The following is a 54872-nucleotide window of genomic DNA, read 5'->3' as shown; positions in this document are numbered from 1 at the left end:
CTTTCTAATCGGGGGCGGAGGTGATCCGCATGGTGCGGGAAGACGGGAATGAGCTGGGTTCGCGGTTGTCGGCCGCGTTGGGGGCCGCGGCCCCTTCGGCACGGCTCCAGGCGGCCCTGACGGCGGGGACGCGGCCGGATCCGGCGTATGTCGAGCCGCTGGTGCAGCGGTGCGCGGTGGAGCCCGACTTCTTCGTACGCGACATGCTGACCTGGGCGCTGACCCGCCACGACGCCGAGCCGACGGTCGACCGGCTGCTGATCGAACTGAAGTCGGAGCTGCCGCAGGCCCGCAGCCAGGCCCTGCACACGCTCTCCAAGATCGGCGTACGGCGTGCCTGGCCGGCGATCACCCCGGAGCTGCTGCTCGATCCCGACGACGAGGTCGCCCGCGCCGCCTGGCGCACCGCGGCCGGCCTGGTGCCCGAAGGGTCCGCGGCCGGCCTGGCCGAGCAGCTGTCGACGCAGTTCCACCGGGGTGGCCGCGACGTGCAGCTGAGCCTCAGCCGGGCCTTCGCCGTCCTCGGCGAAGCGGCCCTGCCCGTCGTTGAACGGGCGAAGGCCGCCGCCGACCCGGGCGTGCGCGCGCACGCGATGGCCACCGAGCGGATCATGCAGGACCCCGAGGAGGGATTCGATGCCGCGATCGCACACGCGCAGCGGACCGTCGCGCTGCTCGGGGCGCCGCTTGTCGAAGGGTGAACGCAGATGCTGATCGGGGAAGTCGCCGAGCAGTCCGGGATCAGCGCCCGGATGCTGCGCCACTACGACCGGATCGGGCTCGCCTCGCCCACCGGGCGCACCCACGGCGGCTACCGGCAGTACTCGCCGGACGACGTGCGCCGCCTCTTCCACGTGGAGGGGCTGCGCACGCTCGGGCTGAGCCTGCAGGAGATAGCCGACGTGCTCGCGGACCTGTCGTTCAGCCCGGCGTCGATGGTGGAGCAGCTCGTCGCGCGTACGCACGAGCGCCTCGCCCGGGAGCAGGAGCTGCTGCACCGGCTCGGGCAGGTGCGGGCCAGCGACCCGGCCGCGTGGTCTGACGTGCTGCGCACGATCGGGCTGATGCGCGGGCTCGACACCGGCAGCCCGTCGGCCCGGCAGCGTCTCGTGCTGGCGCTCGGCGAGCAGGACGAGCGGGACACGACCCTGCTCGCCGAGACGGCCCTGAACGAGGCCGACGCGAACGTCGCCGGGGCGCTGCAGTGGGCGCTGGCGCGCAAGGGCGAGGGTGCGATCCCGGTGCTGGCCGAGGCCCTCGACTCGCCCGACCCCGAGCGGCGGCACCGGGCCCTGGCGGCCCTGGCGAAGATCGACTCGCCGCGGGCCGTGGCGGTCCTCGCCGACGCGTACCGGCATCCCGATCCGCTGGTGAGCGCACGCGGCACCCTTGCGCGCGGCCGGCGCGGCACCGCCGACACCATCCCGGCGCTGGTCGCCCTCGTCGTGAACGGCCCTGACGACGTCGAGGCCGCCGAGGTCCTCGCCGTGCTCGCCGCCGGTCACGGCCAGGAGGAGGCCGTCGCCCGCGCCATCGCCGCCGAACTCGCGACCGCCGCCGACCCGGCCCGCCTGCGCCTGACCGCGGCACTCGCGGAGGTCCCCGGGCCGCTCGCGCGGGCGACGCTGACCGGTCTGCTCGACGACCGGGACAAGCGGGTGGCGCTTACGGCGACCTTCGTGCTGCGCACCCGCCCGCCAGAGCTCTGAGCAGCCCCGGCCTACCGGGGCAGCACCGGCAGGCCGGGGTCGTAGGCGTGGTAGTGGTCCGGGCATACCCACAGGTAGTCGCCGGACGGGTCGATGACCCGGCGCAGGTCACCGAAGGCCCGGTCGCTGTCGATGGTGAACATGAACTGGCGGAACCGCCGCAGCGCCCCGCCTTCGAGCGCGCCGAGGCCGCTGCCCCAGTGGTAGCCGGAGTCGCGCGGATACGGCGGCAAGGAGTCGAGGATGCCCTTCATCTGCTCGACCGGCGCCTTGACGTCGGCGGCGCCGGCCAGGTCGGCGATGGTCCCGACGGCCGGTGCGATGATGCGCAGCGCGTTGACCACGACGCGGGCGTACGGGCCGACTTCGGTCAGCCAGGCCTTGGGCTCGGCCAGTTCGTAGGTCGCCGCGGTGTGCGGGTGCCAGGAGCCGGGGTGCTCGCACCACAGCGTCAGGTAGTGGTGTTCGTGGAACGGGTTCAGCCGCTGGAGCCAGGAGCGTTCCTGGCGTTCGACGGTGAACAGCCGTGGGCAGTCGGTGACCTCCGGCCCGATGGCGCGCAGGAGGCGGCGTACGGAGTTGCCGACGGCGCTCACCTCGGTGTGCAGCTGCTGCAGCTCTTCCTTGATGCGGGGGAAGTCGGTCGAGGTGAAGCCGGTGAGCAGCTGCGCGATGTCGTGCTGGCCGAAGCAGGCCATGCAGTCGACCGTGGTCCGGCCGCGTTCGCGCAGCCCGATGAGGCCGGGCAGCGGGAAGCTGCCGGGGCACAGCGCGGTCCCGTCGGCGACGGCGGCCGGGCAGGGGACGAGCAGCGTGTAGGTCATGCCTGGCCACCGACTGCGGACCAGGTATTCGACACTGTCGCGCAGGACGTTGAAGAACAGGTCGGGGGAGGGCGCCCGCACCTGGAGTCTCAGCTGGCGGCCGTCGAGCTGGAGCAGCGCCTCGGAGCGGTACGCCGCGATCGGGTGGCGCAGGAACACGCCGTTGCTCCAGTGCAGCCCGGCAGAGGCGGCGTGGTGGCGCACCGTCAGCCAGGAGATCAGCCCGGGGGCGGGCTCGTTCAGCTCGCACACCAGCCGCAGGCACCGGGAACCGGGCCGGATCGGGGTGGCGGCGTCCCACGGCAGCGGGGGCCGGTTCTGCGAGACGAGCTGTGCGATGAGGCTGCGGTCGGGGTCGTCGGTGAGGCGGTAGGAGACGTCGAACTTCTCCATGAGCCGCAGGAAGTACGGGTGGTGCTCGGCGGCGTACCCGTCCTCGCCGTCGCGCGGGCCCCAGATCTGCCTGAGCCGGTGGTGGTCGAGCACGCCGCCGCCCTCGCGGGTGGCCCGGTCCTCGAGCACGTAGCTGATCGCCTTGGTGAGCCATTCGGGGTTGAGCACGACGATGTCGCGCAGGCCTTCGTCGTCGCCGTAGTGGATGATCTGCCCGAGGTCGTGGAGCAGGTCGGCCAGGGTGCCGGTCTCGCTGGCCGACAGCCCGTGGCGGGCGCAGACCGCCGCGAAGTCCGCGTGGTCGAGCTGGGGCCTGGTCCCGGCCAGGGCCAGGATCTCGTCGCGGACGGCGATCCAGCGCCTGCTGAGAAGCTGGCCCATCTGGGGCAGCCGGGCGATCTCGTCGGCGATGGCCTGGCGCAGCGCGTCGACGCCCGTACCGTCGACGCTGTCGATCTCGTGGTGGCCCGCGACGAGGCCCGGGAGCGCGTCCTGCAGCTGGGCGTATGCCAGCTCGGCGGCCCTCTCGTTGGCGTGGGTGGCCACCACCAGCGCCTTCGCTCCGGCGCCGACGCGAAGCCGGATGCGGCGCAGCCACCCCTCGACCTCGTTCTGCTCCTGGCCTTCGCGCGGCTTCCAGGCGACCGCGTACAGCGCCCGGGAGCTGAAGAAGAACTGGTGCGTGACGCGGTACACCTCCTGGCCGCCGAAGTCCCAGACGCGCAGCGTCATCTGGGCGTCGGTGTCGGGGTGGGGGAGGGCGACCGGCTGGACCTCGATGCCGTGGGTGGTGGGCCGGTCGCGCACGAACGGTTCGCCGCGCAGCGCCGCGACGAGGCTCGTCTTGCCGACGTTGCCCTCACCGACCAGGATCAGTTTCGCCTCGTAGAGCGGCTCGCCGTCGACGAGGCTGGCCAGGTAGTCCGCCACGGCTGTCGTGCCGCGTTCGAACAGTTCGGGCAGCGGGTCGTCCCACGGGTTGTTCGACACCTCCAGGCTGATGCTGCGGCGCACCATCTCGGCGAGCTGGGCCGGCAGGCTGGTCAGCTGGTTTTGCTCAAGGAAGAGGTGGCTGAGTGCGGGCAGCTCGCCGACTTCCGCCGGCAGGTGGCGAAGCCTGTTCTCGCGCAGGTCGAGCATGATGAGGCGCTGCAGTTCGCCGATCTCCGCAGGGAGTTCCTCCAGCTCGTTGCGGGACAGGGTGAGGACCTCGAGGACGCGTGCCCGGTTCAGCCCGGCAGACAAGGACGAGAGGTCGTTGAGGTCGAGTCTGAGCGTTCTGAGGTTTGGTAGCGCGAAGAGCTCTGCAGGGACAGCCGTCAGCCGGTTGCCGCGCAGGTCGATGTGCTCGAGCTGCCGGATGTCGAACAGCGCCGGTGGAACGGTGCGCAGGCCGCGCTCGCTGAGGATCGCCTTCCCGGTGATGGCCATGTCCCGGAGTTCCTGGGGACCGGGTTCGTGCGGCGGGAGGTCCGGGCGCTGGGCGGGTGAACCACCCGGGTGCTCACTCATCGGCGATCCTCGGCATCGGAGAGATGCGCGAGTCTAACCGGCACCTCGACGGCGTCGTCCGATTGTGGCGGCAGGAGTCCTGAGGCCGACAGAAGCCGCCCACACGGCCGGGCTCCAGCGGACGCGGACGTCTGTACGAGCTCAGAAGCCGGGGTGACCGCAGCCTTCTGGACGCGGACGTCACTGCGGAGGAGGTCGAATGTGCCGCAGTGCTGACCTGCGGCAGCAGCCGACGGAATGCGGACTCGAAGGTGCTGGTCAGACGGAGTAGCGGACGCTGAAGTCGGTGGCCAGTTCGATCTGGCGGGCGTTGAGCGCGGCGTCGCAGGGTGACTGCTGCCCGCAGGCCGCGCAGGACTCGTCGTCGTAGGACAGCGGCCGGTGCGTGTCGAGCAGTTCCAGGGCGGTCGTGACGACCAGGCTGTCGGGGGAGAACAGGGCGGGCATTCTTTCCTCATATCTGCGGTCTCGGTTCGGCCGGCGACCGGCTCGCCCGGTCGATATCCACGGCAGCCGGGTCCCAAACCTCCCGGCCCGAACGCGTCGGCGGAGGTGCGGGATCGGGCGCCGTATCTGGCGGGAGGATGCCCGGCTGACTTTACACAACCAATTCGTTGTGCAACGATCGGGTTGTGAAAGCTGCTACCGCCGACTCGCTGGCCCGGATCTTCACGGCGCTGGCCGACCCGACCCGGGTCGCGATCGTCGCGCGCCTGGCTCAGGGCGACGCGACGGTCAAGGAGCTGACCGAGCCGTTCGCGCTGACGCAGCAGGCCGTGTCGCGCCACCTCAAGGTGCTGGCGGAGGCCGGGCTCGTCACGCGCCGCCAGGTCGCCCAGGCCCGTCCGGCCAGCCTTGAGGTCGAGCGCCTGGTCGAGGTGCTGACCTGGATCGACGCCAGGCGGGCCGAGTGGAACCAGCGGCACGACCGCCTCGCCGAGCACCTGCGCCGCCTGACCGGGGACGACCGGTGACCGCGCCGTCCGCCGAGGGCGACTTCACCGTCCGCCACGTCCACCGCGCCCCACGGGACCTGGTGTTCGCGTGCCTGACCAGGCCCGAGCACCTCGCCGAGTTCTGGGGTCCGGACGGCACCAGCACCCCGCGGCAGAACATCGTGGTCGACCTGCGGCCCGGGGGCGCCTTCGAGACCACGATGGTCAACGACGGCAGCGGCGAGACCTACACCATGCGCGCCGTGTACGTGGAGGTCGACGCACCGCGCCGCCTGTCATGGCGGGAGCGGGACTCGGGCGTGCTCACCGAGGTGACGTTCGCCGACCTCGGCGACGGCACCACCGAGGTCGTCACCACCCAGCGCGGCCTGCCCGCCTGGATGCGGACACCGCAGGCCCGCGCGGGCTGGGGCACCGCGCTCGACCGCGCCGCCGTATACATCGCGGCGCTCGCCGCTCGCGGCACCGGACAGGAAGAGAGATGATCATCGTGTACGACCAGATGCAGGTGCTCGTCGGCCCGCAGCTGCGGGCGCTGGCGGACGTGCTGGCGGGCGGGCCCGCGTCGGTGGCCGACGCGCCGTCGCTGTGCGAGGGCTGGGCCTTGCGCCACGTCGTCGCGCACATGACCATGGCCGCCCGCTACGACGTGTCGGCGTTCATGGCGGAGCTGGCCGCGGTCGGCGGCGACTTCGGCACGCTGTCGGAGAAGGTGGCGCGCCGCGACGGCGACCTGCCGTTCGACCTGCTGCTGGCCGACCTGCGCAGCGACACGATGGCGGCGTGGGCGCCACCGGGCGGCGGCGCGGCCGGGGCGCTCAGCCACGCGGTCATCCACAGTCTCGACATCACCGCGGCGGCCGGGCTGCCGCGCGCGGCCGAGGACCGGGCCGTCCGCCTCGTCCTGGACGGCCTCGCCGAGGACGGTGCGAGCCGCCACTTCGGCGTCAGCGCGGCCGGGCTGCTGCTGCGTGCCACCGACCTCGACTGGCAGTGGGGGCGCGGGCCGCTCGTGGAAGCCCCTGCCGGGGACCTGGTGCTGGCGCTGGCCGCACGGGCCCGGCCGGGAATCGACCTGCACGTCGGGTAGGCGCGGCCGGACGTCGCGGGCGGTCCCGGCCTCAGCCGAGGCTGCCGTCGGGCAGGCCGAGGTCGTGTTCCAGCAGGGCGGCCACCGCGCGGCCGACATCGGTGGGCACGACGTTGACCCGCAGCGTGCTGTGGACGATCACCCCGTCGAGCAGGGTGAGCAGCCGCCAGGCGACCGCGTCGAGGTCGGCCGGGGCGAAGACCTGCTCGGCGACCCCGCCGCGCAGCAGGTCGACCACCCGTTCGTGGCCGTCGAGCATCTGCCGGTTCACCTCGGCGCGCAGCGGGGCGTTGGTGCGCGCGAAACTCCACGCGTCCAGCCACAGCGGCCCGACGTGCTCGGTGTCGGGAGCCACCCAGCAGGTGAGCAGTGTCCGCAGCCGGGCGACGGCACCGGCCTGCCGGGCGACGGCGGCGAACGTCGTGTCGAGGTCGGCGGACACGACCTGGCCGAACGCCTCGGCGACCAGCTTGTCAGCGGCGGGAAAGTAATGGTTGACCAGGCCTGATGCGACGCCGAGCCGGAGTGCGACCCGGCGCAGGGTGACGGCTTCCAGTCCTTCGGCGCGGGCCAGCTCCGCTGCGGCCCCGATGATCTCGGCGCGCCGGGCGGCCGGGTCCATGCGGGCGGGCCGGCTCGCGCGAGGGGTGGTCACGGTGCGACTTTACGCGGCCGTCGTACGGCCGGTCGCCGGGCTCTTGACACGTCGCGCGAAAGCATGTTCCCTACACCACATCCGTTATTGGTCACCTGACCAATAAGCGTCTAACCTGATGCTGTGGGGGCACCCATGCTCACGTCCGACCACGCCGCACCGATCGACCTGCCCGGTCGCGTCGAGACCCGCGGCATCGACCTCGTCCCCGACGGCGAGCGGCACGGCCGCCCCCGCGAACTGTTCTGGGTGTGGCTCTCGGCCAACATCACCTACCTGTACTTCGTCCTCGGCGGCACGATGCTGCTGCTCGGGCTGTCGCTGTGGCAGGCGCTGGCCGTCGTGGTGGCCGGGAACCTGTGCTGGCTGGGCGTCGGGGCGCTGGCCGTCAGCGGGCCGCCCGCCGGGTCGCCCAGCGTCGTGGTCACCCGCGCGATGTTCGGCGTACGCGGCAACCGGCTGCTCAGCGCCGGGGTCGGCTGGCTCGTCGCGGTGGCGTACGAGGGAGTCAACCTCGCCCTCGGCTCGCTGGCCGGGTTCGCGCTGGCCGAGCAGCTCGGCCTGACCGCCACCCTGCCCGTGAAGATCGCGATCGTGGTGGCGGTCGCCGTCGCGACGTTCTCGCTCAGCATCTACGGCCACGCCACCATCGCCCGGGTCAGCCCGGTCGTGTCCGGTGTCCTGGCGCTGTTCATCGTGCTGCTCGGGGTGTTCGTCGTCGGCCGTGCCGACACCGGGTACCAGCCGCAGACGCCGCTGCACGGCACGGCGCTGATCGCCGCCGTCGGCGTCGGGCTCACCATCATCGCCTCGGTGCCGCTGTCCTGGGGCACCGGCGCCGACTACTCCCGCTACCTGCCCCGCGACACCTCCCGCAGCCGGGTCCTGTGGTACACCGCGCTCGGCGGCCTCACCCCGGCCGTGCTCATCGGGGCCCTCGGCGTGCTGGCGGGCACCCGCATCGACATGTCCGACCCGCAGACCGCGGTCGCGGCCCTGGTCCCCGGCTGGTTCTACCCGCTGTTCCTGCTCGTCGTCGTGCTCGGGTCGATCACCAACAACGTGCTCACCGCCTACTCCTCGGCGTTCTGCCTCCAGGCGCTCGGGGTGCGCGCCAGCCGCGCCCGCACCGTGCTCATCGACGCGGCCGTCGGCGGCGCCATCGCCGCGTACGCGCTGTTCGCCGCCCGGTTCCTCGACACGCTCAGCACCGTGCTGGAGTTCACCGTCACCTTCCTCGGCCCGTCCATGGCGATCTACGTGGCCGACATCCTGCTGCGGCGCAACCGCTACGACGGCCCCGCCCTGCACGACGAGACCCGCGGCGGCCCGTTCTGGTACGACGGCGGCGTCAACCTCGCCGGGCTGGCCGCGATGGTGCTGGGCACCGCCGCCGCGCTGCTCTGCGTCACCACCACCGTCTGGACCGGACCGGTCGCGGCCGCGCTCGGCGGCACCGACCTCGCCTGGCTGGCCGGCCCCGTCGTCGCCGCGCTGACCTACGTCCTGGTCGCCCGGCGGTACCGCGCATGAGCACCCGCCGCATCACCGAGCACGACGTGCCCGCGCTCGCGCTGGGCTGCGCGCTGCTGGGCACCGGCGGGGGCGGCGGCGTCGAGCCGGAGGTCCTCGCCACCACCCGGGCGCTGCGCGAGCACGGGCCGGTGCCGGTGGTGACGCTGGCCGACCTCGCCGACGACGACCTGATCCTGCCGCTGTCGGCCATCGGCGCCCCCACCGTCGCCGCCGAGCTGCTGCCCAGCGGAGCGGAGGCCGGGGCCATCCGCCGCGTCGTCGAGGCCCGGTACGGCCGGGCGGTGGCGGCCGTGATGGCCACCGAGATCGGCGGCGCCAACGGGGTCGCGCCGGTCGGCTGGGCCGCGGGGCTCGGCCTGCCGCTGCTGGACGCCGACGGCATGGGCCGGGCCTTCCCCGAACTGCAGATGGTCTCGATGAACGTCGCCCAGATCCCGCCCAGCGCGGTCGTGCTGGCCGACACCGTCGGCAACGTCGCGACCCTGGACACGGTCGACGCGGACTGGGCCGAGCAGTGGGCGCGGGCGCTGTGCGTGGCGTCGGGCTCCTCGGCGGTGCTCGCCGACTTCGTCATGACCGCGGCGCAGGCCCGGACCGGTGTCATCGCCGGGTCGGTCAGCCGCGCGCTGCGGCTGGGGACGCTGCTGCGCGAGGCCGCCGACCCGCTGCCCGCCCTGATCGCGGAGCTCGGGGCCGCGCACCTGGTGACCGGGAAGGTCGCGGCGGTGGCCCGGCGGACCGAGGGCGGGTTCGTGCACGGCACCGCGACCGTGCGCGGCACCGGGCCGTACACCGGCACCGAGGTCGTGCTCGACCTGCAGAACGAGAACCTGCGCGCCCGGCAAGACGGCCGGGTCCTGGCCGTGGTGCCCGACCTGATCGCGGTGGTCGACGCCTACACCGGGGTCGCCGTCGCGACCGAGTCGCTGCGCTACGGCCAGCGGGTCGCGGTGCTGAGCTGGGCGTGCGACCCGATCTGGCGTACCCCGCGCGGCCTGGCCCTGGCCGGACCGGCGGCCTTCGGCACCGACCTGGGAGCAGCGGATGCGTCCTGACAGCCATGTCGTCGGCATCGACGTCGGCGGCACCAACACCGACGCCGTCGCGCTCGACGGCGACCAGCGCGTGGTCGCCGCGGTCAAGCGCCCCACCACCGAGGACGTCACCGGCGGGGTCCGGGCCGCGCTCGGCGCGCTGGTCGCCGACCTCGGCCCGGCCGCGGCCCGGGTGCGGCGCGTCGTGCTCGGCACCACCCACGCCACCAACGCCGTCGTCGAGCGGCGGGGCCTGGGCCGGGTCGCCGCTATTCGGCTGGGCGCGCCCGCGGGCGCGTCGGTGCCGCCGCTGGAGGGATGGCCGGCCGACCTGCGGGCCGCGCTCGACGGCGGCACCGCCCAGCTGCGCGGCGGGTCGCTGGTCGACGGCCGGGCGCTGACCGGCCTGGACCGCGACGGGGTCTGCCGTTTCCTCGACCAGGTGGCGGGCCGGGTCGACGCGGTCGCGGTGACCGCGGTGTTCGCGCCGTCGTTTCCCAAGCAGGAGCACCTGGTGCGCGAGCTGGTCGCGGCCCGGCTCGGGGAGCACGTGCCGGTGTCGCTCAGCCACGAGATCGGCGGACTGGGCCTGCTGGAGCGCGAGAACGCCACGGTGCTCAACGCGGCGCTGCACCAGGTGGTGCATGCCGTCGCCGCGGCGCTGGGCACGGCCCTGGCCGAGCACGGCCTGACCGCCGCGGCCTACCTCGCCCAGAACGACGGCACGGTGATGACGGCCGCCCACGCGACGCGGTTCCCGGTGCTCACCATGGGTGCCGGACCCGCCAACTCGGTGCGCGGCGCGGCGATCCTGTCCGGACGGCAGCAGGCGGTCGTCGCCGACGTCGGCGGCACCACCACCGACCTCGCGGTCCTGGTCGACGGCCAGCCGAGGCAGAGCGCCGTCGGGGTGAGCATCGGCGGCATCCGGCTCAACAGCGTCATGCCCGACGTGCTGTCGGTGCCGATCGGCGGCGGCACCGTGGTGCGCGCCGGGTCCGTGCCCCGGCTCGGGCCCGACTCGGTCGCGCACCGGCTCACCGGGCAGGCGCTGGTGTTCGGCGGCTCGACCCCGACCCTGACCGACGTGGCCCGCCACGCCGGGCGGACGGCCACCGGCCACCACCGGCCCGATCCGTCCTGGCACCGCCTGCTGGAAGCGGCGCTGCCGGAACTGGACCGGCGGCTCGGCGAGGCGGTGGACGCCATGACCGGCGGCGGCCTGCCGCCGCTGATCGTGGTCGGTGGGGGTGCCGAGCTGGTGCCCGACCGGATCGATCACGCCGTGGAGGTGGTCCGGCCCCGCCATGCCGAGGTCGCCGGGGCGGTGGGTGCGGCGGCCGCGATGGCGGGCGGCAGCGGTGACAGCGTCATCCGGCTCGGGCCCGGCTACGCCGAGGCGCTGGCCGCCGTGGAGCAGCAGGCGCTGCGGCGGGCGGTCGCCGCGGGGGCCGACCCCGACCGGGTACGGCTCACCGAGGTGGGGGAGTCGCCGCTGGCGTACCTGTCCGAGCCCGCGGTGCGGGTGCGGATCAGAGCCGCTGGGCCGCTGCGCTGACCGGCTGCCTGAGCGGGGCGGTCCGGTCGTCCGGCGCGCTGCTCGGGCAGCCGAGCCGTACGACGTCGCCGACCGCGAGCTGTGCGGTGATGTGGTGGGCGAACTCGTCCACGGGGTCGGTCTGCACGGTCACGCGGCCGCCCTGGCCGGTGGCCAGCACCCGCGTCGGGCGCCAGACCCGGGGCAGGCGGGCCGTCTCGATCGTGGCGACCTGCCCGGCGGTGACGTCGTAGGGCTGGTGCGGGCGCAGCACGGTGATCGCGGCGACCCCGGACACCACGTGCTGCTCGACGGTGGCGTACCAGTAGGGCGGCAGGTCGGCCGCGGCCCGCGCCGCATCGATCATGATGTTGGCAGCCGCCTCGTAGCGGCGCAGCCAGGCCCGCTCCACCTCCGTGGTCCACGCCGCCCCGGCGTAGTCGGCGAAGGTCGCCAGCAGCACCTGGCCGACGGCGCTGAAGTGGACCGGCTGGATGCCGAACTTGCGGTGGTCGCGGCCGAGGTTCTCCAGGGTCGCGACCAGTTCGGGCGACGCCCCGTCCGCCCCGGCCAGCGCGACCAGGGCGGCCACCAGCCGCTCCGGCTGGGCTTCCATGCGCTGCGGGAACAGCTGGCGCAGGTGCGGGTGCCCGCTGAACAGCCGCGAGTAGAAGGTGCGGACCAGGTCCAGGGCGACCGGTGCGACCAGCCGCAGGCTCGCGTCGATCAGCCGCTGGTCGCCCCAGTCGACCCCGTCCTGACCGGCGGGTTCGGCCGGCGCCTCCCAGCGGAACAGCCGGGAGGCGTGGTGCCAGGCGAGCCAGCGGTCGTACTGCTGGAGGTCTGCGGGGGCGGTCATGATCGGCAGCGTAGCCAACCGACCTGCGGGTTCACGGATTTCCACCCGTAATGATCAACACAATGACGGGTTCCCGTCACCGTCGAGGAGTCCATTCCGGACGGATGTTAGCGCGAACGCGAATACTTTCGGAACCCGTTGACTTTGACGTTGCGGTCACGTTACAAAGTGACGTCGGCGAATGTTATCGCTAACAACTGGTCGTCCCCAGGCCGGCGCTCCGGCCACGCCGCCGGAGCCTCACCGCAGCGGCATGCGATGCACCTCACCGTCCCTGGAGGAGCCACATGCAGCACCGAGCACGGCCCATCCTGCTCGCCCTAGCCCTCGCCGCCGGGCTGACCGCCGCCCCGGCGGCCCCCGCCGCGGCCGCACCCACCGCGTTCCTGACCGTCGACGCCGGACACACCACGGCCGCCGTCAACAGCACCCAGTTCGGACACATCGTCGAGGACATCAACCACTCCGTCGAAGGCGGACTCAACGCCAACACCGTCCGCAACGCCACCATGAAGGAGAACGGCATCTCGTCCTGGTCGCTGCTCACCTCCGGCGGCGGCACCGGCACGGTGGCCCTGGACACCGGCGGCGGCCTCAACGCCGCCAACCCCAACTCGCTGCGCCTGACCATCGGCGCCGACGGCGCCGGGCAGCGCGTCGGCGCCGCCAATGCCGGCTTCTACGGCGTGGGCGTACGGCCGTCGGCGACATACCAGGTGTCCTTCTTCGCCCGCGCCGACCAGGCGTTCGGGCCGGTCACGGTCAGCCTGGAGAGCACCGGCGGCACCGTCTACGCCAGCGCCACGGTCGGCACGGTGGGCACCGGCTGGGCCCGCTACACCGCCACGCTGACGACCCCCGCCTCCGCCCCGACCTCGACCGCCAACCGGTTCGTGATCTCCGCCAACGGCACCGGCGCGGGCCGCACCCTGTGGCTGACCGTGGTCCAGTGCAACGCGCCGACCTACGCCGCCACCGGCAACATCCGCGCCGACCTGGAGGCCAGACTCGCCGACACCCACCCCGGCTTCATCCGCGTGCCCGGCGGCAACTACCTCGAAGGCGCCGTGCTGGCCAACCGGTTCGCGTGGAAGAACACCATCGGCGCGGCCGAGCAGCGGGCCGGACACCAGAACGACGCCTGGGGCTACTGGTCCACCGACCACTTCGGCCTGCTCAACTACCTGCTCATGGCCGAGCAGGCCGGCGCCGAGCCGCTGCTGGGCGTGTTCGCCGGATACACCCTCAACGGCAGCGTCACCCCGCAGAACCAGCTCGCACCCTACGTCCAGGAGGCCCTGGACGAGATCGAGTACATCACCGGCAGCACCAGCACCACCTGGGGCGCCCGCCGCGCCGCCGACGGCCACCCCGCCCCGTTCCCGCTGCACTACATCGAGATCGGCAACGAGGACTGGTTCGACGGCAGCGGCAGCTACGACGCCTACCGGTACCCGATGTTCTACGACGCGATCAAGGCCGCCCACCCGCAGCTGCAGATCGTCGCGTCCATGCCGGTCAGCTCCCGCCCCATGGACGTCATCGACGACCACTACTACAACGGCGACCCGGCCGGGATCGCCGCCCTGGCCACCCGCTACGACAGCGTCGACCGCAACGGCCCCAGAGTCCTCGTCGGCGAGTACGGCGTGACCAACGGCAGCTCCGCCAACCCGACCGGCACCCTGTCCGGCGCCATCGGCGAAGCCGCGTTCATGACCGGCATGCTGCGCAACGCCGACCTCGTCATGGGCGCCGCCTACGCCCCCGCGCTCACCTCGGTCGACAACTGGCAGTGGTCGTCGAACCTGATCGGGTTCAACGCGGTGTCCTCCTACGGATCGCCGTCATACCACGTCCAGAAGATGTTCGGCACCCTGCTCGGCGACCACGTCGTGCCGGTGCAGCTCACCGGCGCCCCCGCCGACCTGCGCGCCGTCGCCACCCGCACCACCTCCGGCACCGTCTACCTCACCGTCGTCAACTCCACCGCGGGCGCCATCGAGACCCAGCTGACGATCAGCGGCGCGACCAGCGTCGGCGGCACCGCCACGGTCACCACGCTGACCGGCGACCCCAACGCCCGCAACAGCATCACGGCCCCGAACACCATCGCCCCCACCACCGCCAGCGCCGCGGCAGGAACCAGCTTCGTACGCACCTTCCCCGCGAACTCGGTCGTCGTGCTGACCCTGTCGACCACCGGCCCGGCGAGCCCGCTGCTCGCGGTCGGCAAGGGCGCGTCGCTGCGGGCCACCACGCCCGGCTACACCGACCGCTCCGTACGCCACTCCGGCGGCATCGCCGTCACCTCGGTCATCACCGCCACCAGCGGCGCCGCCGACAAGAAGAACGGATCCTTCCTGGTACGCAGCGGCCTGGCCGGCACCGGCTGCTACTCCCTGGAGTCGCGCGACAACCCCGGCAGCTACCTGCGGCACTACAACTACCAGGTGCGGCTGGCAGCCGACGACGGCACCGCCCAGTTCGCCGCCGACGCCACGTTCTGCGCCGCCGACGGCAACAGCGGGCAGGGGATCTCGCTGCGGTCGTACAACTTCCCGACCCGCTACCTGCGCCACTACAACAGCCAGGTGTGGATCGCCAGCAACGGCGGCAGCCTGCCCAGCGACGCCACCGCCAACTGGGCGCAGGACACCACCTGGCGGCTCGGATCGGCGTGGTGGCGCAGCGACGCGAACGTCACCACCGGGTCCTACCAGTCCCTACAGGCCACCACCCCCGGCTACACCGACCGGTACGTGCGCCACCAGGCATACCTCGGCTACACCGCGCAGATCACCAGCGGATCCAGCACCACCGACAAGCAGGACGCGACGTTCCGGATCGTCGCCGGACTGGCCGACAACTCCTGCTACTCGTTCGAATCCCGCAACTTCCCCGGCTACTACCTGCGCCACTCCGACTACCGCATCCGCCTGGACGCCAACGCCGGCACCGCGCTGTACGCGGCAGACGCCACGTTCTGCGCCCAGCCCGGCAACAGCGGCACCGGGCTGTCGTGGCAGTCGTACAACTTCGCCAACCGCTACCTGCGCCACTACAACAGCGAAGTCTGGATCGCCGGCAACGGCGGCTCCCTGACCACCGACGCCACCGCCAACTTCGCCCCCGACACCAGCTGGCTCACCGCCGCCCCCTGGGCGCCGTGACCCGGTGACGGCATGACCCCGTGGGCCCGGCCTGATCCACCGGGCCCACGGCCCGTCACCAGGGCGTCGGCGTACCGTCGGCCAGCCCCAGCCGCACACCCCGGTGGCGCGGGTGCGGCAGTAGGTACTCCAGCCACACCGCGTCCGCGTCGACCCTGCCCAGGTGCAGCGACAGGTCGGCGTGCTCATGGCTCCAGCGGGGCCGCCCGTCCGGGTCGAAGGCGACCACCCCGTTCTCGTACGCGACCAGTAGCGCCCCGTCCGGCGCCTGCGCGAAGACCGTCCAGCTGAGGCCCGAGTCCTGCTCGCGGGCCAGCCCGACCGTGGCGGTGACCTCGTCGACGGACAGGTCCAGCACGGCGATCGCGGGGGAGCGGTCGGCGGTCAGCCACAGCAGGCCGCGGTCGGCGTCGACCCAGCCGTCCAGCCCGTACATGTCCGGGACGAAACCGCCGAGGTGGCGGACGCCGCCGTACGGGTTGCGCACCGCCACCGACGTCGCCGTGTCCCGGTCGAACAGCTCACCCCACGGGCCGCCCAGCGGGGCGGTGCCCCCGTCGAAGACCAGCCGCCTACCGGCCAACGCCCACCGTCACCGGCTCGCCCACGCCGCCAGCAGCTCCGACTCCCGCTCCGCGGCCAGCACCCGGTCGGTCAGCGCGGTGGCCAGCACGTCGCGGGCCGACTCGACCACCGGCCGGGTGACCAGCCCCGCCGCCACCACCGCCGCCGGATCGGCGGCACCGGCCCAGTAGTCGTCGGCGATGCCGCCCGCCCACAGCGGCAGCAGCGTGCCGTCGACGCCGCGCTCGCCCAGGAACGCGTCGTCCACCCAGGTCAGCGTCGTCCCGGCGGGCGCGAACTCGCCGGCCAGCTCATCGAGCAGGTCGGCCAGCGGCACCGACGGGGTCACCGTGTGGAAGACCCCGCCCCGGCCCAGCATCCGCACCATCCAGGCGGCCTGGTCGCGGGCGTCGATGACCTGCGTCGGCAGGGCCGGGTCGCCCGGCGCGAGCACCTGCCCGCCCCGGGCCAGGCGCTGCGCCCAGTAGTCGAGGCGGCCGTACGGATCCCACGGGCCGACCACGTACGTCGGGCGCACGATCAGCAGCTCCGGGCCGAACAGGTCGCGCGCACGGCGCTCGCACAGCACCTTCATCGAGCCGTAGGTCTCGCCGGTGACCGCGACGCCGGTGACCGGGCCGGTGTGCTCCAGCAGCGGCGCGTCCTCGGTGAAGCCGGGCCCGGCCGGCGGCGCGTACGCCGACACCGTCGACACGAACGTGTAGTGGCCGCCGCGCCCGTCCAGGGCCTGGGCCAGCGACGTGATCTGGTCGGGGTGGAAGCCGGTCACGTCGACGGTGGCGTCGAACCGGTGCCCGGCCAGCACCGACAGGTCCTCGTTGCGGTCGGCGAGCAGGTGCTGGGCCTGCGGGAACAGGTCGGGGTTGGTGCGGCCCCGGTGCAGCAGGGTGACCTCGTGCCCGGCGGCCAGCGCGGCCTCGGTGAGGTGGCGCCCGACGAACTTCGTACCCCCGACGATCAGTACGCGCATCCGGCGATCGTAGCCGCAGCGGCCCGGGGCGGGGAGAGTCACGCTGTCGCTGCGCAGGCGCTTCGGTGCTGTCTCGCGGATCAAGTCATCGCTCGGCAGCCCGGCGCCACCGGCTCAGTCTGCGTCCAGCGCGTCGGCGCGGCGTATCAGCTCTGCTGCGATGTCGTCCCAGTCCGGGCCATAGAACCAGAGGTTCTGCGCGGCCTCCCGCATCAACACCGGGTGGTCGGGTCGCTGTAGGAGTACCAGGCGATAAGCAAGGTTGCGGACCCACACGGGAAGGAGGCCGTCAACCAGGTGCGGGCAGAGTTCACGCAGCATGGCAAGGATCGATTCTGCATCAGCGAAGGTCAGCTCTTCGATGAAACGGCGCTCGTGGTGCTCGTAGCCGCACTCCGGCTTCGGCCGGTACTCGTCCCCGTAGAGGCACCGCGCATGCTCGGTAAGGGTGCTGTGCATGGCCAGAGCTTAGGCGCCATGATCCGCAAGAAGGCGCCTAGGCCGGGCAGGCGTGCGACGGATGGGCCTGCCGTCTCAGGGCGATCACGTCAGGCCGCTGGTGGCCGCATTCGACGACGAGGCCTTCGCCGTCGACGACCTCCGGGTAGCAGTTGCCTTCGTTGATCCAGATGGTGACGTTCTCGATACCGGCCGCGCGGTCGCAGGCATTCGCCCAGTACTGGACGGTGAAGGCAGGTTCCTGGCCGGTGTAGTCGGATCTGATGGTCATCCGCTCGTCCGGTCTGAGCCACCGGTCCTCGCCGAGCGGCTCGATCCATACCGCGAGCCATCCCTCAAAATCGTTGGTGACGACGATAGCGGCCATGCCTCACGGTAGCCTGCGGCCAGGAACGGCCGAGTGCTGCTGGGCCCATCTTGCGATCGCTTCGCGATCTCGTGTGGCCCCAGATGTGTTCCCAGCACCGTTCCGGACGTTCCTTCCGTCCCACAACGCTCGTCCCGGAATCGGCAACGGCCGCGATCCGCCGCGCTGGGACGTCAGACTCGGCGGCGTTCGCTGATCTCGACAGGCTGGTCGAACAGGAACCCGAACGACCAGGGGGAGATGCGGTGTTGAGCGTCCACCCGGTAGCCGGTGCACTTGAAGCCCTTGGTCCGGTGAGTGATCGTGACCAGCTCGATCAACACGATGTTCGGGTCGGTATGGCGGTGCACGATGTCACCGATCTGGAGTTCGTCGGCCTTCACTACCTGGATCACGAGGAGATTGTCCGCCGGCCCTACCGCAGCGGGACAGCCAGTGGGGAAGCTCCGGCACGCCACTGGCAAGAGGCACGAGCCGTGATCGGGCAGACTACGGAAATGATCGAGATCACGCTGTCTGTGCCCGGTTACGACGCGAGCCGTGGAGTCGTAGCCCCGGTTGAGGGTGGCACCATCGTCGTGAAGGTCGATGGCGGCAACTCAGTGGAGACCTGGATCATCTGTCCGCCGGGGAGCGCGGAGCGCCCCAGCGTTCGAGCAAAAGGTATGCGGTCTGCGGCTCGGCGGTGTCCTCCACGAGCAAAGTGATCTCATTGTCGTCGAAGTCGCCGCGATACAGCCTGGCCGAGCTGCTGATTCGCCACCCGTACTCGGCCGGGACGTCCGGCATGCCGTAGCGGGTGCTGCCGGGGGCCAACCGGTAGGTGGTCCGAAAACGTTCGAGGCAGGCGGCTGGCGCGGTGAACCGAAGGTAGAGCTGGTTGATCGGTTCTTGCAGATTTCCGTATCGCAGGTTGGCGGCTCCGCAAGGCAGGTCTACTCCGTAAATCGGAAGCAGGTCCCGCTCCAGGTCGTCATCGCGGTAGGAGATGTGGAAGGGGCCGTCGGCGTGCGGGTACTGGCGGCTGTCTGAGAACCGCTTCCATGGCGGGTTGAGGCAGCCGCAGCAGAGCAGCATGAGCCCGAGGAGCAGAGCGGCCAGCACGGCCCAGCGGGACCTGCGGCGAGCGGCGGGGCGATCGGATGACACCCGAGGACCATACTGACGTCAGGCGGTCCGGAGGACGGATCTTCACATCTTCGCCACACGGATATGGAACCCCGACACGGTTTCTGCTGACTCTCGTCAGATCGAATGGCTCCGATACGGCTCTGGCGGCACGACCCCGTGTTCGCGCTCCAAACGAGAGAACGGCATCCCATCCCGGGGCGGGTCAATTCGCTGGCCGGTCGTCGGAGCACGGTGATACAAAGCCGGGGTGCGCGAGATTCTCACGTTCTCTGATCATCTGCGACTGATCGACGAACGGTCGGCCGCCTTCCACGCTGCGGTCGCCGCGGCACCCAGCCTCGACGCGCCGGTGCCGACCTCTCCCGAGCGGACGCTGTTCGATCTCGTGCAACACGTGGGGATGGGCCGGCGCAAATCAGCCGCCATCGTCGCCACAGGGCCCGCGGACGGGCCTCCGGAGAAGTCGGCTTGGGATGACGGCATGGGTGCGCCTCGGGAACGCGAGGCTCTCCTGGCCTGGTGGACCGAGTCCGTCGGGCAGCTGACGAGCGCGCTGCGTCAGGCCGGCCCGGACCGTGGCTGTTGGACGTGGTGGGGGGACTCGCCGTCACCGCAGACCTCTGGTGCCTGGGCGCGGCGACAGGTTCCCGAGATCGCGGTGCACACCTACGACGTCCAGCTCACGGCGGATGCCCCGCAGCCGCTACCGGACGAGGTCGCCCTCGACGGCTTCGACGACTGCCAGTTCACCCTCTGCGCGACGACGGTCGCCTGGCCACACGAACCCGCCGTCGTCGATTACCACGCCACCGAGGGCCACTCCTGGCGCCTTCGGCTCTCCCGCGACGGCGCACAGGTCGCCCGCCTCACGCCCGCTGCCGGCGATGATCCCGACACAGCTGACGCCTCCGCCCGGGGCACGGCCAGTGACCTGGTCCTGTTCTTCTACGGCCGCATACCGCTGGACTCGCTGAAGTTCGAAGGCGACCGTCGTATCTTCGATCAGCTCGCAGCCTGGGACCCGTCCGTGTGACAACCCACGACGTGCGGTCCCGTGCACCCGAGCGGTCCTTCGCGCTCAACTATCGGCCGCATCTCAACCGATGCCTGGCCCGGGCCGACGGCTCAGTAGCCGCCGGCCCGGTGGTCGGTCGGGTCGGTCAGGGTGCGGGCAGGATCGTCACGCGGTTGGCGGCCGGGACGGGCAGCGGGTTGGCCGGTGCGGTGTGGGCTTGCATGTAGGCGACGAACGCGGCCAGGTCGACGGATCCGTTGACGCGGTTGGTGCCGTCGCGGAAGGTGGTGAAGCCGTTGCCGCCTTCGGCGAGGAAGGTGTTCGCGGTGACCCGGTAGACCGCGGCCGGGTCGAGTGGTGCCCCGGCGACGCGTACGGTGTCGGCCAGGACCCGGTCGGCGCCGGCGCGGGCGAGGTCGACGGTGTAGCGCAGCCCGTCGGACAGTTGCAGCAGCCGGGGGCTCGCGGTGTTGTCCCCGGAGAACTGCTCCCGCAGGACGGCGAGCAGTTGCTGCCCGGTCAGGTCCATGGTGACCAGGATGTTGTCGAAGGGTTGGACCTGGAAGGCCTCGCCGTAGGTGACGACGCCGTCGCCTTCGCTGCCGGTGGCGGCGTAGACGAGGTCGGCGCGCATGCCGCCGGGGTTGAGGAAGGCCAGTTGCGACCCTGCTGCGGCGCTGCCTTCGGCCTGGGAGTCGGCGATGACGTCGCCCAGTGGTGTCTCCAGGGTGGTCGCGCCGCGTCCGGGCAGGTTGCCGGCGATGTAGCCGACCGGCTGGTTGGCCTTCTCCGCCGAGCGCGCCCGCCAGGTCTCGACGACCTGCCGGACCGCCGGGTCCTCAGGGGTGTCCAGGGTGACGACGTGGTTGGCCGCCTGCACGCTGGCGCGGGCGATGTCGCGGGTCGCCGGGTTGATGGCGAACCGGATGTCGGTGAAGGTCCGTCCGAACGACGCCGCCTGGGTCACCAGCCGGCGGTGGCCCTTCGGGTCGGGGATGTCGCAGACGTACGCCTCGTGGGAGTGGGCGCTGACGATGAGGTCGACGGCGGCGGTGGCCTGCTGGGCGATCGTCTTGATCGCCCCGGTCAGGCCGGTGCCGGGTCCGGCGGCGTCGCAGTCGAAGTCGTACGCCCGCTCGGAGGTCAGGCCACCCTCGTGGATGAGCACGACGATCGCGTTGACGCCCTTGCCGCCGAGCTCCTTGGCGTACTTGTTGATCGTGGCGACCTCGTCGCGGAATTCCAGGCCCTGGATGCCGGCCTGCACGACCAGCGACGGGACGGTGTGGGTGACCACGCCGATGAAGCCGACCTTGAAACCCTGGTACTTCTTGACCCAGTACGGCGCCAGGATCGGTTTGCCGGTCGCGGTGTCCACGACGTTGGCCGCCAGGATGGGGTACGCCGCACCGGGGTAGCGCACGCCCGGTTCGGCGCAGCCGTCCACGGGGTGGCAGCCGCCCTTGGCGATGCGCAGCAGCTCGGCGCGCCCTTCGTCGAACTCGTGGTTGCCGACGGTGGTCACCTTGAGGCCGAGTGCCTCCAGCGCGTGCACGGTCGGCTCGTCGTGGTAGGCGGCCGAGATCAGCGGGCTGCCGCCGATCATGTCGCCGCCGCCGACGGTCAGTGACCGGCCCTGCCCGGTGCGGGCCTGCTTCAGCAGCGTCGCCATCCTGGCGATGCCGCCGGCCGGCACGAGGGTCTCGTGTCCGGTGTCGTCGACCTCGACGACGGAGCCGGCTGCACCCGGAACGGCGTCGAGGTTGCCGTGGAAGTCGTTGACGGCGAGCAGCTGTACCGTCGGCCGGGCAGGTGCCGCTGCGGCGGCCGGGTGCTGCCAGGCCAGTAGCGCCGACACACCCGCGCACGTCAGGGCCATGCCGAGACGAGCAGAAATCTTCGCCAATCCTCCGAAAAGGGTAGATAGTAGGACAGATGGAAAGTATCGGCTCGGGGGGTCGGCTGCGATGATCCACGCGGGACCTGGACCTAGGCGCCATCTGTCTGACCTGCGAGCAAGGTGCCGATCCAGTACGTGATCCGTCGGTGGTCCGCTTCCCTGCCGGTTCGGGTCGACCTGCACGGTGGGCCGGTCTGGTGACGGCAGTGGCATGGCGGGGGAAGTGCTCGTCGACGATCCGACGCTGGCCTACCGGGTCCGCTCGTGTTTCCGCGGTATCCAGTCCGGCTGGGCCCGGCCGAGTCAGGCCCGTCCGCGACCCATGGTGCGGCGCCAAGGGGCGAAGTCCTGAGCGTTGGGCGCTGGTCCCTGGGCCGGTGTTTGTGGTTCGCGGGCCCGCCGACCCATTGGCAGGTAGCGTGTTTTCGGGCGGTATGCCGGTTTCACCCCTCGCGCAATGCCGCCACGTTCGCGGGCGAGGGGCTCGCGTGTCCGCGCGAAGAAACGGAGCACTCTGCATGACCACCGCGCAGCAAGACGTGATCGACACCCTGCTGGGTCGGCATCAACAGGTCGAGATGTTGTTCGCCCAGGTGGAGTCCGCCGGCGGAGAACACCGCCAGGAGCTGCTCACCGAGCTGATGCAGCGATGACCGGTAAGGACGAGCACGGCGGAACGAAGAAGACCGCCAAGAAGTCCTCGGCGGCCAAAGCTCCTGCGGCGAAGCCGTCGCCGGCCCGGCGGCCCACCGATGAGGTCGGCGCCGCGCATGTCGCCGCCGCCAAGGCTGCTCCGTTGACCGAGGCAGTTCCCGCTAAGAAGGCGGGGTCCCGTTCGGCTCCCGCCGCCGTCGCCGAGGCGATCGAGCGGGCCGAACGCGCCGGTACGGCCTCCGCGGCTCCCGGTGGTGACGCGAAGGCCGTGCAGCTCGACGGGCACCGCGTGGTCAAGACCGACACGAAGCTGACGACCGATCAGGGTATCGGGGTGGAGGACACCGACAACTGGCTGCGGGCCGGGCCGCGTGGGCCCAACCTGCTGGAGGATTTCCACGGCCGCGAGAAGATCATGCGCTTCGACCATGAGCGCATTCCCGAGCGGGTGGTGCACGCCCGTGGGTCCGGCGCGCACGGCTACTTCCAGCCCTACGACAGCTCGCTGGCCCGGTACACCGTCGCGAGGTTGCTCATCGATCCCGGAGTGCGGACGCCGGTGTTCGTGCGGTTCTCCACCGTGCAGGGTTCGCGCGGGTCGGCCGACACCCCGCGCGACGTGCGCGGCTTCGCGGTCAAGTTCTACACCGAGGCGGGCAACTTCGACCTGGTGGGCAACAACATGCCGGTCTTCTTCATCCAGGACGGGATCAAGTTCCCCGACGTGGTCCACGCGGTCAAGCCGGAGCCGCACAATGAGATCCCGCAGGCCGCCTCTGCCCACGACACGTTCTGGGACTTCGTCACCCTGCAGCCCGAGACGATGCACCACGTCATCTGGCTGATGTCGGACCGGGCCCTGCCGCGCAGCTTCCGGACGATGCAGGGCTTCGGTGTGCACACGTTCCGGCTTGTGGCCGCCGACGGCAGCCGCACGTTCGTCAAGTTCCACTGGACGCCCCTGGCCGGGGTGCACTCCCTGGTCTGGGACGAGGCGCAGAAGATCTCCGGCAAGGACCCGGACTTCAACCGCCGCGACCTGTGGGAGTCCATCGAGGCCGGCGTCTACCCGGAGTATGAGCTGGGCGTGCAGTTGATCGCCGAGAGTGACGAGTTCGCGTTCGACGACATCGACCTGCTCGACTCCACGAAGATCATCCCGGAGGAGGTCGTGCCGGTGATCCCGGTCGGCCGGATGGTACTGGACCGCAACCCGGACAACTTCTTCGCCGAGACCGAGCAGGTCGCCTTCTGCGTGAGCAACATCGTGCCCGGCATCGACTTCACGGACGACCCGCTGCTGCAGGCACGCCTCTTCTCCTACCTCGACACCCAGCTCACCCGACTGGGCGGCCCGAACTTCGCCCAGATCCCGATCAACCGGCCGCTCGCGCCGGTGCGCAACCACCAGCAGGACGGCTTCCACCAGGATGACATCCCGGTCGGGCAGGCCAACTACCACCCGAACTCGCTGGGCGGCGGCTGCCCGGTGGTGCCCGGCGCCGGTGGCGGGGCGTTCGTGCACACCCCTGAACACGTCGACGGGATCAAGGAACGCAAACGGTCGGAGACCTTCGCCGACCACTACTCCCAGGCCACCCTGTTCTGGAACAGCATGGCCGCGTGGGAGAAGGAGCACATCATCGCCGCGTACCGGTTCGAACTCGGCAAGGTCGAACAACCGCACATCCGGCAGCTGATGGTCGAACACCTCAACCAGATCGACCATGAGCTGGCCGTGGCCGTGGCCGCGGGTATCGGTGTCGCGTCCCCGGCGGCGGGCCCGGCCAACCACGGCCGTCGGTCGCCGACGCTGAGCCAGGCGAGCATGCCCGGCAGCACCGGTGTGCTCGGCCGCAAGGTCGCGGTCCTGGTCGCCGACGGCGTCGAGGCGGCCAGCCTGGAAACGGTCCGCGACGGTCTGGTGGGCGCGGGCGCGGTGGTGGAACTGCTCGGACTGGTCGACGGGGCTGTCACCACCTCCGACGGTGCGGCGCTGCCGGTGACCCGGGCCATGAACACGGTGGCATCTGTGCTGTACGACGCTGTCGTGGTCGCCGACGGAGAGGCTGCGGCCGAACTGCTGGTCAGCGACGGAGTCGCGGTGCACTTCGTGGCCGAGGCCTACAAGCACGCCAAGGCACTGGGGGTGCTCGGGACGGGCGACCGGCTCGTGCAGGCCGCACGGCTGCCGGTGTACGAGGCCTCCGACCGGGTATCCGCGCCGGCGAGCAAGCCCTCAGCCAGGGCACTGGACGGCGTCGTCTTCCTGGCACCGGGCGCCGACGCCGACGATGACTTCGTCGGTCAGCTGACTGCCGCCATCGCTGCCCACCGGCACTACGACCGGCCCGTCGGCGGTGTCGCCGCCTGAGCGGCAACGGGTCCGCGGCATCGTCGGTGCCGCGGACCCGCTGCTGCGCGGCACGCGATGCCGACTGCCACCTGAGATTCGCCGATGGCGGGTCGACCCAGACGCGCGAACCCATGCTCGGTCGGCGCTACAGACCGTGGATAGCACAGTTGCCCGTTTTTGCCCGATCGGCGATATCTCGCGGTGCTATGGGTGGTACGCAGGGTTACAATGAGAACCGTTCGGTTATTTACCTCTGCCCCAGTCCCTGGCAGAAGCCCGCCGGGAGGGGTAAACAATGAGTCAGTCAGCCCGCGCAGTGAGTATAGACGTTTCATTAGCATTCGGTGCTCATGCGGCAGTTGTCCGTATAGCTGGAGACGTCGACCTGCTCCATCCTGACGACATCGCCATGGCACGGCGCCGCTTGGCGCTGATCCCGCCGGCGGGAACCGTGTATGTCGACCTGAGCGCAGTCACGTTCGGCGGCTCCGCCCTCATCCACTACTTGCAGATCCTCGCCCGGCGCGCCGCGCCGTCACCGCTGCATCTGTACGGCGCCCATGGCATGACAGCCAGCGTCCTCCACCTGGCAGGCCTGGCCGACGCGGCGGTCCTTCACGGCGTCGGCGTGCCCGGACGCCGGGCTGATCGATCGTCGAAGCATCGCAGACCGGACGCCATACGTTCCTGACGGCCGTTCCGGTGGCTTCTGATTCCTCGAATGGCTGCTGCCAGGCCCGGAGGGGCTAATGCCGTCCCTCGATCGCAGGGTTCAACGCGGCGAGGCGGTCGATCCCGGCGTTCGCGGCGACCAGACCGTTGGGTTCCGCGCCGATGACCACCGCGTCGACCGTCGGAGCGCTCATGGGCGATGCTCGGCCAGGTCGGCCAGGCGCCGCAGCGCTTCGCGATTGCGGGCGTGCATCAGGACATCGTTGATCTTGTTGCGGATCGCGCGCGCCGGCCCGTCACTGAACTCCTCGGCCAGCGCCACCCGGGTAGTCCCCGGCGAAGTCTTCCTCAGCGTGAACACGGCGGTCAGCTCGCCCAGTGGCCACAGTTTCGGTTTCATGGTCAGGCGGATCGGCGCCTGGCAGTCGAGTACCTCGGTCTCGTGGTTGCGGGTCAGCGGCCAGATGCCCACGGTGTGGTGTAGCTTGCTGCCGGCCGCCGGCCAGTCCGTGTCGACGTCGCGGATGTGTGCCGTGCCTACCACCCAGTTGGCGTAGCTCCAGCCGTCGGCGAGGACCTCGAAGACCTTTTCCAGCGGTGCGTTGACGGTGCGTTCGGTCAATGACATGGTCAGTTTCCTTCCGCGCTTGCCGTTCGCGCCTCGGCCACCGGTATCAGATGCTGGGTTCGCCCAGGTGAGATGGATCAAAGCGCCTGGGCTTCGTACCCGGCGCCGCTTCGGCCTAATCGTGTGCGGCAATACCGGCGGTACGGCGTGTCATGCCTTGGAGTGAGGCTGGTTCAGGCGCATCGCGCTGCATCGGCCACGCGTTGCGAAGGCGCCGAACTAAGACATTTGCCGGTTTCTGCCGTGATCCTCGGGAGGTCTGTCGACCCCGCACCGGCCGTCGGTAGCGGCGTGGGGGCACATGGTGCTTGCGGACGTTGCCGCGCTGCTGGGCGCCATCCTGACGCGAAACAGCGTAAAATGTGCCAAGGCGGCCTTCAGGAACAGGTGTTCAATTGTCCGGAGGGTGGTTACCATGACGATTCGCACTCCTTCCATCGAAGATCATCCCGACCTTGCTTCGCTGCGGTTGCGGTATGAGGAAGCAGCCGAAACCCCGACGGGGCAGGTCGTAGAGGGTCTGACCTTCATCGCGGGTCTCTACCTGGCGATCTCGCCCTGGGTGGTGGGCTTCACCAGCCATTCCAGCCTGACCGCGAGCAACGTCTTCACCGGTGTCGCACTGGCGGTGCTGGCCTTGTGCTACGCGACCATGTACGGGCGATCCCACCGGATCGCGTGGGTCGCCCCGGTCATCAGCGCATGGACGATCGTGGCACCTTGGCTTGTCAGCGGACCCGCACCGAGCGTGGGCGCCATCGTCAGCAACGTCATCGTCGGCCTGGTGGGTCTGGCGTGCGGCATCGCGATGATGTCCGTAGGCAGGCGGCGGGTCGCCGGTACGGCAGGCTTCGGGGCGTCGGGGGAACCTCTCCGCGAGGTGCGCCGGCCATAGACCGTCACCGCTTCAGAGATGCACCCGGCACAGCTGCGGAAAGGGCGCGGATCACCACTCGCCACCTCTCGCTGATGGAGATTGGGACGCTTTGTCGCCTGGGTGCCTACCATCAGCCCATGGCGGAGCTGATCCGGACCTATAGTCGAGCCGAGCTTCGACCTGGCCTTACGTACCCTCTGGGACAGACCCAGATCGTGCAGGTACTGCGCGACTGTGGGGCGGTGGTGGACGGCCTCGGGCTTCATTGCCCGGCACGCGGCGTCCGGCGCACCTTCGAATCTGGACCGCTGGTGCGCGCGCGGTGGTCCAGCAGGATCAAGAAAACCTGGCTTGAGGTGTATGCCGTCCCGTCTCACTTGCGGACGCCGGTCGCCGAACTTCTACTGGGCGGCACACTCCAGCAGGCATGCTTGTGGATCAAATCCGCCGCCGAGCGACCAGACAGCGCCTGGGCGGGAACCGATCATCAGTGGCAGGCATGGATGCGCGACGGCTTGGTCGAGGTGACCGAGACCTGATCACGTCTTCGTCATAGCCGTACCTCCATGTTTCCGAGACGTCGGACAACCGATGCGGCGTCTGGCTGGCGGCCTGCGGCGAAAAGGCTTAGCCGCCCGGGTGACCCGGGCGGCTAAGCCTTCGCGGGGGTGCGCCATCGTGGCGCGAGTGTCGCTGTCACGGGATCACGTAGGGCAGGTCGTAGCCCTTGTCGTCTCCCTTGATCTGGAATCCCCGGAGGATGCAGGAGCCGTTCCAGAGATTGTTCTCCCCGCCGCAGCCGTAGAGATCGAAGTCGACCAGGATCACCGAGTAGGTGTGGCCGCTGCTGAACCCCACGACGACGGGCGTGGAGCCGCGTCGGAATGCCCTGCCGCATCAGGAACCGGCGGCGGGACTGCCCCCACCTTCACCGCGGCCCAGATCCTCCGGCAAGGGCTCAGCTCCCGCCGGAAATCGGAAACATGAACCTCCCGCCAGATGTGTACGCTTCTCGATATTCCGGGGTTCCGAAGCATCGGAAACCCTCACGGGCGAGCCCTGGGAGGGGCACGTGCACGACGAGGAACGGCCGCCACACCGGCAACCCGACGATCCCGGACAGCAGGGCGGCCACAAGCAGCAGCCAGGCGGATATCGCGACGGGAACGTCCGGGCCGGTAACGCAGGTGGACGGGCCCATGATCAAGCCTCACCGGGACCTACCACAGGGGCCATGAGCCGGGCCAAATCTGCCGAGCTGCGAAGAGATCTCGCTGCGGCGCTGGAGCAGCTCAGACAAAAAGCGGACCGTCTACCCTTCGAGGAGATCGAAAGAAGGAACAGGCCGCCTCAGAGCGCCGAAGAGGTGGAAGAGGACGGACTGGCCGAGTCCAAGCTGCCGAGGGTCACGGCCGACGACATGTGCAACCCGAAGCTGAAGGTGGTGCCCGGCCGGGAAGAGGTCCTGCTGTTCATCGACACCTGCCTGAGCTATGCGGTCGAGAAGAACATCGATCTCGGGAACCTCGGCGACCGTGACGCCTTGATGAGCCTGTACGACACCATGGCCGCCGGCATCGACCGCGCCCCGCGTAAGGCACCCGCCCGGACGGGTACGCCGCCTCCGCAGGAACCGGCACCCGCGGCCGTCGCGGCCGATACCCGGCCCGACGCCGTAGTCACTCTGGCCGCGCCGCGCCGCACCTCGTCCGCCGTCAAGATCGGGCTTGTTTCGCTCGCTGCCTTGCTCGTCGTCCTGGCCAGCCTCGGCTATCTGTGGTTCCAGCACGACACCAGCCCACCGAAGCCGGTGACCGAACTGCTGGCGCAGGCCGCCACCGACAGGGTGACCCTCGCCTGGCCCCAGCCGCCCGGCGGTAACGCGCTGACCAGGTACGTCCTGCGCCGCAACGACCACTCCATCATGAACGCGCAGTTGACCACGTACACCGATCACGAAGTCACGCCCGGCAGCACCTACCTGTACGAGGTGAGCGTGATCGACGCCGACGGCGTCGAATCGCCGCGTACCCGCGCCGATGTCACGCTGCCCACCCAGTCGGCCACGCTCAAGCCGCCGGTCGCGGTGACCGCCACCGCCGACGCCCGGTCGGTGAAGCTCTCCTTCGCCGTAGCATCGGACGCACCGGCCGGGGCGACCTACACCGTGCTGCGTGACGGCATCGCGATCGGCCAGACGGCCGAGCTGAGCTACACCGACACCGCTGCCAGTCCCGACACGCAGTACGTATACACGGTGCGGACCAACGACCCGGGCAGGAACGAGCAGTCCGCCGACAGCGACCCGGTGACCGTACGGACCCTGCCCGCGACCTCCACCCCCGGTGGGGGAGGAGGCGATCCGACTCCAGCGGGGCCCGAGGAGCGGCTCCCGACGGCACCGGGCGGCCTGCGGCGCACGGCCAGCGCCCAGACCACCATCTCCATGACGTGGTCGGCATCCACGGCGGGCAGCAGCCCGATCTCCGGATACCGGATCTACCGCGACGGTCAGGTGCGGCGCAACGTCGGGCCGACGACCCTCACCTTCCAGGACACCGGGCTGACGGCCGGAACCAGCCACCGATACGCGGTGAAGGCGTACGACACCAGCGGACGCGAATCGGCGAGCAGCACCACCGTCACGATGAGCACCGCGGCCGCGCCGAAGACACCGACGCCTTTCGTGCGGATATCACCGAGTTCAGGATCGGCCACGACACGCTTCCACATCAGCGGTCAGGGACCTCCCGACACGTACATCGGGATCGTGATCACCGACAGCGACGGTAAGGACTACTACGTCGGGGGAAACATCCCCACCGACAGCACCGGTTCTTTCGTCAGCGCGCAGGAGGGACCCAACTTCTACCTGCTCAACAACACACCCGGACATGAGGGAGAGATCGTCCTGGAGGACGACACCTACCTGACGCTCAAACCGGGCAGGTACGTCCTGACGTTCACGGAAATCGCACAGCAGAACGGGTTCCACGGCAGCGCCAGTCTCACCATCAACTGACAGCGACTGCCGACTGAGACGAGCAAGGTGAGGCTGTGTCGGCCGCCGTATCCAGCAGAGCCCGCCATGTCAGGCGGGCTCTGCTGGATACGGCGGCATCGTTGTGCCCAGGGCCCTGCGGCTGAGCCGGTCCGGTGGCCGGCGCTGACCGCGCCGTCCCATATCAGGAAGCGCGAGGTCAGCACACCACCGAATGACCATCCAACACGGACAGACTACTGAACGTGTGTGACCGATCATGTTACGGTGACGGCATGTGCAGCCGAGCCGGACGGCGCCTCGTCGTGAACTGTCTGCGATCCCGGCGACAGCGCCACCATGACACCGGTCACCAGTCCCGGGGTCGAGGCAGATTCACGCCGAAATCAGCGCTGACGACGACTTCGAACCCCTAAGGGCGCCGTCCTCCGGGGATACTCCGTGCCCGACCCGGATTCGGCCTGACGTGGGCGACGCTAGTGTCGCCCACGTGAAGACACTTCTCTATGCGGGCGCCACGGCGGGCCCACTCTTCATGGCGGCGGTCCTCATCGAGGGCGCCACACGTCCCGGATACGACTCGATCCGGCACCCCATCAGCTCTCTCGCCCTCGGCGACCAAGGCTGGACGCAGACAGCCGTCTTCCTCATCACCGGTACGCTCAGCCTGCTCCTCGCCGCCGGGCTCGCACGCGGCCCGGGGCGGCGGCCGCGGTGGGCGGCCGTCCTCATCAGCCTGTGGGCTGTGGGCCTGCTCGGCACCGGTGTCTTCGTCACGGACCCGGTGAGCGGCTACCCCATCGGTACGCCTGACATCCCACCGGGTACGGCCAGCGGCCAGCTGCACAACCTGTTCGCCCTGCTCGGCGCGCTGGCGTTCGTGGTGGCCTGTGTCGTGCTGCGCAACCGTGGCGGCCGAGGCTGGCGGATCGGTTCGCTGCTGACCGGGGCGCTGTTCCTGGTGACGCTCGTGCTGGCGAGCGCCGGGTTCGGGCAGGCTGATGGCCTCGTGGCGATCGGCGGGCTGCTCGATCGGATCGCGGTGACCGCGGCGTGGGCGTGGATTTCGGTGCTGGCGTTGCGGACTGTTTCCGAGCAGAACCTCCTGCGAAGCGGTCAGTCGGCCGCTGGCGGGGCCGCTCTCACAGTCGTGTGACGGCCGTTGCGGCGAGGCTGTCTGTACGGAAGGACGCCGTACCCCGGTGCGGGGCGTTGCCGCGGGCCACTACGGTGGTGCGATGCTGCGCACCTGGAACGTCTCGCTGCCCGCCCGGATCTTCGGAGTGGTGTCCGTCATCGCGGGCGTCCTGATGTTCGTGGCGGTGATCATCACGGTGGTCGGGTACGGCGAGCCGGTCGACGGCGCACAGCTGGGCGCGCTGGCCCTGGGGTCGCTGTTCATCATCGCGCCGCTGCTGGCGACGCTGCGGCCCCGGGTGACCCTGACCGACACCGAGCTGATCGTGCGCAACCCCATGCGGACGTACCAGGTCGCGCTGGCCGACGTTGCGAGCGTGGACAACGGCTACTCCGGGCTGGTGGTGGTCCTGCGCGACGACACGAAGCTCCAGGTGTGGGCGGTGCAGAAGTCGAACCTGGCCCGCCTGCTGAACCGGCAGACCCGCTCCGACGAGGTGGCCGCGGCGATCCGCACCCAGGCGCAGGCCGTACGGCAGAAGCCGGGCCGCCGCACCGGCTCCGCCAAGTGACGGAGCCGCTGCCGCTGTCACTGCCTGCTGCGCTTGTCCGCCACCGGTATTCGGCTGGGCTGCTCAGCCTGCCATCGTGCGACCCAGCGCACGAAACCTCCGGCCGGGTCCGGGGGCGTGCCGATCGACGAGATCGACGTACCAGACTGATCAGCGGGATGTGCGCCGTACTCGTCGAAGAACCAGACGTTCCCGCGCTGGTCGCCGGTGACCACCAGGACCCAGTACATGCCGCACCCGTCGGTGCCCAGGGGCAGTAGGCCGTCGAAGCCGGGGACATCCCATTCGTCGGGCCAGGTGACACTCTCCGTGAGCGGAACGCGAGGACAGCGTCCCATCCCAGGGGCGGTTCGAGCTGGTGCCCGGAGTACAGGTCGCGGAGACGGGCAAGGTCGGGCGCGTCGGTCATCGGCCCATCACACCAGACCACGCGCCTCGTGCGTCACGCCATCGAGGCCCCGGTCGCCAGCTCGTATTGCAGGACATCTGCGATGGTGACTACTCGCTCGCCGGGCAGCGTCAGGCTGGACGGCCATACGATCGACCGCAGTCGCCGATTCTCGACGGTGCGCAGCGGAATGCTCGCATGAAGATCGACAGCGTTCTGGTCGCACCACGTCACGACGGCCTGCCAGAAGTGCTCCACCTGCTCCCACCCCGCGGTCGTCCGCGGCCCGCGCAACGCCAGAAGATCTTCGGTCGTGAGCAGGTCCAGCACGCCGTGCGACGTCGTGTTCTGCAGCGCCTCCAGGAACTTCAGCGCAGTGTGCGGGCCGTCGCCCTGCTCTGCCAGCAGGTCCTCGACGATGCCCAGGCAGGCTGCCGCCCGCTTGGCGTCTCTGGCCGCCTCCATCGCGATGGCCCACATCTGGATCTCGCCGCCCGCCGTGGGCAGCCGCACGGCAGCCATGAGCCGGAGCACCGGCGGTAACGGCCGCCGTTTGAACAGTCCCACGTCTTCACCCGTCTGTGTCGGTCGCGGCATGGATCTTGCCAGCCCGGCGCCGCTCGCGTCGACCTGCGGCGCCTGGCAAAAGGCGGACGGCGGCACCTGTGGCCGCCGCGAGCGCGTCGTCGCCGCAGATGACGGCGAGATCGTCGAGCAGCGGCGCGGTGACGATCGTGGATGCGATGTGCAATAGTCCTGCCGTTGATCGTGACCTAACCCCTATCCGCGATCAGGTCTGGGAGCGCATGCGAGTCCGAAGAAGATTGTTGCGCGCACTGTTGCCGCTGCTGGGAATCATCGTCATGTCGGGCATGGTCGTCACGCCCGCGCAGGCCGCGTCGAGGTATATAGAGGGCCCTTGGTACGGCGAGGAGGTCGCCTACTATTGCGGCCCGGCCGCGGTGCAGATGGCGATAGCCAGAAGGTACGGCTGGGGTCCACCGCCGGAGACCCAGTTCAACCTCGCGGTCATGCTGGACGTCTACCACACGCCAGTGGTGTGGGACTGGGGCATGCCGAGCGCCGAGCAATCGGTACCGATTCTCAACTGGTTCAACGGCACGAGTTTCTACCACTACTGGCCGACCATCGATGGGTTCGACAGCATCGAGGACGTCATCGGGTTCGCCGACAACGTCCGCTACAGCATCGACAATGACTACCCTGTGGTGGTCAACCTGAAGATCGAGCCGAATGATCCGCATCCGCCGAACTATCCCGTGCGGAGCACCTCGATCTACCATTATGTGACGATCGTCGGCTATAACAACGACAACTTCACGATCGCCGATCCGGCCGGAAGCGGCGGAGCGGACGGGGTCCTGAACGACTACGGCTGGGGCCTGGTGCCCAAGGAGTGGACCGCTTCGGCGGGAATGCTCGCCGATCTCCTTTACACCGGTTATGCGGCGGGCGACTCTCCGGACAATCCCGCCCTACCCAGCTGGGACCCGCCTCCCTTCGATCCGGGGGAGTACAACGAACACCCTCAGACACCGCCGCCTCCACCGAAGCCTGCCGCCGTAGGCCGGCTGGGTGACTTCAACGGCGACGGCAAGAAGGACGTCGCTGCGCTCAACCTGTCCGGCGACGGGCTGTGGATCCATCGCAACACGAGCACGCCAGGCCATCCCTCTTTGGCGGCTGGCCAGTCCGTATCCACGGGCTGGGGCGTGGTGAGCGACCTGATGGTGGCTGACTACGACGGTGACGGAAAGGACGACATCGTCGGCAGGTTCAACGGAACCCTGGCGGTCTGGCGCAGTACCAGCACCGCGACAACATTCTCGTTCACGTACAAGAGCCTGGGTACGGGGTGGGACGCGTACAGCAGGATCCTGCCGATCGCGGACTTCGACGGCGATGGCAAGAAGGATGTCGCCGCGCTCAATCTGGCCGGTGACGGGCTGTGGGTCCATCGCAACACCAGCACACCGGGCAGCCCGTCGATGGCCGGCGGACAGTCGATCTCGGCGGGCTGGGCAGTGGTCAACAGCCTGACGACCGCAGATTATGACGGCGACGGCAAGTCTGACATCGTGGGCCGCTTCGATGGGACCCTGGCGGTTTGGCGCAGCACCGGCACCGCCAGCGCCTTCTCGTTCGCCTATGGGAGCGTGGGCACGGGCTGGAACGACTACGGCAAGATTCTCCCGATTGCCGACTTCAACGGCGACGGCAAGAAGGACGTCGGTGCGCTGAATCACGCCGGTGACGGGCTGTGGATCCATCGCAATAGCAGCACACCGGGCAACCCGACCCCGTTGAGCGGCGGCCAGTCAGTCTCCGTCGGGTGGGCGGTCGTCAACTACCTGATGGCTTCGGACTTCGACGGAGACGGCAAGGAGGACCTCATCGGCCGCTTTGACGGGACCCTGGCGGTCTGGCGCAGCACGAGCACCGCGACCACCTTCTCGTTCAGCTACGGCGGCGTGGGCACAGGCTGGGACAACTACGACAAGATCCTCAGTACGGCCCCGCTCGTCTGACAAGACGGCCGACCGGAGCGCGGACAAGAGTCCGCGCTCCGGTCGGCCAGGTGGCGCCGGGAGCGTGGCCCCTCGATCAACTGGATCGACGTCGCCAGCGCCGGAGCTGGCTGGGTTTGGGTCGTGTGGCCTAGGGACCTGTTCCCCGACGGCTCGCCCTACTTCCCGGGCCGTGCCTGCGGCCAGCCGCCGGCGGAGCACCTGCGGGCTACGGGCTGACCGTGCCCGACATGTTGCTGACGCGGCCCAGGGCGTCGAAGTCGACGCGCAGGGTGGAGCCGTCGACGTGCTGGGCGGTCACCGACGTGGGCGCCGAGTCCAGGCGCCACGACTGCTGGTGCAGGAACGACTCCACGGCGATGCGGTGATCGACCGGGAAGCTCTGAAGGACCTGGCCCAGGACACTCAACGCGCGTTCCGGCCGGACCGGTTCGGTGATCTCCGGCGGGGCGTCGTCGAGGTGGAAGAAGACCGCGCCACCGTCGTACGGGCCGCGGTAGTAGCACCGGCCGGTCAGGCCGGAGGCCAGCAGCGCGAGGCGGTGGCCGTCGGCGCGCTGGAGCGCGAACGTGGGCTCGGTGAGCTCGGCGAGCCCCTGGCGCTGACCGTACTCGCGCAGCCAGCCGCACAGGTGCAGCAGCGCAGGCGGAAGGCTGCTCGCCTCGTTGGCCCACGCCCACAGCCAGCTGCCGTCGTCGTGGTTCTCCGTGCCGAGAAGCTGCACCTGATACCGCAGATCGTCACCGAACGTCACGGTGCCGTCGGCCAGGTCGAGTTGCCAGCCGCGCTCGCCGATCAGGTCGCCCAGCGCCAGCTGGCGGGCCAGCCCGGTGGCGACATGCACGGCAAATAGTTGATCAAACGAAGGCATCGTTGCAGTGTGCCAGAGCGGGAGGACCGGCGTGCGGGCGTGCCGGTCACGACCTCCCGCGATGTCAGGCCGCGCAAAGGGCGCTGAACGAGCTGGAGTCCGAGAACGCCGTCCATCCCTCGCTGATCGTGGTGTAGACCTTGCCGTCGTAATCGGTGCCGGACGCGGCGATCTTCTTGCTCCACGCGTCCAGCCGGGCCACGTCAGCGGTGAGTGCCGCGGTGAGCTTCGCGTCCGTGCTGCCCTTGAGGGCTGTCGACAGGTACGTCCCGTAGTCGGCGACCGCTGCCTTCAGCTTGCCGAGCACCCTCTTCATCGCCTGGTCGCCGCCCTGGTAGTTGCCGTGCGCGAAGCCCGCGTACAGCACGACCGTCGTGAGGACCTCCGTCATCGGCTGTGTGCGTCCCGCGCAGACCTCCTCGTAGCTGGCGGTGTCCGGCGACGGGCTCGGCGACGGCGACGGTGCGGCCGACGTCGCGACAGGGCTGGGCGATGCGGGCTGGGCGGCGGTGTCGGGCGAGGACCCGGCACAAGCGGCCGCAGTGGCCAGAACGGTGGTGAGCAGCAACGGCAGGGCGAGGCGGCGCATGGTGCGGCGTACTCCAATCCATGATCGGGAGGAACGTCTCAGCTTTCCTCACCTGGCGTGGTCGGCGCAGAGCCGTTGCGGCACATTTCGATCACGAACGTCGCTCTGCTCCGGCAGGAGCCGTGTCCCGCTCGCGGTTCCTCCACCGGTACGGGCTTGACGGTGGAGCCAGAATGATCTCGTGACCGACGAGGATCAGCGGTGGCTGGAAGGGCTCACCGACCAGGACCGGGAGCGCGCCGAGGGGATGTTGCAGAACCTGCGGGCGATGGGCTGCGACGATCCGCTCAGCTGGGCACGTTCGGAGATGAGCGAGGACATCGCTCAGGTGGCCAGGTTCCGCTTTCTGCACCGCCTGCGGCCACAGATGATCGACACCTGGCAGCGCGATGTGGATGGGCTCTGGCCCGTCGAGCGCGCCATCGCCGATGGAGTGCGGCGGGAGGATCTGGTGCGACTGGCCCGCCATGTCGCCGCCGAAACCGTGCACGCGGTCCTCTACCACCTCGAAGACGACGGGATGCACGGTCCACTCGCCGATCGGCTCCCGTTCTGGAGGCTGATGGAGGTGGACGGCGCGGGCCGACCAACCGGCCGTGGTGTCGGCGGGCTCTTCGAAAGCCTGGCAGACCCGGACGATGACCTCGATGAATAGGCATTCCAGCAGCGAAGCCGGAGCGGGTCGCCGTTTCGGGGGGGTGAACGTGAGCGACGATCTGCGGGGGTTTCGGGTTCCGGAACGGTTCCGGCCGCTTCTTGAGGACATCGTTCGTCGGATTGCGGTTGGTGACTACGAAGGGGTCTCCCGGGACTTCTCGCCGTACGCCGGAGATCCAAGGCACGATCTCGGACTGTGGGCTCGGCAGTATCCCGCCAGGCTGGTGCCGCTTCCGGCCGCGGCATGGGAAGAGATCGAGTGCATGCACTTCGAAGAGAGAAGCGAATGGGAGGTCTGGGTCGACCTGTGGTCTGACTGCGGCAGGACGGATCTGACGCTTCTCGTTGACGTGATTGACCATGGCGGTGAGATCGACGTTCGCGTACGAGACCTGCGTGTGATGTGAAGGTCGCGATCACGCTGAAGCCGAGGCGCCCAGTGCTCACCACCGGCAGCGTGGAACTCGCCGATCGCGTAGCGCAGCATCGTCGACCGTAGATCGCATCGAGGGCAACCGGACCTGGTACGACAGGCTCGCGGTCCGCTACGAGGCGACCGTCCTCGTCGCGGACATGAACGGCGTCTGGCGGGGATGCCTGTCAACGCCGAGGAGGTCAGGAAGACGTCAGGCAGAAGGGGTGGCCAGCCGGATCCAGCAGTACCCGCCAGCGTCCGTCGCCGGGCTGATGGGCCGGTTTGGCCGCGCCGAGTTCCAGCGCCAGTTCCTCCATCGCATCGAGGTCGTCGGCGCGGAAATCCAGGTGGAACTGTTGTGGCACGTCCTGACCCGGCCACTGCGGAGCCCGGTATCCGTCAACCCGCTGGAATCCCAGATCACAGCCGGAGCCGTCCGTCAGCGCGACGAACCCGTCCGAACTGAAGAGCTCGCGCATTCCGGTCAGTGCACCGTAGAAGCCCGCCAGCGCCTGCGGGTCGGCACAGTCCAAAGTCACCCCTCGCAGTACAGCGCCAGGCACCATTCGCTCCTTCGTGTCCGTGCGTCTGTCTCCGTAGGCCGCCGCTACAGGCGATCACCGGCCACAGCGACACCGTACCCGCTGCATCCACCGCCGGAGTAGCGGTTTTACCCCTGCCTCAGAGCAACGGCTGACGGTGACCGGCGCTATCGATGCAGACCCAGCGCACACTCAAACGCCCCAGAGCTCATCCGACCGGCATGCCCCCCGGTCTGCCGCCGGACAGCACGCCCTCGACCTCCTCCACCGCGCCGCAGACCTGGTCGGGCGGGCTCAGTTCGGGCGGCCACGTCATTCCCCTGCTGATCCAGACGGTGGCAAGTCCCGCCCCGCGGCCACCCTCCACGTCCAGCGTCGGACTGTCTCCCACAGCCCAGCCACCGTCGGCCAACTCCAGGCCGCATCCGCGAGCGGCAGCTTCGAACAGCTCCCGGGCGGGCTTCCTGATCCCCAGCTCACCCGAGACTGCCCAGGCATCCACATGCCGGTCCAGCCCGGTACGACGGATCTTGCCGAGCTGCCCGTCGGCCCGGCCGTTCGTCACGATGGCCATCCGCCATCCCTGCCGCCGCAGGCCGGTCAGCATGTCCAGGACAGCAGGCCGGCAGCTGACCAGCTCCGGCATCTGCTGCCGGTAGTCGGCCCACAAGTGATCAACGGATGCGGCAAGTCCGAACCGCCCTCTCACCTCACCGAAGAACCGGTCCCGCGGCACGAAGCCGCCTCCGTCGATGGAGACCAGCCAGGCGCAGGCGGCAGGGGGCAGGCCGTGGTCGTCGCAGAACCCGGCCGCCCAACGGTGAAACGCCTCATCCCGGTCCACCAACGTGTTGTCGAGATCGAAGAGCGCCAGTCTCTGCACGACCACGGACGCTACCCGATCCGGTCGCGATCATCACCGTCGACGGCATCGGTGACCTGGTACGGCAGCGCCTGGGCGGACCGCCGACCGCAGTCCTGACCGACCGCTCGCGGGTCAGTGGCCGCCTGCACGCTGAGCAGCTGGCTCATGCGACGTGACCGGCACCGGTCACGGGGCTCGGCGGCTGTCTCAGGCCATTGAGGAACAGGTGCAGCCCGCCGCGGAACTCGTCGTCGGGGCTTATGGCATGTCCGGCCGCTGATGCCTGTGCCAAGCGGGGGTAGCCGTCGGGGATGTTCGGCCCCACTGCTTCGTCGGTGTGCGGCGGATGCAGATCCTGGGCGGCCAGGGCGCCGGCCAGGTAGGCCAACAGGGCGCGGTAGGCGATCAGTCGGTCGGCGGGGCCGAGGCCGGTGCGCGCAAGGATGTCCAGCAGTGCCTCACCGCACCGCATCACGCCGGGACTGGAGTGCCGGTGGGCAAGTAGCAGCGGGATCATCGCGCCGTGGCAGGTGACCGCGTCGCGGATGCGGTCGGCGACGTAGCGGTACAAGGACATCGTGCCGACCCCGAGTTCGCCGACGACGGTGCGCATGGACAGGGCTGGCGGTGCGGTACGGTGCCCACGCCTACGACCAGTGGTCTGTCGACGATCTGCTGCACCTGGTGCGTGACGTGCCGGTACCGGCCTCGGCCGGTGGCGTGCGCGCGTGACCGGTGGCCGGCCAACCTCTTGAGGCAGCCGACACGGGCGCGGCCAGGTTGCCGGTTGTCGGCAACCTGGCATCGTGGACGCCGGTCAGGAGGTCAACGGCAGCGGCAGGGTAAGCAGGTATGCGCCAGCAGCACCGCGCCGCTTCCGGTGGCGAAGCCGATGAACGCACCACCGGCAAGGCTGTTGAACAGGTTGCTGCCGAACAGGTCACCCACGACCAGGCGGGCACCGGGCCGTTCGTCACCCGTCAGAGCCGCAGGTAGGCAGCCCTGAACCCGACGGCCGCACCATGGGTCGACGTTCTCGTTCGGTAAGAAGTCATCCCGTCGATTGAGGATGTTTTGTCTGTTCTGGCGAACTAGCGTGGTGGTCATGACTAGCGCATCAGCAGATGGAATCCGGGTCTGCGGGGCGACCGAGGTGCCCGACGGCGAAGCCCGCCTCGTACCGGCCAAGCTCACGGGCTGGCGCGACGACATAGCCCTGTTCCATGACGGAGACGGGTTCTTCGCCCTCGACGACACCTGCACCCATGAGCAGGCTTCCCTGGCCGAAGGCTGGGTGGAGAACGGCGAGGTCGAGTGCCCGGCCCACCAGAGCCGCTTCGACCTGCGTACCGGCAAGGTCACGTGCCTGCCGGCGACCCGCGACACCTGCCCGCACCGCGTCGAGGCCCGCGACGGCGACCTGTGGTTGTACCCGGGCCAGCCACCGACCACACCATGACCGCCGCGGCGACCGGGCATGTGGTCATAGTCGGCGCCGGTCTTGCCGGGCTGAGCACCGCGGAGGCGCTTCGCGCGGGCGGACACTCAGGTCTTGTCACGCTCATCGGGGCCGAGGCCGCCCTGCCCTATGACCGGCCGCCGCTGAGCAAGGAGGTACTGCGCGGTGAGCGGCCCTCCACCGCGTTGCGAACCGAAGCCTGGTTCGCCGAGCAGAACATCGAGCTGCTCACCGGGACCACGGTCACCGGTATCGACCCTGACCGCGGTGTCGTCGAACTGCCCGACCGGCAACTGAGCGCTGATGTGATCGTACTGGCGACCGGCGGCACTCCCCGGGAGTTACCGGCCGGCGTCAACACCCTGCCGGCTGGCCACGCCGCGGTGCATCAGCTGAGGACGGCCGACGACTGCCGACGGCTGAGCGAGTGCATGCGTCCGGGACAGCGGCTGGTGGTGGTCGGCGCCGGGCTGATCGGCGCCGAAGCCACCGCCTGCGCCGTCACCCGCGGCTGCCAGGTGAGCATGGTCGCCCATCGTGAGCTGCCGCTGGCGGCAGCCATCGGCGTTGAGGCCGCCGCCCTGCTGCACCACCGGCACACCACGCACGGCGTCGCCGTGCACCAGGCTGGCGTGACGCACATCAGTGCGGCCGACGACGGCACGATCCGGGTCGGACTGTCCACCGGTCGCATCCTGGCCGCCGACGCGCTGCTCGTCGGCATCGGCATCGCCGCCGATACGGCGCTGGCTCAGTCGGCCGGGATCGCCGTCGACAACGGCATCCTGGTCGACGCTCGCCAGCGCACCAGTCACCAGCGGGTCCTGGCCGTCGGGGACGCCTGCCGCCGACGCGGCCCCGACGGGCAGCCGATGCCGCGTATCGAGCACTGGGACCATGCCCTGCGCAGCGGCCAGACCGCCGCCGCGACCATCCTGGGCGCCCCCGAGCAGCCGTCGCGGGCGCCGTGGTTCTGGTCTGACCGCTACGACATCCACCTGGAGATGGTCGGCCACCTTGACCCGTCGGCCGAAGCGGCGACACGTCTGCACACCGACGACGCGCTCAGCGTCTTCTATCTGCGTGACGGGTTCTGCGTCGCCGCCGTCACCGTCAACCAGCCCTTGGACACCCGCGCCGCCCAGCGTCTCATCGACCAGCACATCGCCGTCACCGCCGCCCAGCTCACCGACCCGGCGGTGTCGCTACGGCAACTCGTCCGGGGCTAGCGCGGCGCTGAGCGACGCAGCCTCGGGCCGACACGCTCCACGGTGCTTTCACCGAGGTCGCGTCGGTGTGGTCGAGGTGTCGTCGGTCGCGGCTGACCGGTGTCGGCCGACAGCTTTCAACGCGAGTAGCAGCCCGGCCGCGGCCCAGACGGCGGCCAGGATGATGAGCAGCCCGCGACTGTAGTCGCGCGGCAGGGCGGAGGGGTCGTCACCACGACGAGGTCAGCGACGCGGGGACGACCCGTTCCGCCGGTGCCGTCGGTCAGATCATGAGCGCCTTGACCGCCACACCCATACCGACGATGACGACGAGGGCGGAGGTGAGCACCGGCAGGATCCGCCACGCCGGGTGGGTCATCCATTGGCGCGGGTCTCGTTCGAGACGTTCGCGCAGGCGCATGATGCCGATGCCCGCGCCGATGAGGGTCAGGGCCATGCCGATGCCGTACGCGATCACGAGCAGCAGGCCGTACCAGGCCCGGCCGAGGGCGACCGCGCCGAGTAGGACGATCACCGCCGACGGGCTGGGTGTCAGGCCACCCGCGAGGCCCATGGCCAGTACCCCGCGGACGCTGAATCCGCCGGCATGCGGCCCGTGGTGATGAGCGTGACCGTGGCTGAGGTCGTGACTGTGTCCGTGGTTGTGGTCGTGATGGTGACCGTGACCGTGGTGCCCATGGGTGTGGCCTGGACGGCTGTGTCGGTCGTCGTGGTGACCATGATCATGACTGTGGCCGTGTTGTTCGTCGGGGTGAGCGTGAGTGTGCTCGTGGTGGCGGTGGTGGCGCCAGTTGGTCACCGCGCGGCGCAGCAGCGTCACACCGACGGCGCAGACGACGACGGCGCTGGCGATCGTCAGCCAGGTGTAGATCCGTTGTGGGGCGAAGTGCAGTCCGGTGGTGAGCAGCAGGCCCAGGGCCACGACGCCGGCGGTGTGGGTCGCCACGACGGTGCCGGCCACCGACATCGCCTGGCGCAGGGTGCCGCGTTCGTTGACGAGGTAGGCGGCCATCATCAGTTTGCCGTGTCCGGGTGCGACGGCGTGCGCGGCGCCCAGCGCCAGCGCGACGAGCAGCGCCAGCATGGCGAACCCGAGGGTGAGCTGCCGGGCTGCCACCAGGTCGGTGAAGGCGGTGGTGAGGCGGTCGACGCGGCCGGTGACTCCGGCGGCGGCAACCGGGCCGGCATCAGCGGCACGCGGGCCCTCACCCGGCCGTACGGTGGCGGTGGCGTAGCTGACATCGGGCTGCTGCTGCAGTGCCGACGTCGGATACCGGGTGAGTTTCTCGCTGACACTGGTGGCCGGTGCGGTGGAGTCGACCAGCTGCACACCGTCGGCCACGACGGTCATCTCGCGCCAGCCGCTGCGGTCGGTGTACTGGCCGAACCGGTACGAGATCTGCGTGTCGCGCTCGACATGCGCCGGCACGGACAGCCGGCATTCCAGGCGCAGCGTGGCCAGCCCCGCCGTCCCCGGGGGCAGGGTGAGGGTGGCGGTTTGGACCGCCGGATGTGAGCGACGCCCGGCGATGGACAGCTCGGAGGTCGTGGCGACACCGGTGCAGGCGTGGCGCGCGTAGGCGCTGCTCTCGGCGGCGGAGCCGGTGCCGTCGTGGTCGGTGTCGACGTCACGGCGGATCACCTGGAAGGCGGCCAGCTCAGCCATGTCCAGCACGTAGTCGACGTTCACCGCGTCGGCACCGATACTCAGCTGGGCGTACTGGTTGACGCTGAGGTTGCCCAGCGGATGAGCCGCGGCCGGGGTTGCTGTGGCGGTGAGCACGGCCCAGGCCGCGGCGGTGAAGGCGAGAGCGCGCCTCATGGGTGTCCTCCCAGCGCCGTTAGGCGGACGCGGGCGTCGCGGGCGTGCCGGACGGAGAAGTAAGGGTTGAGTTCCAAGGCCTTGGCGAGGTCTTCGCGTGCGGCCCGAGCCCGATCGGGGTCATCCGCGAGCCCGGCGCTGATCATGCCGCGGTGGTAGAGCATGAGGGCGTCGTCGGTGCCCAGGCGCAGTGCCCTGTCGGCGTAGTCCAAGGCCTCGGTGTCGCGGCCACGGGTGTGCAGCGCCCAGGCGAGGGTGTCCGCGCCGGCGATGGAGGGCCTACGGCTGTACGCGGCTTCGGCTTCGGCCAGCGCTGTGGCGGCGTCGCCGTGCTCGGTGTCGAAGGCGGCCTGTTCGATGCCGACGTCGACGCCCTGGGCGGCCTGTAGCCCGAACGCGGCACGGGCGAGATCGTACTGCTGGCGGGCGCCTTCGGTGTCGCCGGCGGCGTCGAGCAGGTCGCCGTACTCGGCGGCGTAACCGGGCAGCGGGAGCCGGTCGAGGACCTGGGTCCAGTCGGCGCGGGCGGCGCTCAGGTCGCCGTCAGGGCCGGTGCGGGCGGCGGCGATGCGGGCGCGCATCGCCAGCAGCGGCGGATGCCCGGGAACGCGGCGTAGGCCGTCGGCGACGTGGGCTGCGGCGGTGTCCAGGTCGCCGCGGCTGAACGCCAGGCCGGTCAGATGTTCGAGCGTGAACGCGGCCTGGGTGGCGTCGGGGGCTGCGTGCAGTGCCCGGGTCATCAGGTCGACGGCTTCGGTGTGGTTGCCGCGCAGCTGCCAGGTGTAGGAGGCGCGGGCATACGAGCCGGTGTCGGGGCGCAGGTCCACCATCGATTGGACCGCGGCCCACGCCTGGTCGTAACGGCCCAGTTCGATCAGCGCGTCGGCGGTCACCCCGTACCCTGCTGCGTGGTAGGCGTCGACGGCCACGGCCTGCCGCCCCAGTCGCAGCGCCTCGGCGAATTCGTGGCGCGCGGCGGCGAGTGCGCCGAGGCCGGCCAGGGCGTCGGCGTTGCCGTCGGGGTGCACCGTGAGGGACTGGCGCAGGGCCTGCTCGGCTTCGGCGTAGCGGGCCGGGTCGCCGCTGGAGCGGCCCTGCTCCAGGTATGCCATGCCGAGCTGCGCCCACGTCCGCCAGTCTCCCGGCAGCCGGGTCAGGCGTTCGCGGGCACGGGCGACCGGGTCGGCGGTCACCGCCGCGGGTGTGAGCCGGGCGGGCTGACCGGGTGCGGGTGTCAGCAGCAGGCCGCCTGAGGCGAGCATCAGCAGCGCCCCGGCGCCGACCACGGGGATGCGCCATCGGCCCAGCCGCCGCCACAGCCCGGCGGGATCTGCCGACGTTTCCAGTTTCATCTGTGCCTCCGCCTGCAGCAGCGTCCGGCCGTTAAACGGCGGCCACCAGCCAGGAGAAACGGGCCAAATACCTGTTACCGGACCGTCACCAGGCTTCGGGGGTGCCGTTGCGCAGGTTGCGGCGCAGTGCCGCCCACGCATCCACGGGGGAAAGATGACCAAACCGCATCACCGCCTGCGACAGCGTGCCGTACTCGGCACGCTCGCACTCGGGCTGCTCGCCACCGGCGCGGCCTTGAGCAGCCCGGTCGCCGGCCAGGCGTCCTCGCATCGGGAAGCGCCGCTGATCGCCGGCGAGCCGCGTCTGGACAACACCGACGTGTACGCATTCGTCAGCCCGGACAACGCCACGACCGCGACGATCATCGCGAACTGGATTCCGTTCGAGGAGCCCAACGGCGGCCCGAACTTCTACCCGTTCGCCGACGGCGCCGCCTACGACGTGAACATCGACAACAACGGCGACGCCCGGCCCGACATCGTCTACCGGTGGACCTTCGCCAGTTCCTACCGCAACACCAACACGTTCCTGTACGACACCGGTGTGGTCACGTCGCTGGACGACCCGGACCTGAACTTCCGCCAGACGTACCGCCTGGAGCGGATCACGTCGAAGGGTTCGACGACCCTGGTCAGCAAGGCGCCGGTCGCGCCGTCGTTCACCGGCAAGGCGTCGATGCCCGACTACGGGTCGCTGTCCAACGCCGCGATCACGCCGCTGACCGGCGGTGCGAAGACGTTCGCAGGGCAGGCCGACGACTCGTTCTTCCTCGACCTGCGCGTGTTCGACCTGCTCTACGGCGGCAACTTCAGCGAGGTCGGCCAGGACACCCTGGCCGGCTACAACGTCAACACCGTCGCCCTGCAGGTTCCGTCGGCTGATCTGGCGCTCAAGGGCGACGCGGTACGCAACCCGGTCGTCGGGATCTGGAGCACCACCAGCCGCGACGGCGCCGACGTCTACGACCACGGCCGCGATGACCGTGACCGGCTGCGCCAGGTGTCACGGCTCGGTATGCCGCTGGTCAACGAGGTCGTCATCCCCGTCGGACGCAAGAACGAGTTCAACGCCAGCCCTCCCGCCGACGACAAGAAGTTCCTGCCCTACGTCACCAACCCGGAGGTGCCGAGGCTCGTCCAGGCCATCTACGGCATCCCGGCCCCGGCGACCCCGCGCACCGACCTGGTCGAGACGTTCCTGACCGGCTTCTGCGCCGTCGGCTGCGGGCCCGTCGCCGTCGACCTGAACTCCCAGCTGCTGAACTCCGACGTCCGCAAGAAGGACTTCCGGCCCAGCGAGCAACTGCGCCTGAACCTGTCCATCCCGCCGACCGCCAACCCCAACCGCCTCGGCGTCATCGCAGGCGACAACGCCGGGTTCCCCAACGGCCGCCGCCTGGCCGACGACGTCCTGGACATCACCCTGCGCGTGGCCGAAGGCGTCCTGCTGCCCAACCACCCGCCAGCCGTCGACGGCCTGTCCGACCAGGTCGACACCAACAACGTCCCGTTCCGCACGGCGTTCCCCTACATCGCCCTGCCCAACCAGATCGCCGTCAACCAGCAGTGAACACCTCCGTCGGGGTGCGGCAGGGCAACTTGCCTGCCGCACCACGACCGGGGCAGGCAGCTCAGGAAGACGCCTCATCGCTGAAGCGGCGCGGCAGGACGGCCATGTGCCCGAAGAAGTTGCGGATCTGCAGGACCGCCCGCTCGAAGTCGTCCAGGTCGAGGGGCTTGGTGACGTAGGCGTTGGCCTGCGCCTCATAGCTCGACACGACGTCGCTTTCAGACGACGAGGTCGTGAACACGACGGTCGGGATGGACTTGAGCGCCTCGTCTGCCTTGATCTCGGCCAGGACCTGCCGGCCGTCGACCCGCGGCATGTTCAGGTCCAGCAGGATCAGGTCCGGTCGGGGTGCGTCGCGGTAGCGGCCGACATGGCGCAGGAACTCCAGCGCCGCCTCACCGTCGGGCACGTGATGCAGGTCGCTGGCGATGCTGTGATCGGCGAAGGCGCTCTCCACCAGCGCCACATCGCCGAGATCGTCCTCGACGACCAGAACTTGAAGCAGCGACGGCGCAGCGATCATCGAGTTCCTCCATGTGGCAGCCAACCTACCGCAGGCGCACAGCAGGAATCCGGTGACGTGCGGCGGGCAGGCAGCCACGAGGCCGCTGTTCCCACAGCGTACCTGGGATGAGGCAGCCGCCGCGATCCGCGCCCAGGCGCAGGCCGTACGTCGGAAGCGGGGCCGCCGCACCGTCTCCGCCGCGTAGCAGGAGCCGGTGCGGCGGGGCCGGACTAGGCCACCTCGATGTAGTCCAGCTCGGCCCAGCGGCTGAGGAAGGTCAGCCGCACGGTGTTCCATCCGGCGTTGAGCGTCACGCCGGCCGGGGCCTGGCGCCACGTCTCCCACCCGGTGTCCGGGTAGTTCACCGTGACCGGTGAGCCGCCGTTGACGGTGAGGGTGTGCTGGGCGTCGCCGAAGCCGGCCGAGTAGGCGACGTTCACGGTGTAGCCGCCGGCGCGGGGGGCGAAGACGCTCAGTTCGACCCAGCTGTCGGCGTAGTCGATGTGTGCGACGACCTGCCCCTGGGACGCGGTGGTGGTGTCGCGGATGTCGCAGTGGTTGAGGGTGCCGCGTTCGGTCTCGGTGCGTACGCGGCTGCCGCGCACGACCGGGAAACCGCCGGCCCAGCCGAGGGCGGCGACGTACATGCCGCGGGCGCTGTAGTTGTTGATCCAGCCGTGGAACACGATGGAGTCCCCGGCGGCGTCGCGGACGACGTCGGCGCCGCCGGGTCCGCGGACGGTGCCGTTGACGCTGTCGGTGGTGATGAGTGACCGGTATGCCTTCGTGTACGGCCCGGTCAGCGCGGTGGCGGTGGCGTAGCTGGTCTGGTAGCCGTCGCCGCCGTAGCCGCCGAGGGAGTAGAACAGCACGTACTGGGTGCCGACCTTGGTCAGGACCGGGGCTTCGATGACGCCGGCTTCTTCGGCGCGGCCGCTGCGCAGCAGTTCGACGCGGGCGCCCTGGAGGGTGACGCCGTCGGCGGCGACGCCTTGCAGCCACAGGCTGGTGGGCTGGCCGATGGCGTTGCCGTCGTCCTTGTAGAGCAGGTAGCGGGCGCCGTTGGTGTCGGTGTAGCTGGACGGGTCGATGTCGCCGCCTTCGGCGCCGTTGCAGATCAGCGGCTGGGTGCCGATCGGGGTGAACGGGCCGGTGGGGGAGGTGGCCAGGGCGGCGCCGATGCACTGACGGCCGGCGCTGACGCTGCGGGCGGTGTAGTAGAGCAGGTATTTGCCGTCGGCGCGGCGGGACACGTCGGGTGCCCAGGTGAGGCCGCCGCTGGCCCAGGAGCCGAGGGTGGGCAGGGCGTTGCCGCGGCGGGTCCAGGGTCCGGTGAGGGAGGTAGCGGAGGCGACGGGGACGTTGCCGTTGCCGTTGTTGGTGGAGTAGGCGTAGTAGACACCGTCGAACTTGGTGACGTCGGGGTCGGGGAAGTCGCTGCCGATGACCATGGCGGGGGCGGTGGTGGCTGCGGCGGCGGGGGTGGCCAGGGCGAGCGGGACCGTGACCGCGGCGATGGCGGCGACCGCCAGCGCGCGGCAGGCGATGGCCAGCGGTGATCGGGAGTTGAGCATCGTGCCTCCTCGGAGTGCTTCCGGACGGAAGAAGGACATCGAGAGACTTAATTGTATGCGTGGGTCGGCCCCGGCGGGGTCGGCGTGCCCGCCGGGGCCGTGTCCGGGGAGGGTCAGGCGGTGTAGCCGGAGGTGCTCCACACCCACCAGGACAGGTTGGCCAGGCTCATGGTGTAGCGGTGCCCGCTGCCCAGGGCCACGTCCTCGATGACGGCGTACGCGCCGGAGCTGGTGTAGCCGACGACGGTCAGGTAGTGGCCGCCGGGGTAGTTGTGGTAGGTCCCGGCGGTGTCGGTCCGGCCGCCGCGCACGTTGAGCACCAGCGCGTAGTTGCGGTCGACGTCGAAGACGATGTCGTACTTGAGCAGGTTCTGCTCGGCCGCGCTGTTGTTGTTGACCACTTTGTGCTCGTACCAGTTGTTGACGTTGGCGTAGCTGTTGAGCACGCGCATGACCTGGGTGATCGAGTCGGTGCCGTTGACGTCGGTGGGCAGCGTCGAGGCCAGTGAGCTCTGGCTGGGGGCGTAGCCGCGCTGGGTCAGGGCGAGCCGGGTGGCGGCGGGGCCGCACCAGTACCCGGTCTGCTGTGCCTGGAACGAGTAGGTGGTCAGCGTCTTGGCGGTGGCCGCGTCGGCGGTGCCGGCGCCGGTGACGCTTGCGGTGGCGGCCGCGACCAGGGTCAGGACGGTCGCGATGGTTCCGCGGCGGAGGGTGTACGCCATGGAAACGCCTTTCAGGAATGAAGGTGAGGGTGAAATGATTCTACATTCAACAGTGTCTAATGTAGCCAGTCAAGATCACTGATGTGCCACTTCCACCCGCACGAAAGGCGCCACTTCCACCCGCACGAAAACGGCGGGCCGGGGGAATCCCCCCGGCCCGCCGCACGCGGCGCCGACTCAGCTCACGGAGCCGGTCACGGTGCTGCCCGACTTGGTGACGTAGTACGTCACCAGGGTGCCGCTCCAGAAGTGCAGCGTCAGCGTCACCTTCTGGCCGTCGCTGACGTCGTTGAACAGCTCCGGCTTCAACGTGATCGTGTTCGCGGCGTAGTTCGGCGTGAACGTGTAGTCGAACTCCTTGTACGGCGTCCAGTTCTGCGGCCCGGCGTTGCTGCCGTCGGCGTACTTGGCCTCCATCGTGGCCAGCGTGTCACCGCGGAACTGCGTCGGGATCGCGAACGACGCCGTCGTCCCGGTCGCGTTGGACACCTGCGGCGGGTCGAAGGTCAGGAACGTGATCCGCCACGGCACCCCCTGCGAGAACACCACCTGCACCGAGGCGTTCGCCCCGTACGCGCGGCTGCCGTACAGGCGGGTCAGCGCGGCGGCCGTGAACGTCAGCTGGCTGCCCGACACCGTGTAGTCGCTGCCCTGGGCCAGGTTGGTGCTGCCCTGGCGCACCGCGGTGACCGTCGCGCCGTTGAGGTTCAGCGCCACCGTCCGCGCCCCGATGGCCGCGGTCTTGGCGGTGAACACCTGGTCGGTCTCTGCGGTCCCGGAACGGCCGGTCCAGCTCGACTTGAGCTGCGCGATCAGCTCCGGGTCGCTCCACGCGAACGAGGTCCGCCCGAAGTGCTGGCCGTTGTCCCACAGCATCGTGGTCAGCTTGCGGGTGCGCGCGTAGTAGCCGAAGTACTCGAAGAACTTCAGCTTCTCGCCCTGCTCGATCGTGCCGGTGCTGCGGTCGAAGCCGAGCAGCCCGTACTCGCCGATGATCACCGGGATGCCGCGGGCCACGAAGGCGTTGTAGACCCGGTCGAAACTGTCGGTCACGTCCTGCTGCGTGGTCGCGTCGAACTTCGTGTACCCGGCGATGTTCACGCTGAACGGCCAGAACCCGTAGTAGTGCACGGTCGCGGCCAGGTTCGGGTCGTTGAGCGCCGTGAACGTGCTGACCAGCTCGTCGACGCGCGCCTGATCGGCGGAGGTGTGCAGCGTCGGCAGCACCAGCAGCCGGGTGGCGTTGCCGCCGCCGGACTGCCGCACGATCGTGCGGAACGACGTGTTCAGCTCGCTGAGCAGCTGCGCGTTCTGCGCGTCGCCGGAGCTGCCGGTGAACTGCGGCTCGTTGACGCTCTCCAGCACCAGCTTCGCCGACGAGGCCTTGAACGTGCTCGCCAGCTGCGTCCAGATCGCCTTGTACCGGTTGAGCACGTTGTCGTGGTCGCCGGGCATGTTGGCGATCCACTCCCACGAGTCGTGGTGCACGTTGATCAGCACGTACAGGTCGGCCGCCAGCGCCCAGTCGACGACCTGCTTGACCCGGGCCAGGTACGCGGCCTCGATGGTGTAGCTCGGCGCGCCGCCCTGGTGGTGGCCCCAGGTGACCGGGATGCGGATGCTCTTGAAGCCCTGCGCCTTGATGTTGGTGATCAGGGCCTGGGTGATGAGCGGGTTTCCCCACGAGGTCTCGTCGGCGCCGGTGGCGTCCAGCGAGTTGCCCAGGTTCCAGCCCGGCTGCATCGCCGCGACCGTGGCCATGGCGTTGCCGGTCGGGGGAGGGCTGGTGGACGGGCTGGCCGACGGCGACGGGCTGGCAGAGCGCGACGCCGACGGCGACGCGCTGGGCGAGCCGGGGGCGCCGGTGCAGGCCACGCCGTTGAGCGTGAACGCGGTCGGCGCCGTGTTGGTGCCCGACCAGGAGGCGTTGAAGCCGAACTGGACGGAGCCGTTGGTGGGGATGGCCGCGTTGTAGGACATGTTCGTCGCGGTGACCGTGGCGGCGGGCTGCGTGTAGCTCGCGCTCCACATGCTGGTGACCTTCTGGCCGTTGGCGTACGTCCAGACCAGGTTCCAGCCGTTGACCGGGTCACCGAGGTTGTTGATCACCACGTTGGCGGTGAAGCCGCCGGGCCACTGGTTGGGGACGGAGTAGTCGACCCGGCATCCGGCGGCGGCGTACGCGCCGGTGCCCAGGCTCACGCCGACGGCGGCCAGCACGGTGGCGGCGCTGGCGAGCAGGGCGATCTTCCATCGGGCAGACCGCTTCAGGGGTTGCGTCATGGACCTTTCCTCGCTTGGTGGGCTGCGCGGCGCGGCGGTGGGCCCGGACACCGGCGCGCGGCGCAGTGACGACTGCGGATAGGTCAGACACTAAGTTGTGTTACTAAACTATTCAACTGCTTCCTTGGTTTCTCATTCCTGTTTAACACAGGGTGAGGCCTTCGGATTATTCGCTCTCCGCTTGCTGGATGCTCAGGCTGGAGTCCGGGAGCGGCAGTCTGCTCCGGTGGCGATCGGCCCGTGTCTGCATGATCTGCTTCACCACGCGGTGCGGGGTGTGCAGGGTGATGTCGGGATCACCCTGTCGTTGCAGGACGTTGATCGCGGCGTTCACGTCGGCCTGCCACACCACCCCGCACACGGTGCAGTGAAGCCTGTCCCCGCTGCGGCGGCCGAGGCTGCCGCAGCGGTGACAGACTTGTGAGGTGTAGGCGGCGTTGACGTGTACGAGCGCAGAACCTCTGCGCTCCGACACGTTCTTCAGCGCCTCGGCGGTGACACCTTTGGTCCACCCGGCGAGACGTCGGTTCAGGTTCCTGCCGAGCGGCTTACGCCCGGTGAAGGTCTTGGTGAGGTCCTCGGCGATCACCTTGGACGCCTTGTCGACCACGGCGTGCACGGCGGTGAAGATCTCCGTACGCACCCGGGCCCGATGCCTGGCAGCCTGCCGGTCCCGTTTCACGGTGCCGAGATTGTTCCTGCCGATCCGGTCGGCTTTGGCCCGGTCGCCGCGCTGGGCGGCCGAGTTCGCGATCGAACGCAGCCTCGCCCGTCGCCGGTTGCGTTCCTTGAGCCGATCGGACTCGGCGGTCAGCAGCGCACCCAGGCCGGTGCCGTGACGGCCGCCGTCGGAGTCGGTCAGCGCCTCGGTGTAGCCCTTGTCCACACCGACAGCCCCAGCGCCACAGGGGCGCTGCGAGGTGGGCATGGCGGCGGCGTCTATCTGGTAGTGGATCTCCACCCGGCCGCCGCGCAGGATCAGGCGCAGCGTGCCTGACGGTGCCACAGTGGTGTTCAGCGGGATCCGCACCATCGCGCGCTGCTGCAGGCCCGGGACGGCCAGCCACAGCCGGCCGCGGGCGTCGGCCCTGGTGTTGTGCTGATCGGCGCGGACCACGATCTGGTTGCGGATGCGGTTGCGACCGCGTCGCCAGTGGCGGCGCATCTGCCGGGCCAGGTAAGGATCAGCCGTCCACCGTTCGGCTCTCAGCTCGGTGAACAGCCGTTTCTGCTCGGCCGGGTCGCTGGTGTGGCGGCCGATCGCGCGGCGCACCCTCACCTTCGCCGCGGCCCGGTTCGCGGCGATGTCGGCCATCGCGTCGCGGACCGTCTCCTTCCACGCGTTGGCCAGCACCCCGAAGGTGTGATGCGTGCCCTCGGCCAGCCACCGGTCCCGGACCTGCCGATCCGACAGCGCGGCCCCGGCGACTGAGCCGTAGCGCTGCCAGACCCCGCAGCGGACCCGGCCCAGACGACGCGCCTGCTCTTCGAGCCGGGCGTACTTGCCGGGGTTGAGCCGGTACGAGTACGCGATCCGGGTGACCTTCACGTTTACCTTCCGATCAGGTCATCGGTCTTCATCGACTTCGCGTATCGGTGCAGCCCGTCCAGCCGATATGAGAAGGTGTGCACGATCGCGAGCAGATCGGCGACCATCTCCTCCTGCGGGGACAGCGACTCCTGATTGGCCACCAGCACCTCACATCCGGCGGCTTCGGCCTCGTGGGCCAGATAGTCGAAGCCGAACCGGGCCAGCCGGTCCTCGTGGGCCACGACCAGCGTAGACACCTGCCCGGCCTTGACGCGGCTCATGATGTCGATCAGCTTCGGCCGCAACAGGTCCATGCCACCGCCGATCTCGCTGACCCACTCGTCAACAGCCAGCCCCCGGGCCAAGCAGAACATCTCCATCGCGGCGCGCTGCGACGCCAGATCCTCGCGCTGACCGGCGGACGACACCCGGCAGTAGACGATCACTTTACGGTCGTCTCGTGCGAAGCCCGGGGCGAGTACGGCAAGGACGTCGGATTCGTCGAAGTATCGCTGCCCGGTGGAGGTGCGCCGAGCCGCGATCCGGCCTTCCGCCTCCCACCGGCGCACGGTGCTCGCGGAACGGCCGATACGCTCCGCGAACTCCGAAATCCGGTAAACCCTAGCCACGATGAACAACTTTAGATAGGAGTAGTGAAGAAATCAAGCTTGTGTCGGCCTCCGGGAATGTCCCGTCGGATTCAGCCGATCCGACGGGTCAGGCACACGACGGTGGTCAGCTTCTGCTCCACCACCCCGCCGCGGGCGTCGATGACCTCGGCCAGCGCCCTGTGCAGCGCGGCGCGCCTGGGCTCGGGCAGCAGCCGGTGCCGGGAGAACGTCGTCAGCAGGGTGAGGTAGCGCGACGTCCCGTACGGCAGCACCGTGACGACCTCCTCCATCCGGACGTCGCCGAACAGGCCGCCGCCGCTCAGCTCGTCGGGGTCGAACGAGTCCGCGGGCTGCACGTGGTGCGCCCGGTCCACCCGGTCGGAGATCTCGGGCGCGACCCGCTCGTACACGTCGTCCATGGCCTCGCGCAGCCCGTCGTCGGCGAACCCGAACTCGTGGCCGAACACCGCGAACACCCCGCCGGGCGCCAGCGCGGCGGCGGCCAGGCCGGTGCGCGCGGCAGGGTCGACCCAGTGCCACGCCTGCGCGCTGGCCAGCAGCTCCACCCCGCCCGGCGGCGGCGTCCAGTCCTCGAACCGGCTGACCACCACCGACACCAGGTCGTCGTCGGCGAAGCGCCGCGCCAGCACCGCGGCCATCGCCGGGTCGGGCTCCACACAGGTCAAAGGCACGCCGAGGGTACGCAGCAGCGCCGTGCCCTTACCCGTCCCGGCCCCCGACTCCACCACCGCCGCGGGCACCCGCCCCGCGTACGCCACGATCAGGTCGAGCACCTGCGCCGGATAGCCCGGCCGTACATCGTCATAGGCCTCGGCGACCTCGCCGAACACCTGCCGCCGATCACGCTGCGTCGTCATGCCCGAACCCTAACCAGTGGCCCTGATCACGCGAAAGTGGATAAAGCATCGCTGGACGCCGCGCGTAGTGACATTTACACTCATCCATCAGGTCTGCTCGCTGCGGGTGCGGCGAGACGGATCCGGGAGCCGGGGCTGTTCCGCCCCAGCCGCGCACCGGGCGCCGGCTGGTCCACGAGCGCACCCCGCCGCCGCGGCCACGGCCGCGCGGCCTCCCGGAAGGACCACCCATGCACCTGTCCGCACGATGGCGCGCGTCCGCCGCCGCGATCCTCGCCACCGTCACCGCCGCGGGCGTCGGCGCGGTCGTCGCCGCCGCACCCGCCGCCAGCGCGGCCGCCGCCTGCCAGGTCAGCTACCGCGCCGACCAGTGGACCGGCGGCTTCGTCGGATACGTCAAACTCACCGCCGGCGACGCCGCCATCCACGGCTGGACCATCGGCTGGACCTGGCCCGGCGACCAGAAGATCACCAACGCCTGGAACGCCACCGTCACCCAGTCCGGTACCGCCGTCACCGCCGCCAGCCTCGCCTACAACGCCGACCTCGCGCCCGGGGCGTCCCTGGAGTTCGGCATGCAGGGCACCTGGACCGCGAACAACACCGCCCCGACCGCGTTCACCGTCAACGGGGCACCCTGCGGCACCAGCCCGTCCCCGTCGGCCAGCCAGGCCTCACCCAGCCCGTCGCGTAGCAGCTCACCGAGCCCGTCGGCGAGCCCGTCACGCAGCGCCTCACCGTCGCCGAGCAGCTCGCCCAGCCCGTCGGCGAGCCCGTCGCCGTCCGGGCCGCCGCCGTCCGGCTGCACCGGTGCGCTGTGGTGCGACGGGTTCGAGGACCAGACCGGCACCGTCCCGT

General features: G+C 70.1%; 56 protein-coding genes (1 of these 56 cut by a window edge). 26 read left to right on the top strand and 30 right to left on the bottom strand.

Translation table 11 applies throughout. The features are described 5' to 3' along the window. Positions 1 to 29 precede the first annotated feature (29 nt). Complete coding sequence (locus Cs7R123_RS23575) at positions 30 to 701, top strand: HEAT repeat domain-containing protein (RefSeq protein WP_212829897.1); 672 nt, start codon at positions 30 to 32, stop codon at positions 699 to 701. A 6-nt stretch (positions 702 to 707) separates the two neighbouring features. Then, positions 708 to 1709: a HEAT repeat domain-containing protein gene (locus tag Cs7R123_RS23570; protein ID WP_212829896.1), complete on the top strand. Its 1002-nt coding sequence runs from the start codon at positions 708 to 710 to the stop codon at positions 1707 to 1709. Positions 1710 to 1720: 11 nt separating this feature from the next. On the opposite strand, the gene Cs7R123_RS23565 is transcribed toward Cs7R123_RS23570, so the two are convergent. After that, complete coding sequence (locus tag Cs7R123_RS23565) at positions 1721 to 4438, bottom strand: COR domain-containing protein (protein ID WP_212829895.1); 2718 nt, start codon at positions 4436 to 4438, stop codon at positions 1721 to 1723. Between the two features lie 258 nt (positions 4439 to 4696). Next, positions 4697 to 4885, bottom strand: a complete 189-nt coding sequence (locus tag Cs7R123_RS23560; protein ID WP_212829894.1) for a hypothetical protein — start codon at positions 4883 to 4885, stop codon at positions 4697 to 4699. Positions 4886 to 5070: 185 nt separating this feature from the next. Between Cs7R123_RS23560 and Cs7R123_RS23555 the strand changes: the two genes are divergently transcribed. Genes Cs7R123_RS23555 through Cs7R123_RS23545 form a run of 3 tightly spaced genes read left to right on the top strand, consistent with a single transcriptional unit; the run spans position 5071 to position 6484 of the window. Continuing rightward, entirely contained in the window at positions 5071 to 5412 is a 342-nt protein-coding gene (locus tag Cs7R123_RS23555; protein WP_212829893.1) for a helix-turn-helix transcriptional regulator, read from the top strand. After that, a complete protein-coding gene (locus tag Cs7R123_RS23550; RefSeq protein ID WP_212829892.1) occupies positions 5409 to 5879 on the top strand; it encodes an SRPBCC domain-containing protein in 471 nt (156 codons plus the stop codon). The genes Cs7R123_RS23555 and Cs7R123_RS23550 overlap by 4 nt, the downstream gene beginning before the upstream one ends. Then, complete coding sequence (locus tag Cs7R123_RS23545) at positions 5876 to 6484, top strand: maleylpyruvate isomerase family mycothiol-dependent enzyme (RefSeq protein ID WP_212829891.1); 609 nt, start codon at positions 5876 to 5878, stop codon at positions 6482 to 6484. Before Cs7R123_RS23550 ends, Cs7R123_RS23545 begins: the two co-directional genes overlap by 4 nt. A 31-nt stretch (positions 6485 to 6515) precedes the next feature. Here Cs7R123_RS23545 and Cs7R123_RS23540 read toward each other — a convergent pair whose 3' ends face one another. Then, positions 6516 to 7139 (bottom strand): TetR family transcriptional regulator C-terminal domain-containing protein, encoded by a 624-nt coding sequence (locus tag Cs7R123_RS23540; RefSeq protein ID WP_212829890.1) that lies wholly within the window; start codon positions 7137 to 7139, stop codon positions 6516 to 6518. A 135-nt stretch (positions 7140 to 7274) separates the two neighbouring features. Here Cs7R123_RS23540 and Cs7R123_RS23535 point away from each other — a divergent pair, with 135 nt between their 5' ends. Genes Cs7R123_RS23535 through Cs7R123_RS23525 form a run of 3 tightly spaced genes read left to right on the top strand, consistent with a single transcriptional unit; the run spans position 7275 to position 11267 of the window. Next, positions 7275 to 8672, top strand: coding sequence for a cytosine permease (locus Cs7R123_RS23535; RefSeq protein ID WP_212829889.1), 1398 nt, complete (start codon positions 7275 to 7277; stop codon positions 8670 to 8672). Next, positions 8669 to 9730 carry a DUF917 domain-containing protein gene (locus Cs7R123_RS23530; protein ID WP_212829888.1) on the top strand — a complete coding sequence of 354 codons (1062 nt, stop codon included), beginning with the start codon at positions 8669 to 8671 and terminating at the stop codon, positions 9728 to 9730. The genes Cs7R123_RS23535 and Cs7R123_RS23530 overlap by 4 nt, the downstream gene beginning before the upstream one ends. Continuing rightward, on the top strand, positions 9720 to 11267 hold the full coding sequence (locus Cs7R123_RS23525; RefSeq protein WP_212829887.1) for a hydantoinase/oxoprolinase N-terminal domain-containing protein: 1548 nt from the start codon (positions 9720 to 9722) through the stop codon (positions 11265 to 11267). Before Cs7R123_RS23530 ends, Cs7R123_RS23525 begins: the two co-directional genes overlap by 11 nt. Here the strand turns inward: Cs7R123_RS23525 and Cs7R123_RS23520 are convergent. Continuing rightward, positions 11242 to 12105 carry a globin domain-containing protein gene (locus tag Cs7R123_RS23520; protein ID WP_212829886.1) on the bottom strand — a complete coding sequence of 288 codons (864 nt, stop codon included), beginning with the start codon at positions 12103 to 12105 and terminating at the stop codon, positions 11242 to 11244. The two genes, Cs7R123_RS23525 and Cs7R123_RS23520, sit on opposite strands and share 26 nt — an antisense overlap. Before the next feature lie 287 nt (positions 12106 to 12392). On the opposite strand from Cs7R123_RS23520, the gene Cs7R123_RS23515 reads away from it, so the two are divergent. Then, positions 12393 to 15278, top strand: coding sequence for an AbfB domain-containing protein (locus Cs7R123_RS23515; protein WP_212829885.1), 2886 nt, complete (start codon positions 12393 to 12395; stop codon positions 15276 to 15278). 55 nt (positions 15279 to 15333) lie between these two features. Here the strand turns inward: Cs7R123_RS23515 and Cs7R123_RS23510 are convergent, their stop codons facing one another. The 6 genes from Cs7R123_RS23510 to Cs7R123_RS23485 all read right to left on the bottom strand — a co-directional run bounded on the left by Cs7R123_RS23510 (position 15334) and on the right by Cs7R123_RS23485 (position 18763). Next, positions 15334 to 15861, bottom strand: coding sequence for a hypothetical protein (locus tag Cs7R123_RS23510; RefSeq protein ID WP_212829884.1), 528 nt, complete (start codon positions 15859 to 15861; stop codon positions 15334 to 15336). Between the two features lie 9 nt (positions 15862 to 15870). Then, positions 15871 to 16833, bottom strand: a complete 963-nt coding sequence (locus tag Cs7R123_RS23505; protein ID WP_244872097.1) for an NAD-dependent epimerase/dehydratase family protein — start codon at positions 16831 to 16833, stop codon at positions 15871 to 15873. A gap of 114 nt (positions 16834 to 16947) precedes the next feature. Continuing rightward, complete coding sequence (locus Cs7R123_RS23500; RefSeq protein ID WP_212829883.1) at positions 16948 to 17292, bottom strand: hypothetical protein; 345 nt, start codon at positions 17290 to 17292, stop codon at positions 16948 to 16950. Between the two features lie 37 nt (positions 17293 to 17329). Next, positions 17330 to 17659 (bottom strand): hypothetical protein, encoded by a 330-nt coding sequence (locus Cs7R123_RS23495; RefSeq protein WP_212829882.1) that lies wholly within the window; start codon positions 17657 to 17659, stop codon positions 17330 to 17332. 173 nt (positions 17660 to 17832) lie between these two features. Continuing rightward, the gene (locus tag Cs7R123_RS23490) at positions 17833 to 18054 is read right to left on the bottom strand and encodes a hypothetical protein (protein ID WP_212829881.1); all 222 of its coding nucleotides are present in this window, start codon (positions 18052 to 18054) and stop codon (positions 17833 to 17835) included. 220 nt (positions 18055 to 18274) lie between these two features. Then, positions 18275 to 18763, bottom strand: a complete 489-nt coding sequence (locus tag Cs7R123_RS23485; RefSeq protein WP_212829880.1) for a hypothetical protein — start codon at positions 18761 to 18763, stop codon at positions 18275 to 18277. 274 nt (positions 18764 to 19037) lie between these two features. Here Cs7R123_RS23485 and Cs7R123_RS23480 point away from each other — a divergent pair, with 274 nt between their 5' ends. Continuing rightward, entirely contained in the window at positions 19038 to 19823 is a 786-nt protein-coding gene (locus Cs7R123_RS23480; protein ID WP_212829879.1) for a maleylpyruvate isomerase N-terminal domain-containing protein, read from the top strand. A gap of 127 nt (positions 19824 to 19950) precedes the next feature. Here Cs7R123_RS23480 and Cs7R123_RS23475 read toward each other — a convergent pair whose 3' ends face one another. After that, on the bottom strand, positions 19951 to 21663 hold the full coding sequence (locus Cs7R123_RS23475) for a bifunctional UDP-sugar hydrolase/5'-nucleotidase (protein WP_212829878.1): 1713 nt from the start codon (positions 21661 to 21663) through the stop codon (positions 19951 to 19953). A gap of 560 nt (positions 21664 to 22223) precedes the next feature. On the opposite strand from Cs7R123_RS23475, the gene Cs7R123_RS40810 reads away from it, so the two are divergent. The 3 genes from Cs7R123_RS40810 to Cs7R123_RS23465 all read left to right on the top strand — a co-directional run bounded on the left by Cs7R123_RS40810 (position 22224) and on the right by Cs7R123_RS23465 (position 25406). Further along, a complete protein-coding gene (locus Cs7R123_RS40810; RefSeq protein WP_280517327.1) occupies positions 22224 to 22358 on the top strand; it encodes a hypothetical protein in 135 nt (44 codons plus the stop codon). Beyond that, positions 22355 to 24733 (top strand): catalase, encoded by a 2379-nt coding sequence (locus Cs7R123_RS23470; protein WP_212829877.1) that lies wholly within the window; start codon positions 22355 to 22357, stop codon positions 24731 to 24733. The genes Cs7R123_RS40810 and Cs7R123_RS23470 overlap by 4 nt, the downstream gene beginning before the upstream one ends. 391 nt (positions 24734 to 25124) lie before the next feature. Continuing rightward, positions 25125 to 25406: a hypothetical protein gene (locus Cs7R123_RS23465; protein ID WP_244872096.1), complete on the top strand. Its 282-nt coding sequence runs from the start codon at positions 25125 to 25127 to the stop codon at positions 25404 to 25406. Between the two features lie 171 nt (positions 25407 to 25577). On the opposite strand, the gene Cs7R123_RS23460 is transcribed toward Cs7R123_RS23465, so the two are convergent. Continuing rightward, positions 25578 to 26015 carry an SRPBCC family protein gene (locus Cs7R123_RS23460; RefSeq protein ID WP_212829875.1) on the bottom strand — a complete coding sequence of 146 codons (438 nt, stop codon included), beginning with the start codon at positions 26013 to 26015 and terminating at the stop codon, positions 25578 to 25580. 415 nt (positions 26016 to 26430) lie between these two features. Between Cs7R123_RS23460 and Cs7R123_RS23455 the strand changes: the two genes are divergently transcribed. Both Cs7R123_RS23455 and Cs7R123_RS23450 read left to right on the top strand, forming a co-directional pair. Further along, a complete protein-coding gene (locus Cs7R123_RS23455) occupies positions 26431 to 26910 on the top strand; it encodes an SPW repeat protein (RefSeq protein WP_212829874.1) in 480 nt (159 codons plus the stop codon). Positions 26911 to 27029: 119 nt separating this feature from the next. Then, entirely contained in the window at positions 27030 to 27431 is a 402-nt protein-coding gene (locus tag Cs7R123_RS23450) for a hypothetical protein (RefSeq protein WP_212829873.1), read from the top strand. 157 nt (positions 27432 to 27588) lie between these two features. Here the strand turns inward: Cs7R123_RS23450 and Cs7R123_RS23445 are convergent, their stop codons facing one another. Then, entirely contained in the window at positions 27589 to 27750 is a 162-nt protein-coding gene (locus tag Cs7R123_RS23445) for a hypothetical protein (protein ID WP_212829872.1), read from the bottom strand. 10 nt (positions 27751 to 27760) lie between these two features. Between Cs7R123_RS23445 and Cs7R123_RS23440 the strand changes: the two genes are divergently transcribed. The 3 genes from Cs7R123_RS23440 to Cs7R123_RS23430 all read left to right on the top strand — a co-directional run bounded on the left by Cs7R123_RS23440 (position 27761) and on the right by Cs7R123_RS23430 (position 31602). Beyond that, positions 27761 to 29914, top strand: coding sequence for a fibronectin type III domain-containing protein (locus tag Cs7R123_RS23440; RefSeq protein ID WP_212829871.1), 2154 nt, complete (start codon positions 27761 to 27763; stop codon positions 29912 to 29914). Positions 29915 to 30428: 514 nt separating this feature from the next. Further along, entirely contained in the window at positions 30429 to 31049 is a 621-nt protein-coding gene (locus tag Cs7R123_RS23435; RefSeq protein ID WP_212829870.1) for a DUF998 domain-containing protein, read from the top strand. An 82-nt stretch (positions 31050 to 31131) separates the two neighbouring features. Beyond that, on the top strand, positions 31132 to 31602 hold the full coding sequence (locus Cs7R123_RS23430) for a PH domain-containing protein (RefSeq protein WP_212829869.1): 471 nt from the start codon (positions 31132 to 31134) through the stop codon (positions 31600 to 31602). Positions 31603 to 31619: 17 nt separating this feature from the next. Here the strand turns inward: Cs7R123_RS23430 and Cs7R123_RS23425 are convergent, their stop codons facing one another. Together Cs7R123_RS23425 and Cs7R123_RS23420 are read right to left on the bottom strand one after the other, a co-directional pair. Then, positions 31620 to 31832: a hypothetical protein gene (locus Cs7R123_RS23425; protein WP_212829868.1), complete on the bottom strand. Its 213-nt coding sequence runs from the start codon at positions 31830 to 31832 to the stop codon at positions 31620 to 31622. Between the two features lie 212 nt (positions 31833 to 32044). Continuing rightward, positions 32045 to 32557 carry a hypothetical protein gene (locus Cs7R123_RS23420; RefSeq protein WP_212829867.1) on the bottom strand — a complete coding sequence of 171 codons (513 nt, stop codon included), beginning with the start codon at positions 32555 to 32557 and terminating at the stop codon, positions 32045 to 32047. Between the two features lie 28 nt (positions 32558 to 32585). Here Cs7R123_RS23420 and Cs7R123_RS23415 point away from each other — a divergent pair, with 28 nt between their 5' ends. Together Cs7R123_RS23415 and Cs7R123_RS23410 are read left to right on the top strand one after the other, a co-directional pair. Continuing rightward, entirely contained in the window at positions 32586 to 32744 is a 159-nt protein-coding gene (locus Cs7R123_RS23415; protein ID WP_212829866.1) for a hypothetical protein, read from the top strand. Then, complete coding sequence (locus tag Cs7R123_RS23410) at positions 32716 to 34539, top strand: FG-GAP-like repeat-containing protein (RefSeq protein WP_212829865.1); 1824 nt, start codon at positions 32716 to 32718, stop codon at positions 34537 to 34539. Before Cs7R123_RS23415 ends, Cs7R123_RS23410 begins: the two co-directional genes overlap by 29 nt. Positions 34540 to 34747: 208 nt before the next feature. Here Cs7R123_RS23410 and Cs7R123_RS23405 read toward each other — a convergent pair whose 3' ends face one another. Continuing rightward, complete coding sequence (locus tag Cs7R123_RS23405) at positions 34748 to 35383, bottom strand: DUF6882 domain-containing protein (protein ID WP_244872095.1); 636 nt, start codon at positions 35381 to 35383, stop codon at positions 34748 to 34750. Between the two features lie 91 nt (positions 35384 to 35474). Then, on the bottom strand, positions 35475 to 35999 hold the full coding sequence (locus Cs7R123_RS23400; protein ID WP_212829863.1) for a hypothetical protein: 525 nt from the start codon (positions 35997 to 35999) through the stop codon (positions 35475 to 35477). A 181-nt stretch (positions 36000 to 36180) separates the two neighbouring features. Between Cs7R123_RS23400 and Cs7R123_RS23395 the strand changes: the two genes are divergently transcribed. Next, positions 36181 to 36654 carry a hypothetical protein gene (locus Cs7R123_RS23395; protein ID WP_212829862.1) on the top strand — a complete coding sequence of 158 codons (474 nt, stop codon included), beginning with the start codon at positions 36181 to 36183 and terminating at the stop codon, positions 36652 to 36654. Positions 36655 to 36703: 49 nt separating this feature from the next. Further along, positions 36704 to 37063 carry a hypothetical protein gene (locus Cs7R123_RS23390; protein ID WP_212829861.1) on the top strand — a complete coding sequence of 120 codons (360 nt, stop codon included), beginning with the start codon at positions 36704 to 36706 and terminating at the stop codon, positions 37061 to 37063. 208 nt (positions 37064 to 37271) lie between these two features. On the opposite strand, the gene Cs7R123_RS23385 is transcribed toward Cs7R123_RS23390, so the two are convergent. The 4 genes from Cs7R123_RS23385 to Cs7R123_RS23370 form a co-directional block, all read right to left on the bottom strand. Continuing rightward, complete coding sequence (locus Cs7R123_RS23385; protein ID WP_244872094.1) at positions 37272 to 37610, bottom strand: VOC family protein; 339 nt, start codon at positions 37608 to 37610, stop codon at positions 37272 to 37274. 211 nt (positions 37611 to 37821) lie between these two features. Next, positions 37822 to 38496: an HAD family hydrolase gene (locus Cs7R123_RS23380; RefSeq protein ID WP_212829859.1), complete on the bottom strand. Its 675-nt coding sequence runs from the start codon at positions 38494 to 38496 to the stop codon at positions 37822 to 37824. A gap of 145 nt (positions 38497 to 38641) precedes the next feature. Continuing rightward, complete coding sequence (locus tag Cs7R123_RS23375) at positions 38642 to 39091, bottom strand: TetR/AcrR family transcriptional regulator C-terminal domain-containing protein (protein ID WP_212829858.1); 450 nt, start codon at positions 39089 to 39091, stop codon at positions 38642 to 38644. Between the two features lie 212 nt (positions 39092 to 39303). After that, positions 39304 to 39585 (bottom strand): hypothetical protein, encoded by a 282-nt coding sequence (locus Cs7R123_RS23370; protein WP_212829857.1) that lies wholly within the window; start codon positions 39583 to 39585, stop codon positions 39304 to 39306. On the opposite strand from Cs7R123_RS23370, the gene Cs7R123_RS23365 reads away from it, so the two are divergent. Both Cs7R123_RS23365 and Cs7R123_RS23360 read left to right on the top strand, forming a co-directional pair. Further along, positions 39584 to 39937, top strand: coding sequence for a non-heme iron oxygenase ferredoxin subunit (locus Cs7R123_RS23365; RefSeq protein ID WP_212829856.1), 354 nt, complete (start codon positions 39584 to 39586; stop codon positions 39935 to 39937). The two genes, Cs7R123_RS23370 and Cs7R123_RS23365, sit on opposite strands and share 2 nt — an antisense overlap. Further along, entirely contained in the window at positions 39934 to 41166 is a 1233-nt protein-coding gene (locus Cs7R123_RS23360; RefSeq protein ID WP_212829855.1) for an NAD(P)/FAD-dependent oxidoreductase, read from the top strand. The genes Cs7R123_RS23365 and Cs7R123_RS23360 overlap by 4 nt, the downstream gene beginning before the upstream one ends. A gap of 262 nt (positions 41167 to 41428) precedes the next feature. On the opposite strand, the gene Cs7R123_RS23355 is transcribed toward Cs7R123_RS23360, so the two are convergent. Together Cs7R123_RS23355 and Cs7R123_RS23350 are read right to left on the bottom strand one after the other, a co-directional pair. Next, positions 41429 to 42988 carry a sulfite exporter TauE/SafE family protein gene (locus tag Cs7R123_RS23355; RefSeq protein WP_212829854.1) on the bottom strand — a complete coding sequence of 520 codons (1560 nt, stop codon included), beginning with the start codon at positions 42986 to 42988 and terminating at the stop codon, positions 41429 to 41431. Beyond that, complete coding sequence (locus Cs7R123_RS23350; RefSeq protein WP_212829853.1) at positions 42985 to 44340, bottom strand: hypothetical protein; 1356 nt, start codon at positions 44338 to 44340, stop codon at positions 42985 to 42987. The genes Cs7R123_RS23355 and Cs7R123_RS23350 overlap by 4 nt, the downstream gene beginning before the upstream one ends. A 154-nt stretch (positions 44341 to 44494) precedes the next feature. Between Cs7R123_RS23350 and Cs7R123_RS23345 the strand changes: the two genes are divergently transcribed. Next, on the top strand, positions 44495 to 45910 hold the full coding sequence (locus Cs7R123_RS23345; protein ID WP_212829852.1) for a DUF4331 domain-containing protein: 1416 nt from the start codon (positions 44495 to 44497) through the stop codon (positions 45908 to 45910). A gap of 61 nt (positions 45911 to 45971) precedes the next feature. Here Cs7R123_RS23345 and Cs7R123_RS23340 read toward each other — a convergent pair whose 3' ends face one another. The 7 genes from Cs7R123_RS23340 to Cs7R123_RS23310 form a co-directional block, all read right to left on the bottom strand. Beyond that, positions 45972 to 46433: a response regulator gene (locus Cs7R123_RS23340; protein ID WP_212829851.1), complete on the bottom strand. Its 462-nt coding sequence runs from the start codon at positions 46431 to 46433 to the stop codon at positions 45972 to 45974. Between the two features lie 212 nt (positions 46434 to 46645). Further along, positions 46646 to 47989, bottom strand: a complete 1344-nt coding sequence (locus tag Cs7R123_RS23335) for a family 43 glycosylhydrolase (protein ID WP_212829850.1) — start codon at positions 47987 to 47989, stop codon at positions 46646 to 46648. 113 nt (positions 47990 to 48102) lie between these two features. Next, on the bottom strand, positions 48103 to 48711 hold the full coding sequence (locus Cs7R123_RS23330; protein ID WP_212829849.1) for a C39 family peptidase: 609 nt from the start codon (positions 48709 to 48711) through the stop codon (positions 48103 to 48105). Between the two features lie 177 nt (positions 48712 to 48888). Further along, a complete protein-coding gene (locus Cs7R123_RS23325) occupies positions 48889 to 50994 on the bottom strand; it encodes a cellulase family glycosylhydrolase (RefSeq protein WP_212829848.1) in 2106 nt (701 codons plus the stop codon). Between the two features lie 166 nt (positions 50995 to 51160). Beyond that, the gene (locus Cs7R123_RS23320) at positions 51161 to 52543 is read right to left on the bottom strand and encodes an RNA-guided endonuclease TnpB family protein (RefSeq protein ID WP_212829847.1); all 1383 of its coding nucleotides are present in this window, start codon (positions 52541 to 52543) and stop codon (positions 51161 to 51163) included. A gap of 2 nt (positions 52544 to 52545) precedes the next feature. After that, positions 52546 to 53154 carry an IS607 family transposase gene (locus Cs7R123_RS23315; RefSeq protein ID WP_212829846.1) on the bottom strand — a complete coding sequence of 203 codons (609 nt, stop codon included), beginning with the start codon at positions 53152 to 53154 and terminating at the stop codon, positions 52546 to 52548. A 71-nt stretch (positions 53155 to 53225) separates the two neighbouring features. Then, entirely contained in the window at positions 53226 to 54014 is a 789-nt protein-coding gene (locus Cs7R123_RS23310; protein WP_212829845.1) for a methyltransferase domain-containing protein, read from the bottom strand. 230 nt (positions 54015 to 54244) lie between these two features. Here Cs7R123_RS23310 and Cs7R123_RS23305 point away from each other — a divergent pair, with 230 nt between their 5' ends. Further along, positions 54245 to 54872 carry the 5' portion of a cellulose-binding domain-containing protein gene (locus Cs7R123_RS23305; protein WP_212829844.1) on the top strand. 632 nt of this gene lie beyond the right edge of the window, so the window shows 628 of its 1260 coding nt (coding positions 1-628); its start codon is at positions 54245 to 54247; its stop codon lies off the right edge, out of view.

It is taken from the genome of Catellatospora sp. TT07R-123, assembly GCF_018327705.1.
Lineage (GTDB): Bacteria > Actinomycetota > Actinomycetes > Mycobacteriales > Micromonosporaceae > Catellatospora.
Note: the sequence above shows the minus strand (reverse complement) of the source record. Positions and strands in the feature narration are given on the sequence as shown.

What these genes read in the sequence shown, in the direction of transcription:
- Cs7R123_RS23575 (WP_212829897.1), top strand. Translation starts at nt 30, where the DNA reads ATGGTGCGGGAAGACGGGAATGAGCTGGGTTCGCGGTTGTCGGCCGCG.
- Cs7R123_RS23570 (WP_212829896.1), top strand. Translation starts at nt 708, where the DNA reads ATGCTGATCGGGGAAGTCGCCGAGCAGTCCGGGATCAGCGCCCGGATG.
- Cs7R123_RS23565 (WP_212829895.1), bottom strand. Translation starts at nt 4,438, where the DNA reads ATGAGTGAGCACCCGGGTGGTTCACCCGCCCAGCGCCCGGACCTCCCG.
- Cs7R123_RS23560 (WP_212829894.1), bottom strand. Translation starts at nt 4,885, where the DNA reads ATGCCCGCCCTGTTCTCCCCCGACAGCCTGGTCGTCACGACCGCCCTG.
- Cs7R123_RS23545 (WP_212829891.1), top strand. Translation starts at nt 5,876, where the DNA reads ATGATCATCGTGTACGACCAGATGCAGGTGCTCGTCGGCCCGCAGCTG.
- Cs7R123_RS23535 (WP_212829889.1), top strand. Translation starts at nt 7,275, where the DNA reads ATGCTCACGTCCGACCACGCCGCACCGATCGACCTGCCCGGTCGCGTC.
- Cs7R123_RS23530 (WP_212829888.1), top strand. Translation starts at nt 8,669, where the DNA reads ATGAGCACCCGCCGCATCACCGAGCACGACGTGCCCGCGCTCGCGCTG.
- Cs7R123_RS23525 (WP_212829887.1), top strand. Translation starts at nt 9,720, where the DNA reads ATGCGTCCTGACAGCCATGTCGTCGGCATCGACGTCGGCGGCACCAAC.
- Cs7R123_RS23520 (WP_212829886.1), bottom strand. Translation starts at nt 12,105, where the DNA reads ATGACCGCCCCCGCAGACCTCCAGCAGTACGACCGCTGGCTCGCCTGG.
- Cs7R123_RS23515 (WP_212829885.1), top strand. Translation starts at nt 12,393, where the DNA reads ATGCAGCACCGAGCACGGCCCATCCTGCTCGCCCTAGCCCTCGCCGCC.
- Cs7R123_RS23505 (WP_244872097.1), bottom strand. Translation starts at nt 16,833, where the DNA reads ATGCGCGTACTGATCGTCGGGGGTACGAAGTTCGTCGGGCGCCACCTC.
- Cs7R123_RS23500 (WP_212829883.1), bottom strand. Translation starts at nt 17,292, where the DNA reads ATGCACAGCACCCTTACCGAGCATGCGCGGTGCCTCTACGGGGACGAG.
- Cs7R123_RS23495 (WP_212829882.1), bottom strand. Translation starts at nt 17,659, where the DNA reads ATGGCCGCTATCGTCGTCACCAACGATTTTGAGGGATGGCTCGCGGTA.
- Cs7R123_RS40810 (WP_280517327.1), top strand. Translation starts at nt 22,224, where the DNA reads ATGACCACCGCGCAGCAAGACGTGATCGACACCCTGCTGGGTCGGCAT.
- Cs7R123_RS23470 (WP_212829877.1), top strand. Translation starts at nt 22,355, where the DNA reads ATGACCGGTAAGGACGAGCACGGCGGAACGAAGAAGACCGCCAAGAAG.
- Cs7R123_RS23465 (WP_244872096.1), top strand. Translation starts at nt 25,125, where the DNA reads ATGGCACGGCGCCGCTTGGCGCTGATCCCGCCGGCGGGAACCGTGTAT.
- Cs7R123_RS23460 (WP_212829875.1), bottom strand. Translation starts at nt 26,015, where the DNA reads ATGTCATTGACCGAACGCACCGTCAACGCACCGCTGGAAAAGGTCTTC.
- Cs7R123_RS23455 (WP_212829874.1), top strand. Translation starts at nt 26,431, where the DNA reads ATGACGATTCGCACTCCTTCCATCGAAGATCATCCCGACCTTGCTTCG.
- Cs7R123_RS23450 (WP_212829873.1), top strand. Translation starts at nt 27,030, where the DNA reads ATGGCGGAGCTGATCCGGACCTATAGTCGAGCCGAGCTTCGACCTGGC.
- Cs7R123_RS23435 (WP_212829870.1), top strand. Translation starts at nt 30,429, where the DNA reads ATGGCGGCGGTCCTCATCGAGGGCGCCACACGTCCCGGATACGACTCG.
- Cs7R123_RS23430 (WP_212829869.1), top strand. Translation starts at nt 31,132, where the DNA reads ATGCTGCGCACCTGGAACGTCTCGCTGCCCGCCCGGATCTTCGGAGTG.
- Cs7R123_RS23425 (WP_212829868.1), bottom strand. Translation starts at nt 31,832, where the DNA reads ATGTACTGGGTCCTGGTGGTCACCGGCGACCAGCGCGGGAACGTCTGG.
- Cs7R123_RS23415 (WP_212829866.1), top strand. Translation starts at nt 32,586, where the DNA reads ATGGATCTTGCCAGCCCGGCGCCGCTCGCGTCGACCTGCGGCGCCTGG.
- Cs7R123_RS23400 (WP_212829863.1), bottom strand. Translation starts at nt 35,999, where the DNA reads ATGCGCCGCCTCGCCCTGCCGTTGCTGCTCACCACCGTTCTGGCCACT.
- Cs7R123_RS23375 (WP_212829858.1), bottom strand. Translation starts at nt 39,091, where the DNA reads ATGCGCACCGTCGTCGGCGAACTCGGGGTCGGCACGATGTCCTTGTAC.
- Cs7R123_RS23365 (WP_212829856.1), top strand. Translation starts at nt 39,584, where the DNA reads ATGACTAGCGCATCAGCAGATGGAATCCGGGTCTGCGGGGCGACCGAG.
- Cs7R123_RS23370 (WP_212829857.1), bottom strand. Translation starts at nt 39,585, where the DNA reads ATGACCACCACGCTAGTTCGCCAGAACAGACAAAACATCCTCAATCGA.
- Cs7R123_RS23360 (WP_212829855.1), top strand. Translation starts at nt 39,934, where the DNA reads ATGACCGCCGCGGCGACCGGGCATGTGGTCATAGTCGGCGCCGGTCTT.
- Cs7R123_RS23355 (WP_212829854.1), bottom strand. Translation starts at nt 42,988, where the DNA reads ATGAGGCGCGCTCTCGCCTTCACCGCCGCGGCCTGGGCCGTGCTCACC.
- Cs7R123_RS23350 (WP_212829853.1), bottom strand. Translation starts at nt 44,340, where the DNA reads ATGAAACTGGAAACGTCGGCAGATCCCGCCGGGCTGTGGCGGCGGCTG.
- Cs7R123_RS23345 (WP_212829852.1), top strand. Translation starts at nt 44,495, where the DNA reads ATGACCAAACCGCATCACCGCCTGCGACAGCGTGCCGTACTCGGCACG.
- Cs7R123_RS23340 (WP_212829851.1), bottom strand. Translation starts at nt 46,433, where the DNA reads ATGATCGCTGCGCCGTCGCTGCTTCAAGTTCTGGTCGTCGAGGACGAT.
- Cs7R123_RS23335 (WP_212829850.1), bottom strand. Translation starts at nt 47,989, where the DNA reads ATGCTCAACTCCCGATCACCGCTGGCCATCGCCTGCCGCGCGCTGGCG.
- Cs7R123_RS23330 (WP_212829849.1), bottom strand. Translation starts at nt 48,711, where the DNA reads ATGGCGTACACCCTCCGCCGCGGAACCATCGCGACCGTCCTGACCCTG.
- Cs7R123_RS23325 (WP_212829848.1), bottom strand. Translation starts at nt 50,994, where the DNA reads ATGACGCAACCCCTGAAGCGGTCTGCCCGATGGAAGATCGCCCTGCTC.
- Cs7R123_RS23310 (WP_212829845.1), bottom strand. Translation starts at nt 54,014, where the DNA reads ATGACGACGCAGCGTGATCGGCGGCAGGTGTTCGGCGAGGTCGCCGAG.